We start from the raw sequence: 56,287 nt of genomic DNA, 5'->3' as shown, positions 1-56,287 counted from the left end.
TGTCCAGCAGGTTCCATCCACCGAGCACGGTGACCGTGCCCTGGCCGACCTGCACGCGCACGGCCTCAGTGCCGGCCGTGCCGCGCAGGGACCACAGCGGTGCGGCCAGCCGATTCACCGGCAGGTACTGGGGGCTGAAATATGCGCCGCAGGCGCGATAGACACGGCTGTCGGCGTAGCTCGCGATGACCTCGGCGGGCTCTTCCAGCGCGCGGCAGTCCATGTCCTTGACGGGTTTGGCCAACGGGCGCGGCGGCATCGCGGGCGACTCCCACTTCAAGGGGCTTTGCTCCGTGACGGGTAGCCAGTCCTTTAGCGATTTATGGCCGGCCAGGAAGCCCGGGATGACCAGATGCCCACCCTGTGCCACCCAGGCACGCAGGCGCTGCGCGCGTTCAGGGAACAGGTCCCAGTTGCGCGACACCAGCACCAGCCGGGCTTGCGGCGGCGGCATGGCATCCAGGCTTTTGTGCCGCACGACCCGCGCACCCAGGGCGACCAGCAGTTTTTCGGTGGCGTAAAGCGGGTTGGTGAGGGCCTCACCCTTGGCTGGCGTGGGTGTGTCGACGTCCACCCATTCGGTGGCCGACATCAGCCAGGCGCTACCCGCCAGCAACAGCACGCCGAGCAGGATGAGGATCAGTCGGTCCCTCATGCGATGGCTTTCGCCGGGGCGATGGATGCGCCCAGCCGCGCGTCAAATTCGGCGCACAGCGCCAGCACGCCGGCCGTGGGCGGCAGGCGTCCGCCATAGGCCGCCAGCTGCCAGGCGGTCACCAGTCGCGCGAAAAACTCCAGCGACATGGGCGCCAGCCGGCCCTCGCTGAGAGCCACGCATTCGCCTTCGGTGCTGGCGTTCCGGATGGGCACCGCATGCAGGTGGACCAGGCGGGAAAGCGCGCCGCGGTAGAGCAGCGACAGCGCGGGCCGCCGCTGGCCGCGCTGCCAGAGCGACGCGACTTCGGCGCCCACATCGTCGGGCAGGCTTTCAGGCCGTATGTCCAGGCTGCCGATATGGCTGGGCAGGGGCGCCATCCGGTGCCGGCCGCCGCCGGCCCGCACCTTCACCCAGCGCCGTATGCCGACCACCAGCCAGGCCAGGGCCAGCGCGCCCAGCGCCCACACGAGCAGGCGCGCGCCCTCGGACACCTTGGCCACCAAATCCTTGAGCCAGTTGAGGCTGTCGCGATCCTTCTTTTTGTCTTCCGGCTTTTTGTCCTGGCTCTTGAAGCGCAGGGATTTTTCGCTCTTGCTGCTGGGCAGGTTGGGATCGGCACGAACCCGGTCGGCGGCCGATTGCACCTGCTGGCGCGAGGGCGGCTCGGCTGGCGCCGCAGCCGGGTTGGCCCACGATGACATACCCGCCATCACGACGCAGGCCGCGGCCCATCGCCATGAAAAGCACCTTGCGGCGGCGTGGCGAGAAGCCATCATGGCCGGCCTTTCGCCGCTGCGGGGGTGAAAGCACGGCGGAATTCCTGTTCGATGTCCCATGCCTCGAGTTCAACGCGCCGGTTCAGGTACATCGCAAATCCGGCGGCCACAAAAAAGGGCTCGATCAAACCGACGACGAAAGCGTACACCGCTGCAAAAAGCAGGCTTTGCGCCGAAGCCTCCGAGTCGAGCAGCCAACGCCAGACGTCTCCGAAGCTGCCTTCAGGAGCGAACCACAGCAGCGCCGACAGGATTGCGAGTTCGAGCGCGATCTCGACATTGGCAAAAATCATCTGCATGCCGGCGCCCGCACCACGGCGCCCGCGCAGCAATTGGTCGCGCCGCTTGCGCCTGGCGCCGCCGCGTTGGCCTTCGAGCTGATCGACGGCCTGCGTGAATGAACGCCAGGGAGACAGGCGCCGCCACAGCAGTGTCCGGAGCAACTGGCCGCCCCAGACCATCCCACGGCGCTGCCAGAGGTCGTTCCACCGCGTGGGCTGGCCGAACACCGCGCGTGACAGGATGAACAACAAGGTACGGTCAAACCAGGGCTTGAGCCAGAAAATCAACAGCCCGGGGAGCCAGCCGGCAAACTCCGCCGTGCACAGCACCAGCACGATGACGACCACATACATGGGCAGGAAAGTGCGCCAGATGGAATCGGCATGGCGGCGCACCAGTGCGACACCCAGGTCCGCGGCTTCGGCCATGGGCCGCGGCCGCAGTGCAACGGCGAGTGCATCAACCTGCATGGTGTTTTCCGGGGTCCGCGGGGACGGCGCGCGGCCTTCCCTGCCACCCGAGGTAAGCCAGCACCAGCGCCCAGCAGGCTGCGCCCGCACCATATTTCACAGCGGGCGTGACCCATCGCGCCGAAGACCAGAAGGCCTCGACGGCGGCAGCGATCAGCAGGAGGCCGATGACGCCGTAAATCACCACGATGGCGTGGCGGGCCGCCAGCCGGAGCGCCTCTAGCCGGGTATGCCGGCCCGGCGCGATCAGTGCATAGCCCAGCCTGAGTCCCGCGGCGCCCGCCAGCACGATGGCGGTCAGTTCAAAGGCGCCGTGGGTGATGACGAAGGAGCAGAAGTTCTGCCCGTGGCCGGCGGCGATCAGGTAGCCGCCGACGGCGCCTATCTGCACCCCATTGAACAGCAGCACGCCGGCGCTGCCGACCCCGCCGAAGATGCCGGCCGCGAAGCAGCGAAAGCCGATGCCGATGTTGTGCATGACGTAATAGCCGAACATCTGCCAGTCACCACCGGCGTCGCGGTTGCGCCCGAAGGACCTTGCACTGTCGCTGTACATGCCGTCGAACTGCTGCACTTGCGCCGCGTCCATCAGGTGCAGGATGAAACCGGGGTCGCGGTAAGTCGCCAGGCCGGCAGCCAGTAGCGGCAGCACGAACAGCAGGAACGCCACCAGCAGGTAGGCCCGGTGCGCGCGTACGGCTTGCGGGAAGTCAACCAGCGCCAGCCGTCCAAGGCGCGCCAGGCCGTAGTCGTGCTGCCGGTAAATCAGCCGATGCGCGCCTTGCGTCAATGTTTCGAGCCTTTGCGTCAGGTGAACGGGATAGGCGCGAGCCTGCGCCAGCGCCAGGTGCTCGCAAACACGGCGGTAGAGGGTGGCCAGCCGCGCACCGTCGAACTTGCGCTGGGTTTCGGCGATACCGATCACCGTTTCGAGTTCGGTCCAGAGGGGCGCATACAGGGCTTCAAATTGCAGAGGCGTCATCGGCGCGCGTCTCCTTCACGCCGGCCCATCAGCCATTGCGCCAGCCCGAGCAGGCGTTGTGTGGCGCTGCTGCCTGGCACACCTGTGCCAAGCACGGGCTCTGCCAGCGCTGCGAGTTCGCCGAAACGTTCAGGGGTTAATCGCGTTGCACGGCCGGCCCAGGAGAGCACCGAGGCCTGTTCGGTCGCGGATAGCGGCCGTGCGGGGGCCAGCGGATCAGCCAAGGGAACATCGCCATGAAGCTTGACTGATTCGCTAAACACCACAAGGGTGCCGGCGGCCAGGTCACCCAGCCGTTTGCTGTCGCTGCGCCAGAGGACGCAGAGCAGTCCGGCACCAAACAGCGCCGGCATGAAGTCGGCGGCCCGCAGGAGGTTGCGGGTCAGCGAGGCGGCAGGCGTTACCGGCAGGCCGGAATCCATCACCACACGCAAGCCCATCGCGCGCTTGCCAGGGGTGGCCGCGGCGCGGGTCAACTCGAACACCACGGGATAAAACCACTCGAGGCCGAAGTAGGTCACCAGCAGGATTGCCGCGCCCGCCTTGCCCATTGCTCCGACCACTACGGCCACAGCGATAAACAGGCAGGACCGTATGGCCAGGTCAATCAGGTAGGCTTGCCCGCGTGCCACGATGCCGGCGGGCCGTAAGGACAATGTGATGCCCTCCGGTGTTTCGGCCGTGTACAGCGTGTCGAGGCGCGCGGTTGTCACAGGGCTGGGCTGCCTGTCAGATCTTGAAGACCACGGTGTCCGCAATCTCGTCATGCAGGCAGCGACGGGATTTCCGGAAAATCATCAGGCAGTCCAGCAGGGAATAGACCCACAGGACGACCACCATGATGCTGGCCGCGAACCCCGCGCCATATCGGAGGGCCAGGCGCTTGACGGAAACGGACTCTCCCGAAGGTCGGGCAATGCGTATCTTGAGCAAGACCTTGCCAATCGTCTGGCCCCGTGTCGCGAGCAGGTAGCCGTTGAGCACAAGAAAAATCAGGGCGCCGACACCCATGCTCACCAGATCGACGGACCACATGTCGCGTCCTTCCGTGTTCCAGGGATTGAAGGGCGTCAGTACCGACACCAGCCAAAGGAAGAGGGACTGAATAACAGCGTCGAGCATCACGGCGCAAAATCGCCGCATGCGACTGGCCAGCTCAGGCCCCTCTGACGCCGCGACCACGTCGTCTACGCTGGCCTGCGGCGGCGCATAGCGCGCATCGTGCTGCGGATTGTCCATCGTCCTCTCCCCATGCCTATTTTGTTGGGTTGATTCTAGGGCCTCTTAACGACATTGCTGCAAGATAGGAAGGACGTAAAAAAGGCCCGCATTTGCGGGCCTTTTGGTGAGGTGCCGCTTATGCGGCAGAGGTCGGCGCGTTTACTGGCCGGCCGATTGTTCGAAAGGCAGCTTCACAGCGCCGAGATCGCGCCTGGTCTCGACCAGCACCAGCGGGCCTTCGTCGGCGACCACCAGCGGTGGGCGCTCACGCGGTACGTGGACCGGCTTGGCTTCGGCGGCGATGGCGGCTTTGGCTTCGGCGATCTTGGCGGCATCTGAGTTGACCCACTGCAAGCCTGAGGACTGGGCGACCTGAACCAGGTCCTGCAGGGGCAAGTCGTAAGACTGAACCTTGGGCAGGCTGGCAGCAACCGGCACAGCGGCTGGCGCCGGTGCGGGGGCAGGAGCTGCTACGGGTGCGGCAACGGCTGCTGGGGTCACGTAGGCTGGAGCCAGTACAGCAACCGGAACGGCGGCAGCCACCGGTGCTACAAATTCAGGAGCTGCTTGCGCACGCTGCTCTTGGGCTTGCGGCTGATTAGGTTCCGAAAATTCGGCTTGCCCGCTTGCCTGTCCGGCTTCTGCAGGTTGCTCGCTGCGCTCACCGTTTTCGCCGCGTTCGCGGCGGTCACGGCCATAGCGGTCCCGGCTGCGGCGTTCGCGTGGCTGGCGTTGGTCTTCGGCCTGGCCGTTTTGTGCAGGGGCGATCACATTGCCGGCATCGTCCAGTACGGGGGCTGCCGCTACGGCTTCAGGATTGAAGCCGGCGCTGCCTTCAGCGGCAGCATTCTGGCCTTCGGCGCCTTCAGGGCGGTCTGTGCGGCGGTCGTTGCGACGGCCGTTGCGGTCGCCGCGGTCACGGCGGCCTTCACCACGCTCTCCACGCGGTTCACGGTTGCCTTGTGGGCGTTCGCCGTCTTGCGGTGCGCGTTCCTGGCGCGGCTCGCCGGCTTCACCGCCCATGGCGGCTGCCATGGCGGCCTGGTTGGCCAGTGCGAGGTCCTGCTCGACGGAGTCGCGCTGAATGCGCTCACCACCGCGCTCGCCACGTTCACCGCGCTCGCGGCGGCCGCGGCCTTCGCGGCTGGGGTTTTCGCTGCGGGGCTGGTCGCCGGCATTTTCAGGACGGCTTTCGCCGCGGGCTTCACCGGCTGGGCGTTCCTGGCGGCCGGCTTCGTTGCGGCCTTCCGGGTTGCGTTCGCGGCGCTCGCCGCCACGGCCTTCATTGCGGCCTTCGCCACGGCCCTGGCCCTCTGGGCGTGGTTCGCGTCCTTCGCGGTTTTCGCCTCGGCCTTCACCGCCGCGTCCTTCGCTGCGGCCACGCCCACCGCGGCGGCCGTCGCGGCCTCCGCGTTCGCCGCCACGGTCCGAACGCTCACCGCGTCCATCGCCACGGCCATCGCGGCTTTCACGTCGGCCTTCGCCGCGCTCGTCTTTTTTCACTTCTTTGGCGGCAGGTGCCGGGGCTGGCGCTTCCGCGCCGCCGAAAAGGCTCTTGATCCAGCCGAAGAAGCCTTTTTCTGCGGGTGCAGCTGCTACCGGGGCAGGGCGGCGCGACTGGGGCTTGGGAGCCGCCTGTGGCGCCACTTCCGGCTTGGGCGGCGCGATCGGCGCAGGTGCATCGGGCAAGACGCCCTTGATGATGGGCTCCTGCTTGTTGTGCTTTTCCTGGCTGCGGCGCGTGACGGTGGTCGGATCCTCGATTTCGTCGGCCATCTTGTAGCTGGCGGCGATGTTGTCCAGGCGCGGGTCGTCGTGCTTCAGGCGTTCCAGGCGGTAGTTGGGGGTTTCCAGCGTCTTGTTGGGAACCAGCAGCACGTTGATACGCTGCTTGACTTCGATCTTGGCGATCTCGGAGCGCTTTTCGTTCAGCAGGAAAGACGCCACGTCGACCGGGACCTGGCACAACACCGAGGCCGTGCTGTCCTTGAGGGACTCTTCCTGGATGATTCGCAGGATCTGCAGTGCCGAGCTTTCGGTGTCGCGGATATGGCCGGAGCCGCCGCAACGCGGGCAGGGGATGGACGCGCCTTCCGACAGGGCGGGGCGCAGGCGCTGGCGGCTCATTTCCATGAGGCCGAATTTGCTGATGGTGCCGAACTGCACGCGGGCGCGGTCTTGCCGCAGCGCGTCGCGCAGGCGGTTTTCCACGTCGCGGCGGTTGCGCGACTCTTCCATGTCGATAAAGTCGATGACGATCAGGCCGCCCAGATCGCGCAAACGCATCTGGCGCGCCACTTCGTCGGCGGCTTCGAGGTTGGTGCGGGTGGCGGTTTCTTCGATGTCGCCGCCCTTGATGGCGCGGGCGGAGTTGACGTCGACCGACACCAGTGCTTCGGTATGGTCGATCACGATGGCGCCGCCGGAAGGCAGCTGCACGGTGCGGGCGTAAGCCGACTCGATCTGGTGCTCGATCTGGAAGCGGCTGAACAGCGGCGCGTCGTCGCGGTAGCGCTTGACGCGGTGCTCGTGCTCGGGCATCACGTGGGCCATGAACTGGCGGGCCTGCTCGTAGACGTCGTCGGTGTCGAACAGGATGTCGCCGATGTCGCTGTTGAAGTAGTCGCGGATGGCGCGGATCACGAGGCTGGATTCCTGGTAAATCAGGTAGGCGCCCTTGCCGCCCTTGCCGGCGCCGTCAATCGCGGTCCAGAGCTTGAGCAGGTAGTTCAAGTCCCACTGGAGCTCTGGCGCGCTGCGGCCGATACCGGCGGTGCGCGCAATGATGGACATCCCGTTGGGATATTCCAGCTGGTCCATGTTTTCTTTGAGCTCGGCCCGGTCTTCGCCCTCGATACGGCGGCTGACGCCACCGCCGCGCGGGTTGTTGGGCATCAGGACCACATAGCGGCCTGCCAGGGAAACGAAGGTGGTGAGAGCCGCGCCCTTGTTGCCGCGTTCTTCTTTTTCGACCTGGACCAGCAGTTCCTGGCCTTCACGGATCACATCGTTGATGCGCGCCTGGTTGACGGGCACACCCTGGGCGAAGTATTGCTTGGAGATTTCCTTGAACGGCAGGAAGCCGTGGCGGTCTTCGCCGTAGTCGACGAAGCAGGCTTCGAGTGAGGGCTCGACGCGGGTGACGACGGCCTTGTAGATGTTGCCCTTGCGCTGTTCGCGCCCTTCAATTTCAATTTCGTAATCGAGGAGTTTTTGTCCATCGACGATCGCCAGACGGCGTTCTTCAGCCTGTGTGGCGTTTACCAGCATCCGTTTCATGGGTAGCCTTCCTTATCGTTCTTCGTTTTGATGTCATGTCTTGAACATCAATCACATGCCCAAAATGGGCCAACGACGCCGGAGGGACGCAGTGCGAACTGGAGGAATTGCCGGAGAGCTTTTGACAGCGCGCGGCCGACCGAAGTGAATCGGTCAGCGACGTGGTCTGGGCGTAGGCGCGTGGATGGAGCGAGCAGGGGTCAAACGGGTGGATGCTACAAAAAGAGTAGCTGCTTGCGCCCACTGTACAAGGGCTGGCGGCTGATTTATGCCAAAAGCAGGGCCCACGAATGTCGTGAGGCGCCGCAGGCACATATAAATCAGACTGACCAGTGTTGTCATCAGAGGGCTACCGTTAAGGACTTGATCTCGACTGGATCCGCATGCAGCCTGTTGTTCATGACTTGGGCTGCACACATGGTATTCCGTAGTGTTGTTCGCAAAACGTCGACTCTTCTACCGTGCAAAGACGCTCGCCGCGAGGTGCCTGGCACTCGTCGCTTGCGGGCAATTGCCGGCGTGGGCATCGACCTTCCAGCGAGGCTGCTTGTTTGCCTTTTCAGGGCCGGGGACTTGCGTGGACTAAACTCCAGACAAATCAACCACTTACAGCGCATCGCTAGTGAAACACATTATAGGGTCAGCAAAGGGCTTGGCAAGGAAACCCGGGAAAACACCGGTATGGCCGCCCGCAGCCGTGTCCGCGCCCACCCCGGCACCATCCATTCCACCGGCGGCGGCCCCGGCCTCGCCGCAGGCCACGCTGGTGACGGTAGATGAAGACTATGCGGGCCAGCGCCTCGACAATTTCCTGATCCGCCAACTCAAGGGCGTGCCCAAAACCCATGTCTACCGCATCATCCGAAGCGGTGAAGTGAGGGTTAACAAGGGCCGGGCGCAGGCCGATACGCGGGTGGAGACCGGCGACATCGTGCGCCTGCCGCCGGTTCGCACCTCTGAGCGGGCCGGGCAAAAGGCCGAGGCCATGGCCCAGGAAATCGCCCGCCACGGCGCGAGTTCGACTACGGGCGGCTATGCGCCGTCCCGCGAATTCCCGATTCTGTTTGAAGACGACTTTGTGCTGGCCATCGACAAACCGGCCGGTGTGGCTGTGCACGGCGGCAGCGGCGTGAGCTTCGGCGTGATCGAACAGCTGCGCATGGCCAGGCCCGAGGCTGACTTTCTGGAGCTGGTGCACCGGCTGGACCGCGAAACCAGCGGCATCTTGCTGATCGCCAAGCGGCGCATGGCGCTCAAGCTGCTGCAGGAGCAGTTCCGGGAGCGTGAAACCGACAAGGTCTACCTGGCGTTGGTCGGCGGCGACTGGCCGGCCAATCACCGCGTGATCGACAAGGCGTTGCACAAGTATTTATTGCCCGATGGCGAGCGGCGTGTGAAGGTGGTGCCCAACGACCACCCCGACGGCATGCGTTCGGTGACGCTGGTCAAGGTCAAGTCGGCTTTTCCTGCCAGTCCGCTGGCGCCCGCAACGCCCTTCACCCTGCTCGAAGTCACAATCAAGACCGGCCGCACGCACCAGATCCGCGTGCATCTGTCCAATGAGGGGCATCCGATTGCCGGTGACGACAAATACGGAGACTTTGAACTGAACCGGGCGCTGCAGAGGTCCGCCCCGGGCACGGCATCGCTCAAACGCATGTTTCTGCACGCCTGGAGCCTGAAATTTAACCATCCCAAACTGCGCAAGGTCGTGCACCTGCAGGCGCCTTTGCCGCCTGAGCTGCAGCAGTTTTTGCCGGCGCAGGTTTCCACATGATTCACAGGGGCCATGAAGCGCCTGGCTCAAACAGTGCAGCCAAGCCGATACGGGGAAGGTTCAGCGGCCTGGCCGGAACAGTGCTGATGTTTGTTTTTTCCGGTCCTGCCCTGTACGGTGTGGCGTATTACCTGGTGGCAGGTGAGCTTGGGCGCGGCGAATTCCGGTGGAGCGAAGTGCCCTCGGTCATCTTTTGGCCGCTTCTGACGGAATTCATGTTCTGGGTGTCGTGGGGGAATGTTGAAACGATGCTTCTGTTTCCGCTCCCCACCCTTTTGGCGGCCGCGGTTTTTTGGCTGTTGAACAGGCGTGTGGTGCCTTCCTTGAACGCCGTGTCTGCGTTTCGTTTTGTTGTTTCCAGATCGGCAATCTGCCTGGTGGTTTGTGTGTGCGCTTTTGTGACCTTGAATCCAGGGACAGTGACGCAGGGATGGGATGCACTGTATTTTTACAATCCCCACAACCGGCATCCGTTCGACGACTCAGGGTGGGGGTTTCTTGAAAACTATGGACCGCTGTTCCATTTGACGGTGCTCGACCTGACAAGCGTCTTGTTGGGCGCAATTCACGGGTTCTCGTCGTGGTGGCTCCGTAAAAGCCGGAACAACTGACGCCTGCATTTCAATGTATGTCCATGTGCGCGCATAGGCAGGCCTTCCCTAAGACAATATCTCCATGCAAACCCGAAATTTCGATCTGATCGCTTTCGACTGGGATGGCACGCTGTTTGATTCGACCAAAATCATCGTGCGCTGTATCCAGGCCGCGGTGCGTGATGTGGGCGGCACGGTCCCCACCGACAAGGAAGCCGGCTACGTCATCGGCCTGGGCCTCATGCAGGCGCTGGCTCATGCCGCGCCTGATGTACCCCCCGAAAAGTATCCCCAACTGGGCGAGCGCTACCGCCATCACTATGCTGCGCATTACGACGACCTGAGCCTGTTTGAGGGCGTGCTTCCCCTGCTCGACGCCCTGAAAGCGCGCGGTCACCTGCTCGCGGTGGCCACCGGCAAGTCGCGCCGCGGCCTTGACGAAGTACTGCGCACCGTAGAGCTCAAGGGCGTGTTCGACGGATCCCGCACGGCTGACGAGACGGCAGGCAAGCCCGATCCGCGCATGCTGCATGAGCTCATGGCGGAGTTTGGTATTCCCGCGGGGCGCGTGCTGATGGTGGGCGACACCACCCATGACCTCCAGATGGCGGTCAATGCTGCTTGTGCCAGTGTGGGAGTGAGTTATGGCGCGCATGAGCCGGACACATTTACCGCGCTGTCGCCGCGCCATGTCGCGCATTCGGTGCAGGAACTGCACGACTGGCTGCTGGCCCACGGGTAGTTTTCGATGACGTCCACGGAACCCCGGCAAGCTTTGTGCAATAGCCGCGACCTGCTTGAAGGCGGGTTGGCAGTGCCGTTCGACGTCATTTATGCCGGGCAGACCTGCCGCGCCTTTGCGGTCCGTTACGAAGGAATGGTCCACGCGTATCTCAATCGCTGCACCCATGTCGCGATGGAGCTGGACTGGCAGCCCAACCGGGTGTTTGATACCGGGGGGCAGTGGCTTTTATGCGCCAGCCATGGCGCCGTTTACCGTCCGGATACCGGCCTGTGCGCCGGCGGGCCTTGCCAGGGAGGGCTGGTCAAAATCGAGCTTTCAGAAATTGAAGGGGTTGTTTATTGGCATTCTGCTTACAACCTTAAACCGCTACAGTTCTAATACCTCTCTAAACTATCGCCCATGAACGACCCCCATCGCCCCGACCCTCCCATGGACTCTGATTCGCTGCGCGAATCGGATTTCCGGCCCAACCAGCCGGAATCCCTTCCGCCTTATCCCCAGGCCAGAAAATCCGCCGTTGACCCTTCCGCCCCCGGCTGGGAGCGCGCGACGCTTGAGAAACTGGCTTTTGCTGCGCTCAACGAACAAAAAGCCACGCGACGCTGGAAAACCTTTGTGCGCCTGTCCTGGCTGGCGTTTTTCATCGCTCTGGTATGGATGGCACTGCACCGCGGCACGCCTGCCAGCGATGCGACTGTTCCGCACACGGCCGTGGTGGAAATAAAGGGTGAAATCGCCGCGGGCGCCGACGCCAGCGCCGAGTTCGTCAACGCTGCGCTGCGTGCCGCCTTTGAAGACGAAGGCGCCAAGGCGGTTGTGCTGCTGATCAATTCGCCGGGGGGCAGCCCGGTGCAGGCCGGCATGATGAACGACGAAATCCTGCGCCTGAAGGCCAAGCACAAGAAGCCGGTTTACGCTGTGGTCGAAGAAACCTGCGCCTCCGCCGCTTATTACATCGCTGTTTCGGCCGACAAGATTTACGTCGACAAGGCCAGCATTGTGGGCAGCATCGGTGTACTGATGGATGGCTTTGGCTTCACAGGCCTGATGGACAAGCTGGGCGTGGAGCGCCGCTTGCTGACGGCCGGCGAAAACAAGGGATTCCTTGATCCGTTCAGCCCGCAAAGTGAAAAACAAAAGGTCTTTGCACAGGCCATGCTGGACCAGATCCACCAGCAGTTCATCGCGGTGGTCAAAGCCGGCCGCGGTAAACGCCTGAAGGAAACGCCCGAGATGTTCAGCGGCCTGTTCTGGAGCGGCCAGCAGGCGGTGGAACTGGGCCTGGCCGACCAGCTCGGCAACCTTGAGTATGTGGCCCGCGAAGTGGTCAAGACCGACGAGATCATTGACTACACCCGTCGCGACAATGTGGCCGAACGGTTGGCCAAGAAGTTTGGCGCGGCGATGGGCGAAGGCGCAATGAAGGCCTTCAAGGCGATTCCGGCGCTTCGCTAGGACGACCTCTTGAGAAGGTGATGGCCCTTGCCAAAAAGCCCGCTTCGCGCGGGCTTTTTTGTTCCTGTCTGGCGCTCTAGCGGCCGATACAGAAAACGGTTGGCAATTCCAGTGGTGCCTGGAGTTTGTCGCGTTTCCAGCCGCTGACCTGCGCGCTGCGGGACCAGCCTTTGGTCATCGTCAGGCCGCAGCTCAGCGCCAGCCGGGTGTTGCCCTGCAGTGTTTGCAGCAGCGACTGGAACAAAGCCGCATTGCGATAGGGTGTTTCGATGAAGAGCTGGGTCTGGCCGGATTTGAGTGCCAGGGATTCCAGTTCCCGGATACGCTGGACGCGCTCGGCCGGTGCCTGCGGCAAGTAGCCTGCAAACGCAAAATTCTGACCGTTCAGACCGCTCGCTGCCAGCGCCAGCATCAGCGACATCGGGCCCGTCAGCGGCACAACCTCCAGCCCCAGGTCATGGGCGGCGCGTACCACCGAGGATCCGGGATCGGCAATGGCAGGCATGCCGGCTTCGCTGACCAGGCCCATGTCGCGGCTTTCCACGGCCGCCATCAAAAGGGGGCGCGCGTCGAAGTTGCCGGTGTGGTCGCCTTTTTTGTGAACCTCCCGTGGCAGCTCCTGGATTTGCTGCGACTGCAGCGGCGTGCTGAGCGGCTGCAGCGCGTCGATACGCTTGAGGTAGGCGCGCGTGCTTTTCGCGTTTTCGCAGATCCAGCAGGAGAGCCTGGCGGCGATTTGCACGGTGCCCAGCGGCATGACATCCTGCAGAGGGGCAAGGTCGTCGCAGCCGAAGTCAAGCGGTGCGGGCACCAGGTAAAGTTTCCCTTTTGTTGCGCCGCTCATGGCTGGCTCCCGCGGGCTGAAAGCAACTTCACGCCTGCGGCTTCGATGAGCCTGCAGGTGCGGATCAGCGGCAAGCCGATCAGCGCAGTCGGGTCGTCATTGTCGATCGATTCAAGCAGCGCGATGCCGAGGCCTTCGCTTTTGGCGCTGCCCGCGCAATCGTACGGTTGCTCGGTGCGCAGGTAGTTTTCAATTTCGTCATCCGTCAGCGCGCGGAATTTCACCCTCACTGCGGCCAGACTTTGCGCTTCATAACCGCTGTCCAGGCACACGACGGCCACAGCCGTCTGAAAAATGACGGTTTGCCCTCGCATCCGGCGCAGCTGGATGACGGCGTTTTCGTGGGTGCCCGGCTTGCCGAGCGGCTGGCCGTCGAGGTCTGCAACCTGGTCGGAACCGATGACAACCGCGTCGGGAAATGCCTTGGCGACAGCCCGGGCCTTGGCCAGGGCCAGCCGCTCGGCCAGTGGGCCAGGGAGTTCGCCGGCATGGGGCGTTTCGTCCACGTCGGGCGCGACCACCTCAAACGGGATATGCAACCGCTGCAGCAATTCCCGGCGATAGCGGGAGGTCGAGCCCAAAATCAGGGGGCGGTTTTGCCCGGTGTGTCTGGAGATTGCGGCAGGGTCGGAGACAGGATTCATGCCTTGATTCTCTTACACTGCACACATGTCCAGATCCCTGCAGCCCAACCGACTCAACATGACCGCTTTCGCCCAGGATGGCGTGGCGCTTTCCGAGACTACTTTGCTACGAAATATGGAGCGCCTTGCGCACGAAGCGCAAGGGTTGCAGGCTGATTCGGCAGTGAAATGGCAGGCGGTCGGCGAATTGCGCCCACGCCCGGGCGTTGAAGACGACGTATGGTTGCATCTGACGGCTGAGGCCGTTGTGCCTTTAACCTGCCAGCGCTGTATGGGTGTGGTTGCCACACCTGTAGAGGTGGACCAGTGGTACCGCTTTGTGGCCAATGAAGACATTGCCATGGCCGAGGACGACCAGTCTGAAGAGGATTTGCTGGTGATGGAGCCCCAGTTCGATTTGCTCGCTGTGCTGGAAGATGAATTGCTGATGGCCCTGCCGCTGGTGCCCATGCACGAGGTGTGTCCTGTCGCGCCCAAACTGCAGGCGGGCGACCTTGGTGACAATGCAGATTCGGTGGACGAGGGTAGTGAAAAACCCAATCCCTTTGCGGTTCTGGCGCAGCTTAAAGCAAAAAAGTAGTAATTTAGAATTACATATTTCTCAGGTAAAGCTCCTGGATTTGTCGGCATTTCACCAGTCGCGGGTTGAGGTGATGAAATTTCTCTCGCATCGAGCTATAATCAAAGGCTTCGCGTACCAATGCGGTGAATACGGTGACATGGCGTTTAGACCGCCTTGGGCCGATATTCAGGTCCAGCTGTCTGAACTCGGATTTTGGTGCGTAATTTACCAACCTTACACCCCATCAGGAGCGGATCATGGCCGTCCAGCAGAACAAAAAGTCACCTTCGAAGCGCGGCATGCACCGCTCGCACAACGCACTCACCGTGCCAGGCATTGCCGTGGAATCCACCACCGGCGAAACCCACCTGCGCCACCACATCAGCCCTACCGGTTTTTACCGTGGCCGCAAGGTGCTGAAAACCAAATCCGAAGCGTAATTCCACGCTTTGAGCATGGGCCCGCACTCATCCTGCGGGCCTTTCTTTTGTCTGAATTCCACTCTCTCTTGACTGCACCGGTCGCCCCATGATCAGGATCGCTGTCGATGCCATGGGCGGCGATATCGGTCCAGCCGTCACGCTCCCGGCCAGCCTGGCATTCCTGGATGGTCATCCGGATGCTGCTGTGGTGCTGGTCGGCCAGCCTGAAGTCCTCGCCGGGCACCCGTTGTACCCCCGCCTTCAAGCCCATCCGCGCTGCCAGATCGTTCCGGCCAGCGAGATCGTCACCATGGACGATCCCATCGAGATCGCCTTGCGGCGCAAGAAGAACTCCTCGATGCGGGTCGCGATGAACCAGGTCAAGGATGGTGTGGCCCAGGCGGCCGTGTCGGCCGGCAATACCGGCGCCTTGATGGCCATTGCCCGCTATGTCCTCAAAACCCTGGAGGGCATAGACCGTCCGGCCATTGCTACCCAGCTGCCCAATGCCCTGGGCGGCGCCACCACGGTGCTGGACCTGGGTGCCAATGTCGACTGCACCGAAGATCACCTGCTGCAGTTTGCCGTGATGGGATCCGCCCTTGTGGCAGCCATCGCCAGCAACCCCACGCCCAGTGTCGGCCTGCTCAATATTGGCGAAGAGGCGATAAAAGGTAGTGAAATTATAAAAAAAGCCGGCGAATTGTTGCGTTCTGCGTCTAATTCCGGTGATTTGAATTTTTACGGGAATGTCGAAGGTAACGATATTTTCAAGGGAACGACCGATATCGTCGTCTGTGACGGTTTTGTGGGCAACGTCGCGCTCAAGGCTAGTGAAGGTCTTGCAAGCATGATCGGCGGCTTCATAAAAGCTGAGTTTTCCCGCAATGTTTTGACAAAAATTGCGGCCATCATTGCTTATCCGGTGCTAACTGCGTTTAAAAATCGGGTTGACCACAGGCGATACAACGGCGCCGCCCTGCTCGGTCTTCAAGGTCTGGTTTTCAAAAGCCACGGCTCAGCGGACGCCTTTGCTTTTGAGACGGCGCTGAATCGGGCTTATGATGCGGCTCGGAACAATTTGCTTGAGAGAGTGCGCGAACGCATAGCCCATGCGGCCCCTTTGCTGGTGGCAGCGCAGGCGGCGCCCCCTGCTGGTGCGCCTGTCGACACCTCCTCAATGCCAGTTGACTCAGCAGTCTCAACACCGGCCACTTATTAATGACCCGTTACTCACGCATCACCGGCACCGGTAGTTATTTGCCGCCGCGCCGACTGACCAATGCCGAATTGGCCGCCGACCTGGCGACCCGGGGTGTAGAAACCTCCGATGAATGGATTGTGGAGCGCACCGGCATCCGGGCCCGCCACTTTGCCGCGTCCGACGTGACCAGCAGCGACCTGGGTGTAGAAGCCGCCAAAAATGCCCTGCAGGCCGCGGGTCTGCAGGCTGCCGATATCGACCTCATCATCGTGGCGACCTCGACCCCGGACATGGTGTTTCCCTCGGCAGCCTGCATTTTGCAGAACAAACTGGGCATCGCCGGTTGCCCGGCCTTTGACGTGCAAGCTGTGTGCAGCGGGTTCGTCTATGCATTGACCGTGGCCGACGCCATGATCCGCACCGGTTCGGCCAGCAAAGCGCTGGTGATCGGCGCTGAAGTGTTCTCGCGCATCCTGGACTTTTCAGACCGGACCACCTGTGTGCTTTTTGGCGATGGCGCCGGCGCCGTGGTGCTCGAAACCTCGGACACGCCCGGCATTCTTGCCAGCGACCTGCATGCCGACGGCAGGCATGTCGGCATCCTGTGTGTGCCGGGCAATGTCTCGGGTGGTCAGATCCTGGGCGACCCCTTGCTCAAGATGGACGGTCAGGCGGTGTTCAAGCTGGCTGTGGGTGTGCTCGAAAGCGCCGCGCGCGCTACGCTGGCAAAAGCCAACATGACCGATGCCGACATCGACTGGCTGATTCCACACCAGGCCAATATCCGCATCATGCAGAGCACGGCCAAGAAACTGAAGATGCCACTCGAGAAGCTGATTGTCACCGTCGACCAGCATGGAAACACCTCCGCGGCTTCTATCCCGCTCGCGCTGGATGTGGCCGTGCGCAGCGGCAAGATCCAAAAAGGCGACACACTCATGCTCGAAGGTGTGGGCGGCGGCTTTACCTGGGGTGCGGTGCTTCTCAACTATTGAGTGGCTCCCACCCATCTGCCAGGCTTTCACAGACAGGTGGGCATTTGAATTTCAGACCGTCCGGTGCATGGGATCGCCTTGCAGCAGCCTTGCTGGTGCTGGCTTTCGTCCTGGCTGGGTGGAAAATCCTGCAGCGCCCACCGGCCACCCCTTTTGCGGCATTGCCGTCCAGCCCTTCAGCTGATGCCGTCAAGTCCTTGCCTCGCGCGGGCTTGCCGGCACAGCAACTTTCGCCGGACGGCCGCTTTCGTTTTGATGCGCAATTTGTCTCATCTTCTCCCGGCCAGGCTGTGCATGCAGCTTCCCTCGTGGAGTTGCGCGATGGTCGCTTGCGCGCGGTCTGGTTTTCGGGCTCGCGCGAAGGCGCGGGGGATGTCACCATCCAGACCGCGGTGATGGACCCCGCCAGTCTGCGCTGGAGCGCGGAAAGCACGCTGTTCAACCGTCAAACACTTCAGCAGGGCCTGTGGCGCTATGTCAAGAAACTGGGCAATCCGGTGATCGCCCGCGCGCCCGATGGTTCACTCTGCCTGTGGATGGTCAACGTTTCGTTGGGCGGATGGGCGGGCAGCTCTATCAGCTGGGCGCGTTCCACGGATGAAGGCGCGACCTGGAGCATGCCACGCCGCCTGGTGACGTCGCCCTTCCTGAACATCAGTACGCTGGTCAAAGGAGCACCCGTCAGCTTTGAAAGCGGCGAGACCGGCTTGCCGGTGTACCACGAGTTCGTCACCAAATTCGGAGAAGTGCTGCGTATCAACGCTCTGGGCCAGGTCGTCGACAAAGTTCGCGTTCCCGGTAGTCGCACCGGTCTGCAGCCGGTTGTGCTGGTTTCGGGGCCAGAGAAGGCGCAGGTCTACATGCGCTCAGGCAATGCCACGGCGCTGATGGCTTCAGATACCACGGATGCCGGCAAGACCTGGTCGCGCGCGCATGCAAGCACCTGGCCCAATCCGGACTCCGCTGTGGCCGGCGTCATGACGAACATCGGCACGCAATGGTTGGCCCTGAACCCGGCGCCCCGAAATCGCGAAATGCTGGCCTTGTTGCAAACGGCGGCGGGCGGCTCGTTTGACGGGCTAAGCCCATGGATCGTCGAATCGTCCGCCAACCCGCAGTTGCGCACGTCCCTCATCGACTATGAGCGCCTGCTGACTCAGGAGCTCAAAGCCCGCGGCGCCAGCGACGGCGAAGCCCAGTCCTATGTAGCCAGTGCCCGGCGCCAGTTGTGCGGAGACCAGAGCTGCTCCCAGGAATTTTCTTATCCTTACTTGCTGCAAACCCGCGACGGCTACCTGCATCTCGTCTATACCTGGCATCGCACGCGCATCAAGCACGTGCGGCTGGATCCCCTGCAAACCCTCCAGGCCGCGCAAGCGGCGACCGGCCATGCTTCCTCCGGCAAATGATCTGATCGCCTTGTTCGGCATCAACCTGGTGCTCAGCGCCGGGTGTCTGCGGCTGCTGAGCTGGCGGCATGGCGCCACGCTGTGGCGCAAGTTTGCTACTGCCGCGGTGTTTGTACTTCTGTGGTGCCCGGTGGGGCCGGCCCGTTTACCGCTCGTGGCCTATGTGCGCGGCATCAGCTCGGACCTGAGCATTTCTTTGGTGGCACTCGCCTGTCTTGGCATGTACCAGCGCCTGTCGGGCGTCCGCTTGACGGATACCCGCGAGTGCATGCTGGTGAGTGTTGTCCTTGCTGTGGGCGCATTGTTCTTGTACCCGTTGGCCCTGGGCTGGGGTGACTGGGATGCCTACCGGCTGGGCTGGGGTTCGCCAGTTCTCTGGGCGGTGCTTCTGGCGCTGTCGCTGGCATGCTGGGCCAGGGGATTTCGTTTGCTGCCCTTGCTGATCGCTCTGGCTTTACTGGCCTGGGCTGCGGGGTCGCTGGAGTCCACCAATTTGTGGGACTACCTGATAGACCCCTGGCTGGCCGTTGCGGCTATCTATCAGTGCGTCAAATCGGCTGTCGGATGGGGTTTTGCACGGCTGCGTGGTGCGCACAATGGCGCTATACCGTCGTCAGTCTGACAGACTGTGCTTCAAAAAATGACTGTTCATCTTCTTAAAATGCATGCGGATGCTTTTCAGCGATCCAAGAATTCGACCCATGGAGTAATCATTTGAAATCGTTTGCTATTGTTTTTCCCGGCCAGGGTTCGCAGTCGGTCGGCATGCTGGACGCCTGGGGCGACCATCCGGTGGTTGTGCAGGCGCTGGCCGAAGCTTCCGAGGCGCTTGGCGAGGATGTCGGCCGACTGATCAAGGACGGCCCCAAGGAGGCGCTGGCGCTGACCACGAACACGCAGCCTGTCATGCTGGTCGCCGGCGTGGCGGCTTACCGTGCCTGGATGGCCGAAACCGGTACCGCGCCGGCCGCGGTCGCGGGCCACTCGCTGGGTGAATACTCCGCTCTGGTGGCTTCAGGCGTGTTGACGCTCGCGCAAGCCGCACCGTTGGTGCGCTTTCGTGCGCAGGCCATGCAGGACGCAGTGCCGGTCGGTGTGGGCGCGATGGCGGCCATTCTGGGCATGGAAGCCTCCAAAGTGATTGAAGGCTGTGCCGAGGCCGCACGCAGCTTTGGGGCCAACACCACCGAAGTGGTCGAAGCCGTCAATTTCAACGACCCGATGCAGACTGTCATCGCGGGCAGCAAGGCTGCGGTTGAGAAAGCCTGCGAAGTGCTCAAGGCCAACGGTGCCAAGCGCGCCTTGCCCCTGCCGGTGTCGGCTCCCTTCCACTCCAGCCTGATGAAGCCCGCAGCCGAGAAGCTGCGCGAGAAGCTGGCCGCAGTCGAGTTCGCAGCGCCGAAGATCCCGGTCATCAACAACGTAGAGGTAGCCGTCGAGACTGACGCTGACCGCATTCGCGCGGCGCTGTACGGGCAGGCTTTCGGCCCCGTGCGTTGGGTGGAATGCGTGCAGGCCATCAAGGCACGCGGCCTCACGACGCTGGTCGAGTGCGGGCCTGGCAAGGTGCTGGCCGGCATGGCCAAAAGAATCGATCCCGAATTGACGGGTGTCCCCCTGTTTGATCCCGCCTCCCTGGCGGAAGTGAAGGAGTTACTGGCATGAGCGAAGTCAAGTTTGAAGGCCAGGTCGCACTGGTCACCGGCGCATCGCGCGGTATTGGCGCGGCCATTGCGCTGGAGCTGGCCCAAAAAGGCCTCAAAGTGATAGGCACGGCGACCAGCGATGAAGGCGCGGCCAAAATCGGCCAAGCCCTTGCGGCTTTCCCGGGTTGCGCCGGCAAAAACCTGAATGTGAACGACGTTACCGCCGCTGAAGCGCTGATCGACGCCATCGTCAAGGAGCACGGTGGCCTGCAGGTGCTGGTCAACAACGCGGGCATCACACGCGACATGCTGGCAATGCGGCTCAAGGATGACGATTGGGATGCGGTGCTGGACACCAACCTCAAGGCCGTGTTCCGCATGAGCCGCGCCGTGATGCGCACCATGATGAAGCAGCGCTACGGCCGCATCATCAGCATCACATCCGTCGTTGGTGCCTCGGGCAACGCGGGCCAATCCAATTATGCGGCAGCCAAGGCCGGCGTGGCCGGCATGACGCGCGCACTGGCGCGCGAGCTCGGCTCGCGTAACATCACCGTCAATTGCGTCGCGCCGGGCTTTATCGAGACCGACATGACCGCCGGATTGCCGGAAGAGCAGCAAAAAGCACTTTTAGGGCAGATCCCGCTGGGCCATCTTGGCAAACCGCAAGACATTGCGCACGCTGTGGCCTTTGTGGCGAGTCCGCAGGCGGCCTACATCACAGGCCAGGAGATTCACGTCAACGGCGGCATGTATATGTAGCTCTTGAGGCGTCAGCCCCGCAGTTTCATGAAAACGGCAGGCTGACAGTGGTAAAACACGGGAAATCGAAGCCGGTTTTTATCCGTCCGGCGCGGTGCTTAGGGAAACGACTCTAACGCGGTAAAATCACGGATTAATTTACAACCCTCAGAGGGAACTATGAGCGATATCGAAGCACGTGTTAAGAAAATCATTGCCGAACAACTCGGCGTGGAAGAAGGCCAGGTCACCAGCGAAAAAGCCTTTGTGGCCGATCTGGGCGCTGACTCCCTTGACACCGTAGAACTGGTTATGGCTCTGGAAGACGAGTTCGGCATTGAGATTCCCGACGAAGACGCCGAGAAGATCACCACCGTCCAGAACGCGATTGACTACGCAAACACCCATCAAAAGGCTTGAGGCAAGGCTTTCGCCTGCTTCCGCCGTCATCAAGCCTGAAAAGTCATTCCAGGGCTTTTCGGGTTCTTCTCAGGATTTTTGAATGAGCCGTCGTCGTGTCGTCGTGACAGGTCTGGGTTGTGTCAGCCCGGTAGGTAATACCGTGGCTGAATCCTGGGCCAATCTGATTGCCGGTGTGCCCGGAATTGATCTGATCACGCAGTTTGATGCAAGCAACTTTGCCTGCAAATTTGCTGGTGAGGTCAAAGGCTTCAATATCGCGGATTACATTCCCGAAAAAGAAGCGCGGCACATGGATCGCTTCATTCATCTGGGTCTGGCTGCAGCTTTCCAGGCGGTGGCCGACAGCGGCTTGCCGACAGGCGAGGCGCTCGACGGCGAACTGGCGACCCGCATTGGCTGCAATATCGGTTCGGGCATAGGCGGTTTGCCGATGATCGAGCAAATGCATTCCGAGCTGGTCAATCGCGGCCCGCGCCGGGTGTCTCCGTTTTTTGTACCTGCCTCGATCATCAACATGATTTCCGGGCATGTATCCATCAAATTCGGCTTTAAAGGCCCCAATGTCGCGGTCGTAACGGCCTGTACGACGGGACTTCATGCCATCGGCCTGTCGGCGCGCATGATTGAATATGGTGATTGCGACGTGATGGTGGCCGGTGGCGCTGAGTCCTGCGTCTCTCCGCTGGGCGTAGGCGGCTTTGCCGCAGCGCGTGCCCTGTCCACCCGCAACGAAGACCCGAAAACAGCATCTCGCCCCTGGGACAAGGACCGTGATGGTTTTGTGCTGGGCGAAGGCGGCGGTGTGCTGGTTCTCGAAGAGTACGAGCATGCCAAAGCACGGGGCGCCAGAATTTATGCTGAACTGACCGGGTTCGGCATGAGCGCAGACGCATATCACATGACAGCGCCCGATGTCGACGGACCGCGTCGCTCCATGGTCATGGCGTTGAAGAACGCAGGTGTCAATGCCGACGAAGTCCAGTACCTCAACGCGCATGGCACGTCCACGCCGCTGGGCGACCTGAACGAGACAAACGCCGTCAAGGCGGCGTTCGGCAGTCACGCTAAAAACATGGTGGTCAGCTCGACCAAATCCATGACGGGTCACCTTTTGGGCGGCGCCGGCGGCATTGAGTCGGTGTTTACGGTGCTTTCGCTGTATCACCAGAAAATACCGCCGACCATCAATATCTTCAACCAGGATCCCGAGTGCGACCTGGACTACTGTGCCAATACCGCGCGTGACGCAAAAATCGAGGTTGCCGTCAAAAACAATTTCGGGTTCGGCGGCACCAACGGTACGCTGGTCTTCAAGCGCGCCTGATTTCCCGGCTCACGCACGTCCAACAGCCTGCCTTGAGCCTGCACAACGCCCCGCCGGTTGTTTATCCGCTGGGGCGTTCGCGTTTTCTGGGTACTCTTTTGTTGGGTTTATGGCTGTCCGGGCTGCTTTTAGCGATGCTCTGGTATTTCAACGGAAACCGTCAGCTGGATTGGCGCATCGGCCTGGCACTTACTGCCGCTTTGGGCGCTGGTGTGGCAGCACATATTGGTTGGCGAAACTCTCCGGCGGGCCACTTGGCATGGGATGGCGAAGTGTGGCGCTGGGAGAGCCCGGGTTATCAGGCGGGCGTCGCCGAATATGAGCTTTCAGTCCTTGCCGATCTTCAACACTACTTACTGCTTCGGCTTGAAAATTCTGCTCACGCACGGCTGTGGCTCTGGGTGGAGCGCGGCGTCATGCCGGAGCGATGGCTGGACCTGCGCCGGGCGGTCTACTCGCCGCACAAGTCATCTTCCACCTTATCGCCGCACGATTTTCGGCCTGCAGAACCCGTGCCGGCTGTGGCAGTATCGGGGTCTATGCGCCCAGTTGAAGTCACGTCACAAAACCCATGAGCGCTGACCTGCCTCCGCCTCAACTGGAAAAAGCAACCGACAGCGATGCCATGCTGGTGGAGCGCACCGTTGCAGGCGACCAGAAGGCATATGAGCTGCTGGTCATCAAATACCAGCGGCGCATCCAGCGTCTGATAGGCCGTATGGTGCGCGATGTGGACCTGGTGGAAGATATCGCCCAGGAAACGTTCATCCGCGCCTACAGGGCCCTGGCGCAGTTCAGGGGCGAGGCCCAGTTCTACACATGGCTTTACCGGATTGCGGTGAATACCGCCAAAAAGGCCCTGATGGACCTTAAACGGGATCCAACCGTCTCTGAAAACTCCTTTAAATCGGGCCAAAGCGATGAAAGCGATGAAACTTCCCCGCTTGAAAACGAACTAACAAGCTCGGAAACGCCGGAAGCCGTGCTGGCCACCAAGGAAATTGCGGAAATCATCAATGCCGCCATGGAAGCCTTGCCTGAGGAGCTTCGCCAGGCCATTACCCTACGCGAAATAGAAGGGCTGAGCTACGAAGAGATTTCAGAGGCGATGGATTGCCCTATCGGTACAGTGCGGTCACGGATTTTCAGGGCGCGCGAGGCAATTTCGCAGAAGGTGAAACCGTTGCTGGAAAACCAGAGCGGCAAGCGTTGGTGAAGCCGCAGCACCCAGGAGCCATCCATGAACCCACGAATCAGACCCCGTATTTTGAGCCTTTCAAAACGGCAGTTCCGCTGCCCACGAACATGATGAAACCGTCAATGCAAACCAGCGAACTCATGTCTGCCCTGGCCGATGGCCAATTGGACGGGGACGAACTTGTGGCTGCGCTCGATGCCAGCCGGCGCGACGATTCAGCGGTCGCCGCCTGGGACGCCTATCACCTGATTGGCGATGCCTTGCGGTCGCCTGCGCTTCGGACCAAAGGGGTGGACATGGCCTTTTTGGCGCGCCTGAACCAGCGCCTTGCCCAGGAAACCCCGGCCGGTTCGAATTTTCATCCTGCTGTTCCGGCTCTGGATGTTGTTCAGGTACCCGTGCAAGCAATGTCTCAACCGCATGGCGAAGCCGCCAATGACAGCGATTTCCGCTGGAAGCTGGTAGCAGGATTTGCCTCACTCGCCGCGGTGGCTGCCATTGCGTGGAATGCCTCCGGCTTGCTGGCACCCGGCTCGGCGCCGCAGCTTGCCCAGGCGCCACTGTCACAACAGGTGTTGGTTGCTTCGCCCCAAGGCCCAATGGTGCGGGATGCCCGGCTGGAGGAACTGCTGGCTGCACACAAGCAGCTGGGGGGCACATCGGCCCTGCAGGAGCCCTCGGGCTTCTTGCGCAATGCCACCTTTGAAACGCCGCAAAATGCAGGACGCTGAGCGGGCGCCTGCTTGTCGCCGGGCTTTGGAAACCTCATGAAATTCAAGCTATTTCGCCTTCTAGCCCTTGCGGGATGTGCGCTGCCAGCTATGAATTTTGTAGCGGCACAGGTGCCGCCGCCGGCCCCTGCTGCGACGCCCGTGGAATCCCGCAACATCAACGATTGGCTGATGCGCATGCACGAGGCTTCCAAAAAGCGCTCATACATCGGCACCTTTGTCGTCTCTTCCGGTGGTGCCATGTCCAGTGCGAAGATTTGGCATGTTTGCGAGGGCGACCAGCAAATGGAGCGGGTAGAAACGCTGACGGGGGCACCGCGCTCGATTTTTCGCCATAACGACCAGGTGGTCACCTTCATGCCGGACCACAAGGTGGTTCGCAGTGAAAAGCGCGAGTCGCTGGGTATGTTCCCCCAGTTGCTGCAGTCAACCGATAACCGGATTGCCGACTATTACAAGGTCCGTCAGGAGGGTACCGAGCGTGTGGCGGGCGTCGAGGCCGATATCGTGCTGCTGGCGCCCAAAGACCATATGCGGTTTGGCTACCGGGTCTGGACAGAACAGAAGAAAGGCCTGGTCGTGAAGCTGCAGACGCTCGATACCGACGGCAAGGTCCTGGAACAGGCGGCATTTTCAGAATTGCAGCTCGATGCTCCGGTCAAAATGGACAAGCTCCTCCAGATGATGGGCAAGGTCGACGGTTACCGTGTGGAAAAGCCTGTTCTCATGAAGACCACGGCAAGCGCGGAAGGCTGGCTCCTGAAGGCGCCTGTGGCGGGCTTTAAACCCATGAGTTGCTACAAGCGGCCGGCGACGGCACTGGCGCCTGCTGGCACTGCGGCCGGTGAAGAGCCCCTGCAGTGGATTTTCTCGGATGGTTTGGCATCGGTGTCGATTTTTGTAGAACCGTTCGACCGCCAGCGCCACGGTCAGGAATCGAGCCTGTCGATGGGCGCCACCCAGACGATTACCAGGCAGCTCGACGCCTATTGGGTCACCGTGATGGGTGAAGTCCCCATGGGCACCTTGAAGCTTTTTGCGGGCGGGCTGGAGCGCAAGAAATAATATGCACCTGCGCTCCTGATACTTTTCCCGGGGCCCACGTGCTGCAACAGTTTTCTCCGGCGCCAGCCTTGGATTGCCGCCGGGTGTGATTGCCGGATGACAACATTTATGACGAGGCTGATGATGCTTGAATTGAACTGGAAACCCCTGCGCTCCTGCCTGACGGCGGCCATCGTAGGAAGCACGGCGGTCCTGGCGGTGCTGCCGGTCGCGCCGGTCTGGGCGCAGAACCGTACATTGCCGGATTTCACGGACCTGGTGGAGCAGGTGGGTCCTTCGGTGGTCAATATCCGCACCCTGGAGAAAGCCAAGGCAGCGGCTTCAGGGAGTGCGGACGAACAGATGCTGGAATTCTTCAAGCGCTTTGGCATACCGATCCCCCCCAATATGCCCCGCGCACCCCGGCCGGACCGCAGCCCTCAGCCTGACGAAGACCAGCCACGCGGCGTCGGGTCGGGTTTCATCCTGACGGCCGACGGCTTTGTGATGACCAACGCGCATGTGGTCGAAGGCGCTGATGAAGTCATTGTCACGTTGACCGACAAGCGCGAATTCAAAGCCAAAATCATCGGTGCGGACAAGCGCAGTGACGTTGCCGTCGTCAAGATTGAAGCGACGGGGCTGCCCGCAGTGAAGATTGGCGACATCAACCGCCTCAAGGTCGGGGAATGGGTGATGGCCATCGGCTCGCCATTTGGCCTGGAAAACACCGTGACTGCAGGTATCGTGAGTGCCAAGCAGCGGGATACCGGCGACTACCTGCCGTTTATCCAGACCGACGTGGCCATCAACCCCGGCAACTCCGGCGGGCCCCTGATCAATATGCGCGGTGAGGTGGTTGGCATCAACAGCCAAATTTATTCGCGCTCCGGCGGCTTCCAGGGCATTTCCTTTTCCATTCCCATAGATGAGGCAGCGCGCGTGTCCGATCAGTTGCGCACGAGCGGCAAGGTCACGCGGGGCCGCATCGGTGTGCAGATCGACCAGGTCACCAAAGAGGTGGCGGAATCGATTGGCCTGGGCAAGGCGCAGGGCGCACTGGTCAGGGGTGTTGAGAGCGGCGCACCCGCAGAAAAAGCGGGCATTGAAGCTGGCGACATCATCATCAAGTTCGACGGCAAACCGATTGAAAAATCCAGCGACTTGCCGCGCATGGTCGGCAACGTGAAGCCGGGGACCAAGGCCGTGGTGACTGTCTTCAGGCGCGGCGCGAGCAAGGACCTTTCGGTCACGATTGGTGAGGTCGAGGCCGAAAAACCCGCGCGCAAGGCTTCGGCGGGCCCTGAGCCCAAGCCCCCGGTGGCGGGTGCAGCACAGGCTTTGGGTCTGGCCGTTAGTGAAGTGCCCGATGCACAGAAGAAAGAGCTGAAGGTCAAGGGTGGCGTCAAGGTGGACACCGCCGAAGGAGCTGCTGCGCGGGCCGGCCTGAAAGAAGGCGACGTGATTGTGGCGATTGCCAACTCCGAAGTCACCAGCGTCAAGGAATTTGAAGCGGCCCTTGCCAAAATCGACAAGTCCAAGGCCATCAACGTGTTGTTCCGCCGGGGTGAGTGGGCGCAATACGCATTGATCAGGCCTTCCCGCTGAAGGCGCTACCCAGGGCGCTTTCTCGCGGCGGCGCGGCAGCATGTGCGGCTGTCTTTAACCCCCATACCCTGCCGGGCTATGGGGGTTTTTGATGTCTGGCGCGGGAATTTGGTGCTTCGCAAAAATATATTTTGCGAGGGGCCAGACCTGATTTTTTGTTAGTGATTACTCACAATAAAGTGGTCCATGGACCATTTTCGGTAGAATATGAGCTCCCGCCTGCGCTATTTCGATATATCGGAATGGCTAAAGACCTGGTTTCTCTCTTTATTTTGAGTAATACCGAACGCTCCACAGATCACCCACAAGTTGTCCAGAGACAAGCAGTATAAAATTGTGAATAAGTTGTGCATAAGATCCATGTTGCTAGCCTGCAACGACAAAAATATGGCCATTTCGGGACTGTTCGGCTCCGGCTTTTTGCCTACAATGAAGTTCCAACTATCGCAGTTGCCATAGATTGTTGGTTCAGGGCGCGTCGCTACTCGACGCGCCCTTTTTTATGGCCCTCGCGAATTCCATTCAATCTCTTCGCAATACTTTCAAGTACTTAGGCGTTCTCGTTGATGAATCACATCAGAAATTTTTCGATCATTGCCCACATTGATCACGGCAAATCCACGCTGGCTGATCGTCTGATCCAGCGTTGCGGCGGTTTGCAGGACAGAGAGATGAGCGCGCAGGTTCTGGATTCGATGGATATTGAAAAAGAGCGTGGGATAACCATCAAGGCGCAGACCGCTGCGCTCAAATACAAGGCACTCAACGGCGAGGTCTACAACCTCAATCTGATCGACACGCCGGGCCACGTCGACTTCTCTTATGAAGTGAGCCGCTCGCTGTCCGCATGCGAGGGGGCGCTGCTGGTGGTGGACGCCAGCCAGGGTGTGGAAGCACAGACCGTCGCCAACTGCTACACCGCGCTGGACCTCGGCGTGGAAGTCGTGCCGGTGCTCAACAAGATGGACTTGCCGCAGGCCGACCCTGATAACGCCAAGCAGGAAATCGAAGAAGTGATCGGTATCGACGCGACCGATGCGATTCCCTGCAGTGCCAAGACGGGCATGGGTATCGATGAAATCCTGGAGGCCGTCGTTGCCAGAATTCCGCCGCCCAAAGGTAATCCAGGCGGCCCGTTGCGCGCCATGATCATTGACAGTTGGTACGACGCTTATGTGGGCGTCGTCATGCTGGTGCGTGTTGTGGACGGCCGGCTTGCCAAGGGTGACCGTATCAAGCTGATGGCCAGCGAGGCGATGTACAACGCCGAGCAATTAGGCGTCTTTACTCCGCATACCGAGCCTCGCCAGGCACTCGAATCCGGCGAGGTGGGTTTTGTCATCGCTGGCATCAAGGAGCTTCAGGCGGCGCGGGTCGGCGACACCGTGACCCTGATCAAGCCCGGGACAGGCGGCGCTGCCTTTACCGCCACCGAGGCCTTGCCCGGCTTCAAGGAAATCCAGCCTGCGGTGTTTGCCGGCCTGTATCCCTCAGAGGCCAGTGAATACGAATCCCTGCGCGATGCACTGGAAAAACTCAAGCTCAATGATGCGTCGCTGCACTATGAGCCGGAGGTCAGCGAAGCGTTGGGTTTCGGGTTTCGCTGCGGTTTCCTGGGGCTGCTGCACATGGAGATCGTCCAGGAGCGGCTCGAGCGGGAATTCGATCAGGATCTGATCACGACGGCCCCCAGTGTGGTCTATGAAGTTCTCCAATCCGACGGAACCCTCCTCAAGGTTGAAAATCCCTCCAAAATTCCCGACGGCGGAAAGGTCAACGAGATCCGCGAGCCCATCGTGACCGTGCACTTGTATATGCCGCAGGACTATGTGGGCGCCGTGATGACGCTGGCCAACCAGAAACGCGGCGTCCAGCTGAACATGGCTTACCACGGCAAGCAGGTCATGTTGACCTACGAAATGCCACTGGGCGAGATCGTGCTGGACTTCTTCGACAAGCTCAAGTCCGTCTCCCGCGGCTATGCGTCAATGGACTACGAATTCAAGGAGTTCCGGGCATCCGATGTGGTCAAGGTGGACATCTTGCTGAACGGCGAGAAGGTCGATGCGCTGTCCATCATCGTCCACCGCAGCCAGTCGGCCTACCGCGGCCGGGCGGTGGTGGCCAAAATGCGCGAGATCATTTCCCGGCAGCAATTCGATGTGGCCATCCAGGCGGCGATCGGGGCCAACATTATTGCGCGTGAGACAATCAAGGCGCTGCGCAAAAACGTGATCGCCAAGTGCTACGGCGGCGATATTTCACGCAAACGCAAGCTCCTTGAAAAACAAAAAGCGGGTAAAAAACGCATGAAACAAATCGGTTCCGTTGAAGTCCCTCAGGAAGCCTTCCTGGCCATTTTGCAGGTGGAAGATTGATGCGCGGCGCAATGAGCACGATCACGGCCGTGGTGCTGGCCGCCTTTGTGGGTTATGGCGCTGCCTGGTACTTCGGCGTCGTGGACGGAAACTTTTCCCTGCTGCTGTTCCTGGCATCGGTGGTCACCGGGATTTACTGGCTGGCCGAGCGGTTTTACTTTTTGCCGCAGCGCTACCGCGCGGCGGCAGCATTCGAGGAAAGTGCTGCCAGGCGGCAGGCTGAGCTCGCCGGCAAAGGCATCAGCCAGGTCGACAACCATGTTGACGAAGCCAGAACCCGGCTCATCATGCAGCCCTGGTGGCTGGATTGGACCGCCGGCCTGTTCCCGGTGATCGTGGTGGTTTTCCTGTTGCGCTCCTTCCTGTTTGAGCCCTTCAAGATTCCTTCTGGCTCCATGATCCCCACCTTGCTCGTCAACGATCTGATCCTGGTCAATAAATTCCATTACGGCGTTCGCTTGCCGGTGCTCAATATCAAGGTACTGGACAACAACACCCCGCAGCGCGGTGATGTGATGGTGTTTCGCTATCCGCCAAAACCGAGCCTGGATTACATCAAACGGGTGGTGGGTGTGCCCGGGGATGAGGTGGCCTACCTGAACAAGAAGCTGACCATTAACGGCAAGCCTCTGGTCAAGACGCCTTTGCCCGACTTTTTTGACGAAGATATTTTGCGTTACGCCAAACAGTTCGAAGAGGTCAATGGGACAAAGAAATACCGCCTGCTGAATGACGACTCCCGGCGGGCCGGCCTCGATGAGCGGGAGGTCATGGACTTTCCTTTCAAGGAAAATTGCCGTTACAGTAGCGAGGGCGTTGTCTGCAAGGTGCCTGAGGGGCAGTATTTCATGATGGGCGATAACCGCGATAATTCGCTGGATTCCCGTTATTGGGGGTTTGTTCCCGATAAAAACATCGTCGGCAAGGCCTTTTTTGTCTGGATGAATTTCGGCAACCTCAAGCGTATCGGTTCTTTCGAGTAGCCGCTTTTTTGGCACACTTTGGTGTACCAAGGGCAATACGACAGGACTTCCTAGTCAGAGCAGGAGAAAAAATGAAACATCGTCAACGTGGCATTTCCTTTATTGGCCTTCTGTTTGTGGGCATTGTTCTTGTATGTGGCGGCATTTTGGCTGCCCAGGTTGCCCCGACGCTGATTGAATATCAGGCCATCCTCAAGGCCGCCGGAAAGGCGAGGGAAGGCAACACGGTGGCTGAGGCCAGAACTATCTTTGACAAGGCCGCCCAGATTGACGACATCAAGTCAATTACCGCCAAAGATATCGAAGTGACCAAAGAGGGTGACAAAACTGTGGTGTCTTTCGCCTATAACAAGGAAATCCACATGGCCGGCCCAGCTTATCTGCTGCTCAAGTACAACGGCCGTGCCAAGTAAGTGCGAGCGAGTGCTACCTCAAGTCCTGGTCTGCTGGCATTGCAAAAGCGCCTGCAGCATGATTTTTCCGACCCAAAGCTGCTCCAGCAGGCGCTGACGCACCGCAGCTTTTCGACCGACCATAACGAACGTATCGAGTTTCTGGGCGATTCCGTCCTGAACCTGGCTGTCGCGGGGCTGCTCTACGAGCAACTGAGCACCCTGCCTGAGGGCGACCTTTCACGTGTGCGGGCCAACCTTGTCAAGCAGGACACCCTGCACAAACTTGCTGTCGTGCTTGGCCTGCCGGACCTGGTACGGCTGGGTGAGGGTGAGGCAAAATCCGGCGGACAGAAGCGGCCCTCCATTCTCGCCGATGCGCTGGAGGCTGTGATAGGCGCCGTTTACCTGGACGCCGGCTTTGAGGCGGCCAACCTGCTGGTGCGCCGGCTGTTCAAAGATGTGGAAATCAACCCGCAGATGCAGGCCATCGGCAAAGATCCGAAAACCGAATTGCAGGAGTGGTTGCAGGGGCGCAAAATGAACCTGCCGATTTACCGCGTGGTGGGTACCATGGGTGCGGCCCACAAGCAGACCTTCGATGTGGAATGCGAGATCACCGAGTATGGCCGGGCCGAGCGCGGGATCGGCGGCTCCCGCCGGGCCGGCGAACAAGCCGCCGCCGCCGCCATGCTGATGTTTGTCAAGACACTGGATTCCTGACTCCGAGCCGGCAGCCGCCCGAAGGCCGCAGGCCAACACACCAAGATTATGAGTACAGGTAAAAAAGAACCGAAAAAACCGGTAGCTGCTGCGGCGACTCCCTCTGCAGTCGCGCCGAAAAAGCGTCAAGCCAAAGCCCCGCAAACCGTGCAGCCGCCCGATGCGCTGGAAGCCATGCTGGCGCAGGCCCTGTCTTCGCGCGGCGCGGCCGTGCCAGCCACTGCTGACACGCCGCCTGCCGGCGAGCAGCGCTGTGGCCTGATCGCCATCGTCGGCAAGCCCAATGTGGGTAAATCTACCTTGCTCAATGCGCTTGTGGGGCAAAAGATCAGCATCACCTCGCGCAAGGCCCAGACCACGCGCCACCGCATCACCGGCATGCGCACGGTCAAGGCAACGCAGTATGTCTTCGTGGACACGCCGGGCTTCCAGACCCGGCACGGCAACGCGCTGAACCGCTCGCTGAACCGCACCGTGGTCGGCGCCGTCAATGATGTGGACCTGATTGTCTTTGTGGTGGAAGCCGGTCAATTCAACCAGGCCGACGCCAAGGTTCTGGCTCTGCTGCCTGAAAAGACACCCGCGATTTTGCTGGCTAACAAGTTTGATTTGATTCACCGCCGCGCCGAGATCGCGCCCTGGCTCAAGGAAATGCAGGAGCGGCACAATTTCGCCGAGTTCGTGCCCATGTCGGCCAACAACGCCAAGGACATCGAGCGCCTGTTCGGCATTTGCGAAAAATACTTGCCGGTGCAGCCCTGGATGTACGGTGCCGACGAACTGACCGACCGTAGCGACCGCTTCATGGCCGCCGAAATCATCCGCGAAAAGCTGTTCCGCCTGACGGGCGACGAGCTTCCCTATACCTCCACCGTCATCATTGACCAGTACGAAGAGGAGGGCAATTTGCGAAAAATTGCCGCCACTATCGTGGTCGAGCGCGACGGCCACAAGGGCATGATCATTGGCGAGAAGGGCGAAAAGCTCAAGCGCATCGGCACTGAAGCCCGGCATGAGCTCGAAACCCTCACTGGCGGCAAGGTGTTCCTGGAGATCTGGGTCAAGGTCCGTTCGGGCTGGGCGGACGACGAGGCAAGGGTCAAGACCTTCGGGTATGAATGAGGCCCCCACGGTCGCTCACTTCGTGTAGTTCCCTGCCCCCCGAGGGGGCCGCCCGCCTGCGGCCTGGCAAAGCCAGTTCCGCGGCTCATGCTGGCCTGCCTTCTTTAAACCGTTTGAATCCCTGAACATGGCGACCAAGCGCATAGGCGACGAGCCGGCCTACGTCCTGCACCGCTACGACTGGAGTGAGTCCAGCCTGATTCTGGAGGTGTTTACCCGGAAATATGGCCGGGTGGCTCTGGTGGCGCGGGGGGCCAAAAAGCCGAGTTCCAGTTTCCGGCCGATCTTGTTGCCGCTACAGCCGCTGCATATCGCCTTTGGCGGCGATGCCGAAATCCGTACCCTGAAAAGCGCTGAGTGGCAGGGCGGCCACGTCATGCCCACGGGGGATGCCTTGCTGTCGGGTTATTACCTCAACGAGCTGCTCATGCGCCTGATGGCGCGTGACGACCCGCATCCGGTGCTGTTTGACGCCTACGCCGCCACGGTGCAATTGATCGCCGCACAAAGTGCCGAAACCCTGCAGCTGGCGCTGCGCGCGTTTGAGCTGCGGCTGCTGCGCGACATCGGCCTTTTACCCCTGCTGGACGCCGAAACCGCCACGCTGGCGCCGCTCGATCCGGACACCCGCTATGTGCTGGTGCCAGAGGCGGGGCTCCGGCAAGCGCACGACGACGATCGCGTCAGCCTGCCCGGCGGGCAATGGCAGGCGCTGCAACAGGCGCTGGGTGACGAGGCGCTGTTCTCTGACACGGTACGGGCCTGTATCCCCGGTTTCAATGAGCTTAAAACCCAGTTGCGCGGGCTGCTGCACTACCATTGCGGCGTCAAGGTCCTGAAAACCCGGCAGATGATGATGGACCTGCAAGCTTTCTAACGAGCAACCGCCATGAAACTCCTTTCGCCCGTTCCCCTCGTGTCCCATGTGTATGACAAGACCGCACTGTCGGTCAACGTCAACAAGGTCGCCTTGCTGCGCAACTCCCGGCACCTGGACATTCCCAGCGTGCGGCGCGCCGCCGAGCTGTGCCTGGAGGCCGGCGCCCAAGGCATCACGGTGCACCCGCGGCCCGACGAGCGGCATATCCGCCGTGACGACGTCTTTGAACTCGCCGCGCTGATGAAGGACTGGCCAGACCGCGAATTCAACATCGAAGGCAACCCGCTCCAGAACCTGATGGGCTTTGTGCACGATCTGGCCGCCAGGGGCCTGCCGCTGCACCAGTGCACTTTTGTGCCCGACAGCGAGGACCAGTTCACCAGCGACCATGGCTGGAATTTCCCCGAAGACGCGGAGCGCCTGCAGCCCCTGATAGAACAGGTGCATGACCGCCGTGTGCGGGTCAGCCTTTTCATGGACCCGGTTCCCGAAGCCATGGCAGCAGCCAAGGCCGTGGGCGCCGACCGGGTGGAGTTTTATACCGAGACCTACGCGCGCGCTTGGCCCACCCCTGAAAAGGCCGAAGTCCTGGCGCGCTTTACCCGTGCGGGCCAGGCCGCCGCGGCAGCCGGCCTGGGCATCAACGCCGGCCACGACCTGAACTGCGACAACCTCACGGAGTTTGTGCGCGAAGTCCCCGGCGTGCTGGAGGTGTCGATAGGCCACGCTTTTGTTGCCGACGCGCTCGAGTTGGGTTACGCCGCGACCACCAGGCGTTACCTGCTTAGCATCACCCAGGCATTCGCCCCCGCATGAGTGGAGCCCCCACGGTCGCCCACTGCGTGTGGCTTCCTGCCCCCCGAGGGGGCCGCCCGCCTGCGGCCCGGCGAAGCCGGTTCCGCGGCTCATGCTGGCTTTTTGCGTGTCACTTTGCGGCGATTGGGTGCTAGATGATTTACGGTATTGGAACTGACATCTGCGACGTGCGCCGCATCCGCGCCAGCCTTGAGAGGCATGGCGAACGGTTTGCCCGCAGGATCCTGAGCGACGGTGAACTTGCCACCTGGAAACACCGCAGCGCGCGCTGGCCCGACCGCGGCGTCAGCTACCTTGCCACCCGGTTTTCAGCCAAAGAGGCTTTCAGCAAGGCGATCGGCACCGGCATGCGCATGCCCATGACCTGGCGCAGCTGCGAAATCGCCAAGGCGCCCAGCGGTAAACCCGAGATCGTGCTGCACGGCACGCTCAAGGCCTGGTTTGAAGCCCGCCAGCTCACTGCCCATGTGTCCGTCACCGACGAAACCGATTACGCCGCCAGTTTTGTGGTTGTAGAGAAAAATAGCCCCTAGCGCCCGTAAATATTGCGCTGGCAGCTATCAATTTAATAGTATTTAATTCCTGATTTCAATCCCATGACCCAGCACGCTCCCCTCATCATCGACATCGCCGGCCTCACGCTGACCAAGGCTGACCGCCGGCGCCTCAAGCACCCCTTGACCGGCGGGATCATCCTGTTTGGCCGCAACTGGCAAGACCGCCGGCAACTGAGCGCGCTCTGTGCTGAGATAAAGAGCATCCGGCCGGACTTGCTGATTTGCGTGGACCACGAAGGCGGCCGCGTGCAGCGCTTCAGGACGGATGGTTTTACCCACCTGCCGCCTATGCGCGCGCTGGGCTCGCTGTGGATGAAGGACCAGCTTGCGGCCACCAACGCCGCCACCGCCTGTGGCTACGTGCTGGGTGCCGAGTTGCGCGCTTGCGGCGTTGATTTCAGTTTCACGCCGGTGTTGGACCTCGATTGGGGTGAAAGCGGGGTCATTGGCGACCGGGCCTTTGGCCGCGACCCGCGCGTCGTCACGCTGCTGGCCAAAAGCCTGATGCACGGCCTGCTGCAGGCGGGTATGGCCAATTGCGGCAAGCACTTCCCCGGCCATGGTTTCGTCAAGGCCGACTCCCATACCGACATCCCGGTCGACAAACGCAGCCTGAAGGCCCTCCTGGCCGACGACGCCGCACCTTACGAGTGGTTGAACACCACGTTGACCAGCGTGATGCCCGCGCACGTGATTTACCCCAAGGTGGACGCCCGGCCGGCAGGTTTCTCGGAAAAATGGCTGACCTACATCCTGCGCGGCCAGCTGGGTTTTGGCGGCGCGATTTTCAGCGACGACCTGAGCATGGCCGGCGCACGCCTGATCGACGGCAAGGAAGTCAGCTACACCGAGGCTGCTGTCACTGCGCTGAACGCCGGCTGCGACATGGTCCTGCTGTGCAACCAGTCGGTGGGGGAGGGCAAACCGGTGGACGAACTGCTGGACGGCATGGCCGAGGCGCTGCTCAAGGGCCAGTGGGAAGCGCTGGAGTCCAGCGAGCTGCGCCGGCTGGACCTGCTGCCCGCCACCCCAGCCCACGAATGGGACGAACTGATGCTGCACCCGGCGTATATGCACGCGATGGGGCTGATTCTCTGAGATGCGTTTGCCGGAGATGCTATTAAATAAATAGCTGATGGCGCAAAACTGTATTGGGTTTCAGGCCTTTTCCTTGTAAATTTGACCGATTCGGAACCCGCGCGGGCGGCTGTGACCACACCGCAGTGGGGTCAGGCTGAAGGCCACTCCAGCCGGCCCACCGCATCCATATGCGTCAGGTACACCCGCAGGTCAAATTCATACTGGTGGTAGCGCGGCTCCATATGGGTGCAGAGCTGGTAAAAAGCCTTGTCGTGCGCTTTTTCCTTGATGTGGGCCAGTTCGTGCACCGCAATCATCCGCAAAAACTCTTCCGGCACTTCCCTGAACAGCGTTGCCACCCGGATTTCACGCTTGGCTTTAAGTTTGCTGCCCTGGACCCTGGAAACAGTGGTGTGTGTGCCCAGCGCATGGGCAATCACGTGCAGCTTGCTGTCAAAAGCGACTTTGGAAAGCGGCTCCGAGCTGCGTAAAAACTCGCTTTTGAGTCCCATCACGTAGTCGTACAGGGCCTTGTCGGTCCGCACGCCATGGGCAAGGGGGTATTTGGCAAGCAGCACCTCACCCAGCCGGCCCTGCGCCAGCAGCTGCTGCACCTGGGTCTGCAGACTGTCGGGGTAGCCGAGAAGGTATTTCAATAGCACCCCCGTCCAGGCTCACTGCGTGTAGCCTGTTCCCCCCTCAAGGGGACGGCGCCAGCGGTCTGGCAAAGCCAGTCCCGCGGCCCCTGCTGGTGTGGAATCGGGGATGGCGAAGTGCGCGATCGTGGGCTAAACCTCACGTCGCAGCGCGGGGAAGAGAATCACATCACGGATGCTGGGGCTGTCGGTCAGCAGCATCATCAGCCGGTCTATGCCGACGCCGCAACCGCCGGTCGGCGGCATGCCGTATTCCAGCGCGCGGATGAAGTCGTGGTCATAAAACATGGCTTCGTCGTCACCACTGTCCTTGGCGGCTACCTGGGCGTTAAAGCGCGCGGCCTGCTCTTCAGCGTCATTAAGCTCACTGAAACCATTGCCGAATTCGCGGCCGGTGATGTAGAGCTCAAAGCGCTCTGTCACCTCCGGACGGCTGTCGTTGGCGCGTGCCAGCGGGGAGATTTCGGTCGGGTGCTCCATGATGAAGGTCGGCTGCCAGAGCTTTTCTTCCACCGTTTCCTCAAAATAAAGCACCTGCAGGCTGGCCAGCGAACGGGTCGAGAGGCGGTCTTTTTCTTCGCTCATGCCGAGCTTCTTGAGGGCGTTCGTCAGCCAGGCCGCATCGTCCACATGCTTGCCGGCCTCGGTGTGCTTGAGGATGGCTTCACGGATCGTCAGGCGTTCAAAGGGCTTGCTCAGATCAATTGGTCCCCCGAGCCGGCCGGTTCCATAGTTCAGCTCGAGCGACCCGCAAACTTTTTGTGCCACGTCACGGATCAGCGCTTCGGTAAACGTCATCAGGTCCGAGTAATTCCACCAGGCGGCGTAGAACTCCATCATGGTGAACTCGGGGTTGTGGCGGACGCTGATGCCTTCGTTGCGGTAGCTGCGGTTGATCTCAAAAACACGCTCGAAACCGCCGACGATGAGGCGCTTGAGGTAGAGCTCAGGCGCGATGCGCAAAAACATCTCCTGGTCCAGCGCGTTGTGGTGCGTCTTGAACGGCTTGGCATTGGCGCCGCCCGGGATGGGGTGCAGCATGGGGGTTTCGACTTCAAGGAAATCGTTTGCGACCATGAATTCACGGATGCTGCTGACCGCCTTGCTGCGCGCCATGAACCGTTTGCGCGCCTCCGCATCCATGATCAGGTCGACATAACGCTGGCGGTATTTGACTTCCTGGTCGGCCATGCCGTGGAATTTGTCGGGTAGGGGGCGCAGGCTTTTGGTGACCAGGCGCAGGCTGGTCGCATGGATCGAAAGTTCACCGGTCCGCGTCCGGAACACTGTGCCGGTCGCCTCGACGATGTCGCCCAGGTCCCAGTGCTTGAAGGCGCTGTGGACTTCCTCGCCGACGCCCTCATTGTTGATATAGAGCTGGATGCGGCCGCCGGTAGGGCCGAACGAAGCATCCTGCAGCGTCGCAAAGCTCGCCTTGCCCATCACGCGCTTGAGCATCATGCGGCCTGCGACATGAACCTTGATCGCCAGCGGCTCGAGTTCCTCGTTGGTCTTGTCGCTGTACTTTTCGAAAACCTCTGCCGCCCGGTGCGTCGGCTTGACGTCGTTGGGGAAGGCGACGCCCCGGCCTTCGGCCTGCCGTTGGCGCATGGCCTTGAGCTTTTCGCGGCGTTCGGCGATCAGCTGGTTCTCGTCTTGGGCAGGGGGCACGGTGTTGTTATCGGACATGGTCAGAAGGTGTGAAAACGATCGGGGGCGCTGCCAAAGCCGGTTTGCAGCTGTTGCGGACAAAGCGCCAAACCGTTGATTTTAGTTTTTTAAGTGGCTGGTTTCCCCATTCAGGGCCGGCTGCCCCTATTTAAGCCTTGATAATCCCGCCTATGTACCTGCGCGCCGGCGTTTTTTCCCTGGGTTTGCTCATGGCCAGCCGCCTGCTCGGCCTCCTGCGGGAATCGGCCCAGGCCGCTGCTTTTGGCGCCACCGGACTTGGCGATGCGGTGATTGTGATGTTCACCCTGCCGGACTTGCTGGTCGGCATATTGTTCAGCGGCGCCCTGGGTTACGTGTTGTTGCCGGAATGGGCGCGCCAAACGCCTGCGCAACAGGATGCCAGCCAGAAAAAAGTCGCACGGGCGCTGCTCGGCACTGGTCTTGTACTGGCTTTGCTGATCTGGTTACTTCGGGGTGCGCTGTCCCATGCGCTTGCACCTGGCCTGCGCGGCGAAATGGCCATCCTTGGCCGTGACTCGCTGGCCTGGAGCGCCGCCGTGCTGCCGCTGGCCATGCTGGCCGCGCTCTGGGTAACGCGATTGCAGCATGAACGGGATTTCGTAGGCATGTACAGCGGCAATCTTGTGGTCAACCTGCTGCTGGTTCTTGCGCTGTTCCTGGCGCCGCAAAACAGCGGAGATCGAACTGTCTTTATCCTGGGCTGCTTCCTTGTGCTGGCGATGGTCGCGCGCCTCGGCTGGCTGGCCTGGCGGCTTCCGCAGGCTGCGCCGACTGGTCCGGCGGCGATGGCTATGCCGGCCCCGCCTGCTGCGGGCATATGGATCTGGGCCGGCCTGTCTTCGGGCCTGCTGCTGCTGTTGCCCCTGATGGGGCGCAGCCTGGCGTCCCAGGCCGGGGAGGGGGCCCTCGCAGACTTTAATTACGCCTGGAAGCTGGTGGAGTTGCCGCTGGTGCTCGCGGTGCAGCTCGTGGCCAGTCTGGCTTTTCCGGCAATCACCCGCACCGAAGTAGGCTCTGCGGAACGCGACAGGGCTTTGCAAATTGCCTTTCTCCTGGCCTGGACCCTGGCTTGCGCAGCGATCGCCGTGGTGGGCAGCTTTTCGCTGCCGCTTGCCCAACTGCTGTTTGGCTGGGGCCGCATGGATGCCGGGCATCTGGAAGTTATTGCGCGCTGGGGGGCCATCGGTATCTGGTCACTGCTGCCACAGGCTTTGATCGCCGTATTGCTGACAGTCATGGCTGCATCGGGGCATATGCACCGCGCAGTCTGGGCTTATGTCGCCGGCCTGACTGCGCTCGCCGTTGCAGCTTGGTCCGGGCTTGCCGGAGGCGCGCTTGTGATGGGGGCGCTCAATGCCGTACTGGCGGGCATCACACTCGCCATGTTATTTACCGAGCGCGAGCAGCTTCACCGGGCGCTGCCGTGGCGTGCCATGCTTGCCCCGTTGGCCGCTTGCCTGCTTCTGGTCGTGGCCAGTCGCTGGTTTGGCCGCTGGAATTTTCTGCCCAGCGCGCTGGCAGCCAGCTTTTTTGCGGTAGTGGTGCTGGCCAGCGCGCTGCTGGCCAGCCCTTTGCTGCGCAGTTTTCTGGGCCGCCAGCCGTTGGCCGTGCCGCAGGCCGGCGGGCAATAATGGCTTATTCCTCTTTCGTTCCATGATTGACTTACTGACCATTACCAACCAGCCGGAGCTGGCGAAACGCTGTGACCGGATGCCGGCCATGCGGCTGTTTGTGGACCTTGAACGCAATGGCAAGGCCGAGCGCCAGGCCGGGCGCAACACTTTCATCAGTACGCACCAGATTGACGATGTGGGCCGTGTCAAGGCAGTTTTACGGCATTCGCGTCTCATGGTTCGCGTCAATCCATACCGGCTCGATCAGCCGGCTGCAGCCCGTGCGGAGGTCGATGCTGTGCTTGCGCAAGGGGCCGACCTGCTGATGCTTCCGATGTTTTCGACCGCGCAGGAATTGCGGAGCTTCTGCGAAATCGTCGATGGCCGTGTGCCGGTAGTGCCCCTGCTCGAAACCGTGGGTGCGCTCGAATCGCTCGAGCAATGGCTGGACACGCCGGGGCTTGGAGAGGTCTTCGTCGGCCTGAATGACCTGCACTTGGCGATGGGCTGCCGCTTCATGTTCGAGCCGTTGGCCCAGGGCCATGTTGACCGCGTAGCGGCAGCGGCAAGGCGGCGGGGTTTACCGATGGGCTTTGGCGGGATCGCCCGCGCAGACGAGGGCTCACTTCCCGGCCGCGATGTTATGGGTGAGCATTTGCGCCTGGGTTCGCAGGCGGTGATTCTTTCGCGGACTTTCAACAGACCCGATGCCGATATGCCGTTTGAGGCGGCCGTGGCTGAATTGCGGAAGTTTGAGGAAGCGCTGGCGCAGCGCACACCGGACCAGCAGGAGGCCGACCGGCTTCGTGTCGCTGCCGTCATTCTGCAGGTAGCAGAACAAGTGGGCAAAGCTGCATGAAGCGCCTGATGGACGTCGTGTTGTCGCTGCTGGCCCTGCTGTTTTTGTCGCCGGTATTGCTATTGGCGGCAATGGCTATTGCGCTGGAAAGCGGTCTGCCTGTCATCTTCAGCCAGACCCGGATGGGTCTGGGGGGCCGCGAGTTCCGGATGTTCAAATTTCGCAGCATGCAGCTGGATGCGGCTTCCGTGGGGTCGTATTTCACACAGGCCAATGACCCCCGGATCACGCGTGTCGGGCGCTTCATACGTCGCACCAGCATTGATGAGCTGCCGCAGATATTCAACGTCCTCAAAGGTGACATGAGCCTGGTGGGGCCGCGGCCGGATGTACCTGCTCAACAATTGCTGTACGCACCTGCGGATTGGGAAAAGCGCTGCAGCGTGCCGCCCGGCATCACCGGCCTGGCGCAGGTGATGCTGCGCTCGGAAGCCACGGCAGGTCAGCGGCTGGCGCTGGACCTGCAATATGCGAATACCGCGTCATGGTGGTTCGACCTGAAGATCATCTGGTGGACGCTGGCACGTCTGAGTGGAAGAGGAAGCAACTGAATGTGCGGCATTTTTGGATATTGGGACCGGGAATGTACGCCGGTGAGTGACGCGGCCCTCGACGTGATGGCGCAGAAGCTGCTGCACCGCGGCCCGGACGACGGTGGTATCTGGCACCGGCCCCAGCGCGGTGTGGCCATCGGCAACCGGCGCCTGTCGATCATCGACCTGGGTGGCGGCCACCAGCCTTTTGTCAGTGACGACGGTCAGGTCGCAGTGGTGCAGAACGGTGAAATCTTCAACTACATCGAGCTGGCTGCTGAACTGCGCGCGCAGGGTGTGCGGCTGGACACGCAGAGCGACACCGAGGTGATCCTGCGCCTGTATGAGCGCGAAGGCATCAGCTGCATCAGCAAGCTCAATGGCATGTTCGCGATCGCGATTGACGACGCGCGCCAGGATGCGCTTTACCTGGTTCGTGACCGCATTGGCGTCAAGCCGCTCTATATCTCCGACGATGGCCAGCGCATGCTGTTCGGCTCGGAAATCAAGGCAATATTGCCGCTAGCCCAATCACAACGTGCGCAACCAGCTATTGATTTGGTAGCAATCCATCATTACCTGAGCTTCAACTACATCCCCGTACCGTGGACGATTTACGAAGGCATCAAACACGTGATGCCCGGCACCTGGATGAAATTCACCCGGACCGGTGTTGAAACCCAACGCTGGTGGAGCCTGGCCGACCAGCGCGAACAAGACTACGGCTTTGAGGACTGGTCCGAAGAGTTCATGGCGATTCTCGACGACGCCACGCGCATTCGCCTGCGGGCCGATGTGCCCTGGGGCGCTTTCCTGTCGGGCGGGGTGGACTCGAGCAGTATCGTTGGCCTGATGGCCAGGCATGTCAACCGGCCTGTCAAGACTTTCTGCATCGGTTTTGAAGACCCTCGTTACGACGAGTCGGCTTTTGCACTGCAGGCCGCCCGGCGTTTTGGCTGTGACCACACACAGGAGACGGCCGAGCTGAACATGCTGTCACGCTGGCCGCAGGTGTTGCATCACCTTGACCAGCCGCACGGTGACGCTTCATTCATGCCGATGCTGCGCGTGAGCGAGCTGGCGGCAAAACACGTCAAGGTGGTGCTGACCGGTGACGGTGGCGACGAGCTGTTTGCCGGCTATGACAAATACGCGCAGTTCTTTGCCCGACCCGACGCGCAGACCCTGCCGACGCCTGATTTTCAGCGCCAGTATTTCGATTCGATTTCGTTGTTTTCACCCGCCGCCAAGGCGGCGTTGTATCAGCCGGTGGCGCGTGCAAACCTGTCCGGGCTCGACAGCTTTACGCAGGTTGCCCGGCCCTGGTTTGAGGAGGCCGGTCATTTCGACCGGGTCAACCAGGCGTTGTATCTGGATATGCAGTTACTGCTGTCCGGCAACAACCTGGTCAAGCCAGACCGCATGGGCATGGCGGTCAGCATCGAAGCGCGCACGCCTTTCCTTGATTACCGGATGATGGAGCTGGCCTTTCGCTCGCGCGGCACGACCAAGCTGTCAGCGCAGGGCGACAAAAAACACTGGTTCAAACAAGCCGTGGCACCGCTGATTGGCGATGAACTGGCGTTTCGTAAAAAGCAGATGTTTACCGTCCCTATCGGCGACTGGTTCCGCGGCGAGTCTTACGCCTGGTTGCGCCGGACCCTCCAGGACAGCCCGTTGATTGCTGAAACGATGCAATGGCCGGTGGTTGACGGCATGCTCGTACAGCACCGGGATGGCAGAAAAAACTATACACGTGAGTTACGGGCCCTTGCGGCGCTGGCGGTGTGGGAAGCCGGTGCCGGAACCATCGAGCCGGAATTTTCGGGAGGGAACCGGAGATGACAGACCAGTTGCCGCGCTGGCTTTTTGTTTCTTACGGGGGTGGGCATGTCAAGGCCTTATTGCCGGTGGCGCGGCGCGTGAAAGAGCTGGGTCTGGCCCGGCCGCTGTATCTGGCGTTGACAACGGCTGCGCCGGAGGTGGTGCGCAGCGGTATTGAAGCCATAGGCTTTCGCGATCTTCTCAGAGACACCGATCTGTGCGCACGCGCGCACGGAGAGCGGCTGGCCAGTGAACTTAAAGTCACTGCTGCCCAGCATGATGAATCTGTTGCTTACCTTGGCCTTTCCTATGCAGACCTCGAGGCGCGTTTGGGTGTCTCCGAGGCGGCCGTGCAGTATGGCCAATACGGCCGTCAGGCATTTCTGCCCTTGAGCGTTCTCGAGCGAGCAATCCGGCAGGTCCGGCCGAGTCTTGTGGTTGCAACGAATTCGCCGCGTGCGGAGCAGGCCGCATTGCAGGTGGCAGGCTCGCTGGGTATTCCGAGCGCCTGCCTCGTGGACCTGTTGGGGATCTGGGAGCGCGACCGGCTCGCGGCGCCCGATTACGGGGATGTAGTCTGCGTTCTGAGCCCGTCCGTGCGCGACAACCTGATAGATGGCGGGCGGCCGCCGCAGGATGTACGCGTTACGGGTAATCCCGCGTTTGATACGGTCCTCGATCCGGCGCGCATCGCCGCCGGAGCCGCATTGCGGCACGACGCCGGATGGGACGAGCTGCATGTCTGTCTTTACGCGTCCTCCCCGGAACCGGCTGCTTATCCCGGGTTCCCGGAGCGGGGCGATCCCGCCTTTCCGCGCCGCATTGAGCGGGCGCTGCTCGATGCAGTGATCGCCAATCCATCGCTTGCGATCTGGGTGAGGCGGCACCCCAGCGAGCCGGCTGCGTCGGAAGTTTCCGCGCTTGGTCATCCGCGGATTCGGGTGTCGCCTGCGGAGATGCCGCTGCATACGTGTATTCATGCGTCGGACGAGGTCATCGTGACGGTCTCGACCGTGGGGGTGGAAGCGAACATGGCAGACAAGTACGTGACTCAAGTCAGAGGGTCGATGTTTGACAACCTGAGTCCATATTTCGCCATGGGGATCGCCCAGCGTGAGCTGACACTGGACCAGCTCGCGACAGGGTACGAGCCGCCACATGGCACTGCTCTGGTGCGTGAGCGCCAACCTGAAGGCACGGCGACCGACCGTGTTGTCGAAGTCCTCAAGTCGGTACAGGCACACCGTGGGCGCTGAACGGATGCGCGTTCTTGCGTTCGTCGAGGCGGTAGCGCAGTACGAGCGGATGTCCGTGCCGTTGCGGCCGGCGACGCTGCATCCCGCCTATGTCGCGGCTGACGCCGCCCGCAACCCGCTCCTGCAGCCGCTCTTCCTGAGCTACGAGGCGAGAGGCGAATGCTGGCTGCACTGCCTGCACCGCACCGACGTGCCTGGCACGGCATTGAGGGATGCCAGTTCGCCGTATGGGTACGGCGGCCCCCTGTGCAGCACCGATGACCCCGCTTTCCTGGCTGCTGCCTGGCAGGCCTACTTGGAATCGATGCGGGCAGACGGCGTGGTAGTCGAATACATCCGCTTTCATCCGGTGCTGGGGAACGAACGGCACTACGGCGGAAATGTGGTCCAGGGCCGAGCCGTCGTTTGCGTCGATCTGGAGCAGGAAGACATCACGGCCGGGTATGCGCTGCGGCAGCGCCAGGCTCTGAAGAAGGCGGCCGCCGCGGGACTGGTCTATGAGGAGGTCGGGCTTGTTTCGATGGTTCGCGAGTTCGCCGCGTTCTATCGTGCGGGTATGAGCGGCATCGGCGCGGATTCGTTCTATCTGTTCGCTGACAGCTATTTCGAAGCGCTGGCCGCCAGCGGGCTGGCCCGCGTCGGCTACTGCCGATCGCCGGAGGGACAGTGGTTGGCGGCGGCGCTGTTTCTCGACGGCGACGGCATCCGGGAGTACCACCTCGCGGCGACCTGCGCGCAGGGTCGCAAGGCGAGCGCCTCCAGCTTCGTGCTGCATTACGCAGGCCTTGCCGCCCGCGCGCGTGGAATGCGCCGGCTGTACCTCGGCGGCGGCAGCGATGCCCGTGCGGACAACCCTCTCCTGTTCTTCAAGTCCGCGTTTTCACCGGAGCGGCTTACCTATCGGACCGGTTGGAACGTGTTCGACGACAGTCGTTATAACGAGCTGAAGAAGCGATTTCCCCAAGAGCGCGCAGAGCACCCTGAGCGCCCAATCTTTTATCGTATAGTCTGAACATGAGCTGGAACCCGGTCTGGGAGACCGTATATCAATCGCGCGTCTGGGGCCAATATCCCGGCGAAGACGTGATCCGTTTCGTGAAGGGCCGCTTCTCGCAGGCGGGGGAGCCATCGCGCGTGCGCCTGCTCGAGGTCGGCTGCGGCAGCGGTGCGAACCTGTGGTTCATGGCGCGCGAAGGATTCTGTGTGCACGGAATCGATGGCTCGGACACCGCCGTGGGTCTGGCGCGAGAGCGGCTCGAGCGCGAGTGCCCGGCGTGGTCGGCGACAGGAGGGCTCGTGCAGGTGGGTGATGCCCTGCGGCTGCCATATCCGGACAACTACTTCGACGGCATCCTCGACGTGGTGGCAGTGTGCTACTGCGGCTTCGAAGATGCCCAGCAGGTTTATCGCGAGATGGCGCGGGTGGTGAAGCCGGGCGGGCGCCTGTTCAGCCGGATGTTCGCGCGCGGCTGCTGGGGCGACGGCACCGGTGAAGCGGCCGGGCGCGACATGTGGTGGTGCAGCGAAGGGCCGCTGGAAGGGTTCGGCGCAACGCGCTTTGCTGCTGAGGAGGATGTCCCCGTGCTGCTGCAGGGCTGGACCGTTGCCGGCGTCGAACGTGGGAGTTTCACGATGCAGGGCGGACAGCGCGAGATCCGCCATCTGCTGGTCGAAGGGATCAAACAGTGAGCGCTCCGCGCCAGAAGACCGTTGCGACGATCTGCGCCCGGGGCGGCAGCAAGGGGCTGCCGCGCAAGAACGTCCGGCCGTTCGCGGGCAAGCCGCTGATCGCCCACACGATCGAGCAGGCGCGCGCCTGTCCCCTCATCGAAGCGGTATACGTCTCAACCGATGACGACGAGATTGCTGCCATCTCCCGCGAGTGGGGCGCACAGGTGCCGTACCGGCGTCCGGCTGAACTGGCCACCGACGCTGCGGCGAAGATACCTGCGATCGAGCATTTGATCGCTTACCTGGAGAGCCAGGGTGAACGCATCGACCTTGTCGTGGACCTGCAACCGACCTCACCGCTGCGCACGCAGCAGGACTTGGCGGATGCGATCCGGCTCGCACCGCAGGCTGACCTCATCGTCACGGTGACGGAGCCGTCGCACAATCCCTACTACTCGCTCGTCGAAGCCCGGTCCGATGGCACGCTGTGTGTGAGCAAGGCCGAGGGGTTCGCGCGTCGGCAGGACGTCCCGCCGGCGTGGGGGCTGAACGGCTCGATCTATGTCTGGCAGCGTGCTGCCCTGGCGCGGGCGGCCGTGGACGGCTTTTGGAGCGTCGGCATCCGCCCCAGCGTCATGCCCCGGCACCGGTCGGTGGACATCGATGACGCCCTCGATTTCGAATGGGCCGAATGGCTCTGGCGGCGGCAGGGAACGGCGGGGCAACCATGACAAAGCATGTGTTCGTGATCGCGGAAGCGGGCGTGAATCACAACGGCAGCGTCGACCTCGCGCTGCAACTGGTGGACGCCGCTCGCGATGCCGGCGCCGATGCAGTGAAGTTCCAGACGTTTCGCGCCGAGGACGTCGTGACGCCGCAGGCCGCGACCGCGGACTACCAGCGCGTCAACACCGGCGAGACCAGCCAGTTCGACATGATTCGGAAGCTGGAGCTCGACGAGGCGGAGCACGCCCGGATGGCGCGGCATTGTCTCGACCGCGGCATCGAATTCTGCTCGACGCCCTTTTCGGAAGACGCCGTGGCGATGCTGGTGCGGCTCGGCGTGCGGCGCATCAAGTTGCCGTCCGGCGAGATCACCAATAAGCGCCTGCTCGAATGCGCTGCGGACACGGGTTTGCCGCTGCTGATGTCGTCGGGCATGGCGACGCTCGCGGAGGTGCAGCGGGCGATCGAATGGATCGCAGCGCGGTGGCGCCGCGGGGGATTCCCGCCACCCGGTCCGGACACGCTGAGCCTGCTGCATTGCACGTCGGCGTATCCCGCGCCGCCGGAGTCCCTGAACCTGCGCGCGATCCCGACCATGGCGCTGGCGACCGGCTTGCCGGTGGGGTATTCCGATCACAGTTTGGGCGGCGAGGCCGCGCTGGCGGCGGTCGCACTCGGAGCCACTGTGATCGAAAAGCACATCACACTGGACAAGTCGCTGCCCGGGCCGGATCACCGTGCATCGGCCGATCCGCAGGAGTTCGCGGCCGTCGTCAAGGGTATCCGTACGGTGCAAACCATGTTGGGCGATGGGGTGAAGCAGCCGCAGGCGATTGAGCAGAACACACGCGACGTCGCGCGGCGCAGCGTCGTCGTGTTGCGCCAGCTCCCGCGCGGCCACCGGCTCGGCGAAACCGATATCGGATTGCGTCGACCTGGTACCGGTATTGCGCCGGAACAATGGGACCAAGTCCTGGGGCGGCCGCTGGCCGAGGACGTCGCGGCCTATACGACCTTGCAGTGGTCCATGCTCGAAGGCGAGGGGTAGCGGGCCGGCCGACGTAGGCCAAGCCTGCACATCATGATCGGCGGCGAGCACTTCTTGCGCGTGCCCCCGGCGGTAAAAGATAGCATGGGCGACATGCTATCCCGCCGGGTCGGTGCGGCTACCCTGTTCGCTAGTGGCCGCGATGCGCTGTACTCGCTTCTCGCCGCACTGCCTTGCCGGGCTGTGTATCTGCCCGACCTTATCTGCCGCTCGGTGTTCGATGCATGCAGGACGGCTGGAAAGAAAGTGATCTTCTACGAGACGGGCCCCGATCTTGCCGGGATGGGGCTACCGGGAGCGCTTGGTCCCGGCACTTGCGTCGTGGTGATGCACTACTTCGGGCGTGCGAACCACCGGCTGCTGGAGGCCGCCCAGGCATCCGGAGCCACGATCCTCTCAGACGTCACGCACATGTTGTTCGCACCGGAAAGCCTCGAGGCGATCGCTGTGGCTTCGGAGTATGTGTTCGCCAGCCTGCGCAAGTCAGGCCCGTTCCCGGACGGCGGATTCGTCGCCTCGAGGCACCGGCCCGCGGTGGAGGCGACGGGAGCGGTGCGCGACGATTTCGTCGCCTACCGGGCGGCGGGGCTGCTTTCCCGCGGATTCTCGGCCCTCCAGGACTTCCCGGACGACGAGAACCTCCGCTGGACTCGCATGGCGGAGGCGATCCTCGACGCGTCATCGCCGGCCGATCATCGGGGAAGTTTTCTTTCGCGTGAACTTCTTCACACTGTCGCGATGGATGACGCGATAACCCGCACCCGCAGCAACATGGAAGTGCTATCCGCATCGCTGCGTGACGCCTGCCACTGCTTCAGCACTGCCGACGCGCCATCCCCCTACTTCCTCTGCAGGTTTCCGACGAAGGTGCACCGCGACAAAGTGCGGGTCGAACTGGCGCGCCACCGCTATTTTTTTCCCGTCCATTGGGATACGAGCTGGCAGGAGGAGGGTCACCCCCTCTCGGACACCGGCCTGAGCATCCCGTGCGACGGCCGCTACGGCGAACGGCAGATGAAGGCTGCGGCGGGCGTAGTCCTGTCGTGTCTCTCGTAATGAAGATTGCCATCCTGACCACCGCCCGATCGGACTTCGGGCTCCTGAAGCGGGTCATCAACCTCAGCGCCGAACGGTTCGGCGTGGACCTCCTGGTTGCAGGTTCCCATTTCCTGCGCTCGCGCGGCGAAACGGTGCAGGACGTGGAGCGGGAGTTCGGCGGCCATGCCACTGTGCGCATGACCCGCTTCGCGGTCATGCAGGAAGACATCTCTTCTGCGCACGACCAGGCCCGGACCATCGCTGAAACACAGCTGGCCGCATCGCGCTGGTTCGAAGCTAACGCGTGCGAGCTTCTCCTGTTCCTCGGCGACCGTTGGGATCTCTGGGGCGTCACGTTGCCGGCGTTCCTCCATGGCGTACCGCTTGCGCACATCAGTGGCGGCGAAGTGACCGAGGGGGTGATCGACGATGCGGTCCGGCACTCGCACACGAAGCTCTCCTGCCTCCACTTCGCTGCCGCCGACGCGTACGCGCATAACATCAGCAGGATGGGTGAAGAAGACTGGCGAATCAGCGTGGTCGGCGAATGCGGGCTCGACGCGATCCATTCGGGCGACATCGCCACCGCCGATGAGGTCCGTGAGCGCTTCGGTATGGATCTGGCCAGGGACACTCTGCTGGCTACCTTCCATCCATCCACGCTCGACACGCAGGTTCCGGTAGAGGCGCAGGTCGGCTCCTACCTGGAGGCGCTGTCGCGGTTCCCCGACCACCAGATCGTCTTCACGGCGCCCGGCGTGGAACTCGGTGGGGATGCGGTGCTGTCGGCGCTGCGGCAGTTTGTCGCGGCGCGCCCGAATGCCCGCCTCGTGGAGCATTTTGGCAGCCGCTATTACCTGGCCGTGCTGGGCGCATCAAGGCTGGTGGTGGGCAACTCCTCAAGCGGCGTGGTGGAGGCGGCCTCCTTTGGCGTGCCGGCCGTGAACGTGGGACAACGGCAGAAGAACCGGCTGGCTGCCGACTCCGTGCAGCACGTGCCCTGCAACGCGCCCGAGATCGAGGCCGCGATCGGCCGCGCCCTGTCAGATGAGTACCAGGCGTTCGCGCGCCGGTGCACTAATCCGTACGACCCCTTCCGGGACGGGAAGAACTCCATGCGCATCGTGGACGCCGTCGAGCGTGCACTGACTGCCGTTCCCAGCTCACAACTGAAAGTGAAGAAGTTCGACACCGACCTCCATCCAGACCAGTGGAATACTCTCCTGAGATAGGGGCCCCCAAGATGACCTGCATCTGTGTCATTCCCGAAGCCTGCGTGCACTACAATCGAAATTTGGAGATGGCGTCCCGGCTCGTCGGGCAGCAGATGGATGCGAGCATCCGGGTTCTCTGTGATCAGATGCGGAAGATTCACTACGCCACCGTGCTTTCAACGACGCCAGTCGACGCCGGGCTGCTGGATAACGCCGATACCTTCTGAGTCCGATGAACGCAGAACAATTCCAGCAACTTCTCGTGCCGCTGTCGATGCCGTGGGTGGACGCCGTCGTCCGGATGGACGAGGCCGCGCAGGGTCTGCTCCTCGCACTGGACGACACCGGCAGGCTGCAGCGCACCGTGACGGACGGGGACTTGCGGCGCGCTCTCCTGCGGCACAGCCCCGACACGCTCACCCTCGCGGGCTTGCCGAGCCGTCCGCCTCTTGTGGTCGGGCAGGCAGCGACCCTTTCCGAAGTGCAGCAGCTGATTGCGCGCCACGGCATCTCGCATGTGCCGGTGACCGACGCCAACGGGCGACCGGTTGACCTGATCACCAGCCGGGAGTTGTCGCAGCGCATCTGGTTGTCTTCGCCGCACCTCGGCGAAGAAGAAACAGCGTTCGTCGAGGACGCCTTCAAGACCAACTGGATTGCACCGTTGGGCCCTCACGTCGATGGGTTTGAACGCGAACTGGCCGAGCATGTCGGGGTTGCGCACGCCGCAGCGGTCAGTTCAGGAACTGCCGCCATTCACCTGGGCTTGGTCCTGCTGGGCGTCAAACCGGGAGATACCGTATTTTGCTCCTCACTGACCTTTGTCGGCAGTTGCAACCCCATCCTTTATTGCGGAGCAAAGCCGGTATTCATTGATTCCGAACCCCAGTCCTGGAACATGTCGCCCGCAGCGCTGGAACGCGCTTTTGAGTGGGCCAAGCGCGAGAGCCGGCTGCCTGCATGCGTTGTGCTGGTCAACCTCTACGGGCAAAGTGCTGACATGGACGCGCTGCTGCCAATCTGTGAGCGGTATGGTGTTCCAGTGCTTGAAGATGCCGCCGAATCGCTTGGCGCACATTACAAGGGTAAAAGCAGCGGAGCCTTTGGCCGGGTGGCTGTCTATTCCTTCAACGGCAACAAGATCATCACTACTTCGGGAGGCGGAATGTTGGTGGCTGATGATTCCGACCTTATCGCAAGAGCGCGAAAACTCTCGACACAGGCACGGGAGCCCGCTCCCCACTACGAGCACACAGAAGTCGGATTTAACTATCGCATGAGCAATGTTCTGGCCGGAATTGGGCGAGGGCAGCTGCGGGTGCTGGAGCAGCGCGTTTCGCAGCGCCGGCGCGTGTTTGAGCGGTATGTGGAGGCAATGGCAGATTTTCAGGAAATGCAGTGGATGCCGGAGCCGGAAGGCTGTCACTCCACCCGATGGTTGACATGTTTCACATTGAACGGGCCAGATGCTGCAGGGAGGAGCCGCGATGTGATGAAGGCGCTTGAGCGGCACTTGATTGAGGCGAGGCCGGTCTGGAAACCCATGCACTTGCAGCCACTCTTTGAAGGTGCTCCTTATTTTTCGCATGAGTCCGGTGTTGATATCTCTGCGGACCTTTTTCGAACGGGTATCTGTTTGCCCTCGGGTTCAAATCTTGATGCGGCTCAGCAAGACCGCGTGATTGATCATTTACGGCATGTCCTGCTCATGACGGAGGGCCGTCGTGCGCTTGCGTAAAGAGACTGTTTCGCTGTGGACTGCAGATCTCTTGCTGGTTTGTCTAGGGTGGTGGGCAGCATTTTGGCTGCGGTTTAATTTTGATATTCCTGAGGAGTTTGAAGCACTCGCCCTACAGAGCATGCCATGGGCGTTGGCTGGGTCTGCGGCCGGACTGGTCATTGCACGCGTTGACCGCCAAATCTGGAAGTACATTGGCCTGCCCGAGCTGCGGCAACTGGTATGGGGGGTGTTTCTCGGTGGACTGTTGGCTGCCGCAGCTGTGCTGATGATCCGGTATCCAAATTTTCCGCGATCTGTCCTCCTGCTGCATCCACTCGTTGCATTGATATTGCTTGGCGGAGCTCGCGCTGCCTGGCGGACATTTGTTGAGCACGGTAGCCCGTCGGACGAATCCCGGGCCTTGTTGATTGTCGGATCGCTTCATGATGCTGCCGATGCCCTGCGTGCAATCAAGGGATCCAGGCAATGGCATTGTGTGGGTATTGCTTCATCCGTTGAGTCCGAGCAAGGGCGTTATCTTCACCAAATACCGGTATTGGGACTTCCGGCTGGAATTGCCGACATGGCTGCGTCTACGGGTGCATCAACTGCGCTCATTGCCAGTCCGCCGGGCTCTCGGGAGCGTCGCGAGGTCCTCATGCAGTCCAGTCCGCCCGGACTGACGTTGCTAACCATGCCGAGGCCGGATGAATGGTTGCAGTCCGAGAGTGCAAGTCCGAGGAAAATCGAACTGGAAGATTTGCTGGGCAGGCAGGCGGTGGAACTGGACACGCAGGGACTGGCGGAGCTTTTTTCGGGTCAAACCGTGTTTGTATCGGGTGCTGGCGGGTCTATCGGGTCGGAACTTTGCCGGCAGATTGCGCGATTGGGTGTCGCCCGGCTGGTTTGTGTGGACGCCTCCGAGATTGCCATTTACAAGCTGGAGCAGGAACTGCGGGAAGCGCATCCGCAGATGCAAGGTCTCTATTACACGGCCAATGTCAGGGAGCATGCCCGCTTGCAGGCCATCGCAATGCAGTACAAGCCCTCGGTGTTTTTTCATGCGGCAGCGTACAAGCATGTCCCATTGATGGAGTTGAATAACGAAATCGAAGCGGTCCGAACCAATATTCTCGGAACCATTCACGCCGCTAAAGTGGCCGGTGCATGCGGTGCCCAGAAGTTCGTCTTGATCTCCACTGACAAGGCAGTGAATCCCACCAATATCATGGGAGCCACCAAACGCATGACGGAACTCGTGGTGCAGAGCATTGCACGCGAGTACACCGACACCCAGTTTGTGTCGGTTCGGTTCGGAAATGTTCTGGGCTCAAGCGGCTCTGTGGTTCCGCTGTTCACTGAGCAAATTGCGCGTGGTGGCCCGATCACTGTGACGCACCCCGACATCGTGCGCTATTTCATGACGATTCCGGAGGCCGCCAAATTAGTACTGCAGGCCGGGCTTATGGGACGCAGTGGCCAGATTTACGTGCTCGATATGGGTGAGCCTGTAAAAATTGTGGATCTGGCCCGGATGATGATTCGTCTTTCGGGTAAATCCGAACACGACATTTCGATCACTTTTACCGGTTTGCGTCCCGGCGAAAAACTATTTGAAGAATTGATGGCTGATGACGAAACCACGGAGCCCACTCCCCATCCCAAACTCCGTGTGGCCAAATCGTCGGGCGATCAGGCCGTTGCCATCGACGATGTAACAGCCTGGATATCCGCTGTTGGTGCCGCACCGTCCGGCGAAACCGTGAAGGCTTGGTTAACCAGTCATGTTCCGGAGTACAAATCCCGGATCTGATTTCGCTGGTTCCTTGTTTACAGCGAAATTCCTGTGCGCTCCAGAATGTCGCTGACCAGTTCCAGCCGCATCAAGGGGTTGTCCAGTTGCATCAGGCGCTGCTTTAATTCCAGCGGCATCGGCAACAGTTCGCACCAGCGGTTGGCGACCCATCCGCAGTCGTTCAGCCTGTAGGGCGCCAGTAGCGGCATTTGTGCTTGCGGCACCTCGCGTTCCTGCAGGCTTGTAATCAGCTTGCCCAGGGCATTGGCCGTGGCCTGCAGGTCAACCGGAATTTCCACCGGTTGGTCGTCTTCCAGCCGGGTGACATCGGCAATCCACAGGCCATGCCTGAGTTTTTCGCGGCGGGTGATTTCAAAGCGCTGCGCACCGGTGCAGCGTATGGCCATCAGGCCCGGTTGCGGGCTAGAGAACTCGGTAATGGTGGCCAGGGTGCCGATGGTGCTGAAGGCCTCGTTCGCAAAGCCGTCGCCCGTGGGGGTGCCTGCATCGGCGGGCCGGCGTACCTCGGAGCCTTCGGTGAGTGAAACAACGCCGAAAGGCGCACCCGCCTTGTGGCATTTGCCGATCATGTCGAGGTAACGGACCTCAAAGATGCGCAGCGGCAACACGCCGCCGGGGTACAGCACCGCGCCCAGCGGGAACAGGGGAAGGGAGGTCAGTGTCAGGGCTTCTGGCATGGTCTCATCGTGCTTTGGAGTGCCGTGAACCACATCATCCCATGTGACCCGCGCGGTGAATTTTTCGTGCGGCTGATACGCCTTTTATGCCTTGGGACTTATGCCTTGCTTCCGGGAATTGCCGGCCTCTCAGCTGACGGCATCGGCTGGCTGGCGCAGCAGCATGGCCAGGGAGTTGGCCACGGTCTTGCGCAGTTCCCTGCGGTCGCAGATCAAATCGACTGCGCCCTTGGTTTGCAAAAACTCGGCGCGCTGAAAGCCTTCAGGCAGCGTGACGCGCACGGTGGACTCAATGACGCGCGGGCCGGCAAAGCCGATCAGGGCCTTGGGCTCGGCGATCACGATGTCGCCCACGAAGGCAAAGCCGGCGCTCACACCGCCCATGGTCGGGTCGGTCAACACGCTGATGTAGGGCAGGCCTTTTTTGGCCAGGCGGGTCAGCGATGCATTGGTTTTGGCCATTTGCATCAGGCTTAGCAGGCCTTCCTGCATGCGTGCGCCGCCGGTGGCGGTAAAGCAGATGAAAGGCACTTTTTGCTCGATAGCGGCGTGCACGCCGCGCACAAAGCGCTCGCCCACCACGCTGCCCATGCTGCCGCCCATGAAATCAAACTCAAAGCAGGCGACCACCACGCCGATGCTGTGAACGGCGCCGCCCATCACCACCAGGGCGTCGGTTTCCTGGGTGTTTTCCAGGGCTTCTTTCAGGCGTTCGGGGTATTTGCGGCTGTCCTTGAACTTGAGGGCGTCGACGGGCAGCACTTCCTGGCCCAGTTCATAACGGCCTTCCGGGTCCAGAAAGGCGTCCAGCCGGGCGCGCGCGCCTATGCGGTGGTGGTGACTGCACTGCGGGCAGACGTTCTGGTTTTTTTCCAGGTCGGTTTTGTAGAGCACGGCTTCGCAACTCGGGCACTTGATCCACAGGCCCTCGGGCACACTTCGACGCTCGGTCGGATCGGTGGGGCTGATTTTTGGGGGAAGAAGTTTTTCTAACCAAGACATTGGGTAAGTCCTTAGGGTGTCGAGCGGGATCCAGACGCATTTGCCGGGCGAAAAGCGCAATTATGCGCCGGGTTTCGCCCATTAAAAGTCAGTCCAAAGCAGTACGGATTTCCTTCAAAAAGTCCCTGGCAACGATTGCCACCTTGTCACGCGGCTGGTTTTCAATCAGCTGGATGATCTTGCTGCCGATCACCACCGCGTCGGCCACCTTGCCGATGGCCTTGGCCGTGGCGGCGTCGCGAATGCCGAAGCCCACGCCCACGGGTACGTTCACATGCTTGCGGATGCGCGGCAGCATGGCCTCCACGGCGTCCACGTCCAGCGTGCCGGCGCCCGTCACGCCCTTGAGCGAGACATAGTAGACATAGCCGCTGGCGACTTGCGCCACCTGGGCCATGCGGGCGTCCGTGCTGGTGGGGGCCAGCAAAAAGATCAGGTCCATGCCGTGGGCGCGCAGCCGGGCGGCAAATTCCACGCATTCTTCGGGTGGGTAATCGACGATGAGTACGCCGTCCACGCCGGCCGCGGCAGCGTCGCGGATGAAGGCGCTTTCGGTTTTGCTGCCGCCGTGTTTGATGTCGTAGCGTTCGACCGGGTTGGCGTAGCCCATCAGAACGACGGGGGTGGCGCTGTCTTTGGTGCGGAACTGGCGCACCATCTCCAGCACCTGCGCCAGGCCGATGCCCAGGGACAAGGCTTTTTCACCCGCCTTCTGGATGACAGGGCCGTCGGCGCTGGGGTCGGAAAAGGGCACGCCCAGCTCGATCACGTTGGCGCCGCCGGCCACCATGCTGTGCATCAGCTCGGGGGTAACGTCGGCAAAGGGAAAGCCCGCCGTGACGTAAGGGATCAAGGCCTTGCGGCCCTGGCTTTTCAGTGTGGAGAAGGTGGTGGCAATGCGGCTCATGATTGCACCCCGCTGCCCTTGGCGCCGCTGGCATCGAACGAAGCCGCGGTTGTCGCACCACCCTTGACAGA

Annotated in this window: 58 protein-coding genes (2 of these 58 running past the window's edge); 43 read left to right on the top strand and 15 right to left on the bottom strand. The window is 61.6% G+C overall.

The features are described 5' to 3' along the window. The 7 genes from AC1DZE_RS15785 to AC1DZE_RS15755 all read right to left on the bottom strand — a co-directional run. Positions 1-655 carry the 5' portion of a DUF4350 domain-containing protein gene (locus AC1DZE_RS15785; RefSeq protein WP_477671299.1) on the bottom strand. Its footprint begins 614 nt before the window's first position, so only the first 655 of its 1,269 coding nucleotides appear in the window; its start codon is at positions 653-655; the stop codon falls past the left edge of the window. Next, the gene (locus AC1DZE_RS15780; RefSeq protein WP_477700270.1) at positions 652-1,359 is read right to left on the bottom strand and encodes a DUF4129 domain-containing protein; all 708 of its coding nucleotides are present in this window, start codon (positions 1,357-1,359) and stop codon (positions 652-654) included. The genes AC1DZE_RS15785 and AC1DZE_RS15780 overlap by 4 nt, the downstream gene beginning before the upstream one ends. Positions 1,360-1,430: 71 nt before the next feature. After that, on the bottom strand, positions 1,431-2,186 hold the full coding sequence (locus AC1DZE_RS15775; protein ID WP_477671301.1) for a hypothetical protein: 756 nt from the start codon (positions 2,184-2,186) through the stop codon (positions 1,431-1,433). Further along, on the bottom strand, positions 2,176-3,168 hold the full coding sequence (locus tag AC1DZE_RS15770) for a stage II sporulation protein M (RefSeq protein WP_477671302.1): 993 nt from the start codon (positions 3,166-3,168) through the stop codon (positions 2,176-2,178). The genes AC1DZE_RS15775 and AC1DZE_RS15770 overlap by 11 nt, the downstream gene beginning before the upstream one ends. Continuing rightward, a complete protein-coding gene (locus AC1DZE_RS15765) occupies positions 3,165-3,881 on the bottom strand; it encodes an RDD family protein (RefSeq protein ID WP_477671303.1) in 717 nt (238 codons plus the stop codon). The genes AC1DZE_RS15770 and AC1DZE_RS15765 overlap by 4 nt, the downstream gene beginning before the upstream one ends. A 16-nt stretch (positions 3,882-3,897) precedes the next feature. Next, positions 3,898-4,407: an RDD family protein gene (locus tag AC1DZE_RS15760; RefSeq protein ID WP_477671304.1), complete on the bottom strand. Its 510-nt coding sequence runs from the start codon at positions 4,405-4,407 to the stop codon at positions 3,898-3,900. Between the two features lie 141 nt (positions 4,408-4,548). After that, on the bottom strand, positions 4,549-7,668 hold the full coding sequence (locus AC1DZE_RS15755; RefSeq protein WP_477671305.1) for an Rne/Rng family ribonuclease: 3,120 nt from the start codon (positions 7,666-7,668) through the stop codon (positions 4,549-4,551). Positions 7,669-8,290: 622 nt separating this feature from the next. Between AC1DZE_RS15755 and AC1DZE_RS15750 the strand changes: the two genes are divergently transcribed. The 5 genes from AC1DZE_RS15750 (at position 8,291) to AC1DZE_RS15730 (ending at position 12,238) form a co-directional block, all read left to right on the top strand. Then, the gene (locus tag AC1DZE_RS15750) at positions 8,291-9,445 is read left to right on the top strand and encodes an RluA family pseudouridine synthase (protein ID WP_477700269.1); all 1,155 of its coding nucleotides are present in this window, start codon (positions 8,291-8,293) and stop codon (positions 9,443-9,445) included. 86 nt (positions 9,446-9,531) lie between these two features. After that, the gene (locus AC1DZE_RS15745) at positions 9,532-10,056 is read left to right on the top strand and encodes a hypothetical protein (RefSeq protein WP_477672393.1); all 525 of its coding nucleotides are present in this window, start codon (positions 9,532-9,534) and stop codon (positions 10,054-10,056) included. A 64-nt stretch (positions 10,057-10,120) separates the two neighbouring features. After that, a complete protein-coding gene (locus AC1DZE_RS15740) occupies positions 10,121-10,780 on the top strand; it encodes an HAD family hydrolase (protein ID WP_477672394.1) in 660 nt (219 codons plus the stop codon). A 6-nt stretch (positions 10,781-10,786) separates the two neighbouring features. Then, positions 10,787-11,161 carry a Rieske (2Fe-2S) protein gene (locus AC1DZE_RS15735; protein ID WP_477671309.1) on the top strand — a complete coding sequence of 125 codons (375 nt, stop codon included), beginning with the start codon at positions 10,787-10,789 and terminating at the stop codon, positions 11,159-11,161. A gap of 21 nt (positions 11,162-11,182) precedes the next feature. Beyond that, entirely contained in the window at positions 11,183-12,238 is a 1,056-nt protein-coding gene (locus AC1DZE_RS15730; RefSeq protein WP_477671310.1) for a S49 family peptidase, read from the top strand. Between the two features lie 76 nt (positions 12,239-12,314). Here AC1DZE_RS15730 and AC1DZE_RS15725 read toward each other — a convergent pair whose 3' ends face one another. Then, positions 12,315-13,082, bottom strand: coding sequence for an SAM-dependent methyltransferase (locus AC1DZE_RS15725; RefSeq protein ID WP_477671311.1), 768 nt, complete (start codon positions 13,080-13,082; stop codon positions 12,315-12,317). After that, a complete protein-coding gene (locus AC1DZE_RS15720) occupies positions 13,079-13,726 on the bottom strand; it encodes a Maf family protein (RefSeq protein ID WP_477672396.1) in 648 nt (215 codons plus the stop codon). Before AC1DZE_RS15720 ends, AC1DZE_RS15725 begins: the two co-directional genes overlap by 4 nt. A 58-nt stretch (positions 13,727-13,784) precedes the next feature. Between AC1DZE_RS15720 and AC1DZE_RS15715 the strand changes: the two genes are divergently transcribed. The 24 genes from AC1DZE_RS15715 (at position 13,785) to nagZ (ending at position 35,982) form a co-directional block, all read left to right on the top strand. Continuing rightward, positions 13,785-14,306 (top strand): YceD family protein, encoded by a 522-nt coding sequence (locus AC1DZE_RS15715; protein WP_477700268.1) that lies wholly within the window; start codon positions 13,785-13,787, stop codon positions 14,304-14,306. Between the two features lie 239 nt (positions 14,307-14,545). After that, on the top strand, positions 14,546-14,728 hold the full coding sequence (gene rpmF / locus AC1DZE_RS15710) for a 50S ribosomal protein L32 (protein WP_007873878.1): 183 nt from the start codon (positions 14,546-14,548) through the stop codon (positions 14,726-14,728). Between the two features lie 88 nt (positions 14,729-14,816). After that, positions 14,817-15,932, top strand: coding sequence for a phosphate acyltransferase PlsX (gene plsX, locus AC1DZE_RS15705; RefSeq protein ID WP_477700267.1), 1,116 nt, complete (start codon positions 14,817-14,819; stop codon positions 15,930-15,932). Next, positions 15,932-16,909 carry a beta-ketoacyl-ACP synthase III gene (locus AC1DZE_RS15700; RefSeq protein ID WP_477671315.1) on the top strand — a complete coding sequence of 326 codons (978 nt, stop codon included), beginning with the start codon at positions 15,932-15,934 and terminating at the stop codon, positions 16,907-16,909. The genes plsX and AC1DZE_RS15700 overlap by 1 nt, the downstream gene beginning before the upstream one ends. Positions 16,910-16,953: 44 nt before the next feature. After that, positions 16,954-18,318: a sialidase family protein gene (locus AC1DZE_RS15695; protein ID WP_477671316.1), complete on the top strand. Its 1,365-nt coding sequence runs from the start codon at positions 16,954-16,956 to the stop codon at positions 18,316-18,318. Continuing rightward, complete coding sequence (locus tag AC1DZE_RS15690; RefSeq protein ID WP_477671317.1) at positions 18,299-18,940, top strand: hypothetical protein; 642 nt, start codon at positions 18,299-18,301, stop codon at positions 18,938-18,940. The genes AC1DZE_RS15695 and AC1DZE_RS15690 overlap by 20 nt, the downstream gene beginning before the upstream one ends. A gap of 92 nt (positions 18,941-19,032) precedes the next feature. Further along, positions 19,033-19,983, top strand: coding sequence for an ACP S-malonyltransferase (gene fabD / locus AC1DZE_RS15685; RefSeq protein WP_477671318.1), 951 nt, complete (start codon positions 19,033-19,035; stop codon positions 19,981-19,983). Next, on the top strand, positions 19,980-20,726 hold the full coding sequence (gene fabG, locus AC1DZE_RS15680) for a 3-oxoacyl-ACP reductase FabG (RefSeq protein WP_457279385.1): 747 nt from the start codon (positions 19,980-19,982) through the stop codon (positions 20,724-20,726). Before fabD ends, fabG begins: the two co-directional genes overlap by 4 nt. Before the next feature lie 159 nt (positions 20,727-20,885). Continuing rightward, positions 20,886-21,125 carry an acyl carrier protein gene (acpP, locus tag AC1DZE_RS15675; RefSeq protein ID WP_011484542.1) on the top strand — a complete coding sequence of 80 codons (240 nt, stop codon included), beginning with the start codon at positions 20,886-20,888 and terminating at the stop codon, positions 21,123-21,125. A gap of 82 nt (positions 21,126-21,207) precedes the next feature. Next, positions 21,208-22,452, top strand: coding sequence for a beta-ketoacyl-ACP synthase II (gene fabF / locus AC1DZE_RS15670; RefSeq protein WP_457279384.1), 1,245 nt, complete (start codon positions 21,208-21,210; stop codon positions 22,450-22,452). A gap of 32 nt (positions 22,453-22,484) precedes the next feature. Beyond that, complete coding sequence (locus tag AC1DZE_RS15665; RefSeq protein WP_477674176.1) at positions 22,485-23,027, top strand: hypothetical protein; 543 nt, start codon at positions 22,485-22,487, stop codon at positions 23,025-23,027. Continuing rightward, entirely contained in the window at positions 23,024-23,668 is a 645-nt protein-coding gene (gene rpoE / locus AC1DZE_RS15660; protein WP_457279382.1) for an RNA polymerase sigma factor RpoE, read from the top strand. The genes AC1DZE_RS15665 and rpoE overlap by 4 nt, the downstream gene beginning before the upstream one ends. Before the next feature lie 104 nt (positions 23,669-23,772). Then, positions 23,773-24,381: a sigma-E factor negative regulatory protein gene (locus AC1DZE_RS15655; RefSeq protein WP_477671320.1), complete on the top strand. Its 609-nt coding sequence runs from the start codon at positions 23,773-23,775 to the stop codon at positions 24,379-24,381. Between the two features lie 36 nt (positions 24,382-24,417). After that, entirely contained in the window at positions 24,418-25,446 is a 1,029-nt protein-coding gene (locus AC1DZE_RS15650) for a MucB/RseB C-terminal domain-containing protein (protein WP_477700266.1), read from the top strand. A 123-nt stretch (positions 25,447-25,569) separates the two neighbouring features. Further along, a complete protein-coding gene (locus AC1DZE_RS15645; protein WP_477666242.1) occupies positions 25,570-27,033 on the top strand; it encodes a DegQ family serine endoprotease in 1,464 nt (487 codons plus the stop codon). Positions 27,034-27,599: 566 nt separating this feature from the next. Beyond that, the gene (gene lepA, locus AC1DZE_RS15640; RefSeq protein WP_477671322.1) at positions 27,600-29,411 is read left to right on the top strand and encodes a translation elongation factor 4; all 1,812 of its coding nucleotides are present in this window, start codon (positions 27,600-27,602) and stop codon (positions 29,409-29,411) included. Positions 29,412-29,422: 11 nt separating this feature from the next. Then, positions 29,423-30,394: a signal peptidase I gene (lepB, locus tag AC1DZE_RS15635; protein ID WP_457279377.1), complete on the top strand. Its 972-nt coding sequence runs from the start codon at positions 29,423-29,425 to the stop codon at positions 30,392-30,394. Positions 30,395-30,465: 71 nt separating this feature from the next. Continuing rightward, a complete protein-coding gene (locus AC1DZE_RS15630) occupies positions 30,466-30,807 on the top strand; it encodes a DUF4845 domain-containing protein (protein WP_457279376.1) in 342 nt (113 codons plus the stop codon). Then, a complete protein-coding gene (gene rnc / locus AC1DZE_RS15625; RefSeq protein ID WP_477671323.1) occupies positions 30,808-31,509 on the top strand; it encodes a ribonuclease III in 702 nt (233 codons plus the stop codon). It begins immediately after the preceding gene. 174 nt (positions 31,510-31,683) lie between these two features. Then, positions 31,684-32,631 (top strand): GTPase Era, encoded by a 948-nt coding sequence (era, locus tag AC1DZE_RS15620; RefSeq protein ID WP_477671614.1) that lies wholly within the window; start codon positions 31,684-31,686, stop codon positions 32,629-32,631. Between the two features lie 127 nt (positions 32,632-32,758). Next, positions 32,759-33,508: a DNA repair protein RecO gene (gene recO / locus AC1DZE_RS15615; RefSeq protein WP_457279374.1), complete on the top strand. Its 750-nt coding sequence runs from the start codon at positions 32,759-32,761 to the stop codon at positions 33,506-33,508. Positions 33,509-33,520: 12 nt separating this feature from the next. After that, positions 33,521-34,327 carry a pyridoxine 5'-phosphate synthase gene (locus AC1DZE_RS15610; RefSeq protein WP_477671324.1) on the top strand — a complete coding sequence of 269 codons (807 nt, stop codon included), beginning with the start codon at positions 33,521-33,523 and terminating at the stop codon, positions 34,325-34,327. A 134-nt stretch (positions 34,328-34,461) separates the two neighbouring features. Further along, positions 34,462-34,860: a holo-ACP synthase gene (gene acpS / locus AC1DZE_RS15605; RefSeq protein WP_457279372.1), complete on the top strand. Its 399-nt coding sequence runs from the start codon at positions 34,462-34,464 to the stop codon at positions 34,858-34,860. A gap of 63 nt (positions 34,861-34,923) precedes the next feature. Further along, positions 34,924-35,982 carry a beta-N-acetylhexosaminidase gene (nagZ, locus tag AC1DZE_RS15600; RefSeq protein ID WP_477674219.1) on the top strand — a complete coding sequence of 353 codons (1,059 nt, stop codon included), beginning with the start codon at positions 34,924-34,926 and terminating at the stop codon, positions 35,980-35,982. A 131-nt stretch (positions 35,983-36,113) separates the two neighbouring features. Here the strand turns inward: nagZ and AC1DZE_RS15595 are convergent, their stop codons facing one another. Both AC1DZE_RS15595 and lysS read right to left on the bottom strand, forming a co-directional pair. Further along, complete coding sequence (locus AC1DZE_RS15595; RefSeq protein WP_477671327.1) at positions 36,114-36,620, bottom strand: YgjP-like metallopeptidase domain-containing protein; 507 nt, start codon at positions 36,618-36,620, stop codon at positions 36,114-36,116. Positions 36,621-36,752: 132 nt separating this feature from the next. Then, positions 36,753-38,309, bottom strand: a complete 1,557-nt coding sequence (gene lysS, locus AC1DZE_RS15590; protein WP_477671328.1) for a lysine--tRNA ligase — start codon at positions 38,307-38,309, stop codon at positions 36,753-36,755. Positions 38,310-38,461: 152 nt separating this feature from the next. Here lysS and AC1DZE_RS15585 point away from each other — a divergent pair, with 152 nt between their 5' ends. From AC1DZE_RS15585 to AC1DZE_RS15520, 14 genes are read left to right on the top strand one after another with little or no spacing between them, the layout of a single operon-like run. Beyond that, positions 38,462-39,943, top strand: a complete 1,482-nt coding sequence (locus tag AC1DZE_RS15585; protein WP_477671329.1) for a lipid II flippase MurJ — start codon at positions 38,462-38,464, stop codon at positions 39,941-39,943. A gap of 22 nt (positions 39,944-39,965) precedes the next feature. Next, positions 39,966-40,784 (top strand): aldolase/citrate lyase family protein, encoded by an 819-nt coding sequence (locus tag AC1DZE_RS15580; RefSeq protein WP_477671330.1) that lies wholly within the window; start codon positions 39,966-39,968, stop codon positions 40,782-40,784. After that, the gene (locus tag AC1DZE_RS15575) at positions 40,781-41,335 is read left to right on the top strand and encodes a sugar transferase (RefSeq protein ID WP_477671331.1); all 555 of its coding nucleotides are present in this window, start codon (positions 40,781-40,783) and stop codon (positions 41,333-41,335) included. Before AC1DZE_RS15580 ends, AC1DZE_RS15575 begins: the two co-directional genes overlap by 4 nt. Continuing rightward, positions 41,336-43,162 carry an asparagine synthase (glutamine-hydrolyzing) gene (gene asnB / locus AC1DZE_RS15570; protein WP_477673760.1) on the top strand — a complete coding sequence of 609 codons (1,827 nt, stop codon included), beginning with the start codon at positions 41,336-41,338 and terminating at the stop codon, positions 43,160-43,162. It begins immediately after the preceding gene. Then, positions 43,159-44,397, top strand: coding sequence for a UDP-glycosyltransferase (locus AC1DZE_RS15565; protein ID WP_477673759.1), 1,239 nt, complete (start codon positions 43,159-43,161; stop codon positions 44,395-44,397). Before asnB ends, AC1DZE_RS15565 begins: the two co-directional genes overlap by 4 nt. Then, positions 44,300-45,409, top strand: a complete 1,110-nt coding sequence (locus tag AC1DZE_RS15560; RefSeq protein ID WP_477700265.1) for a hypothetical protein — start codon at positions 44,300-44,302, stop codon at positions 45,407-45,409. Before AC1DZE_RS15565 ends, AC1DZE_RS15560 begins: the two co-directional genes overlap by 98 nt. A 2-nt stretch (positions 45,410-45,411) precedes the next feature. Continuing rightward, entirely contained in the window at positions 45,412-46,086 is a 675-nt protein-coding gene (locus AC1DZE_RS15555; protein WP_477700264.1) for a class I SAM-dependent methyltransferase, read from the top strand. After that, a complete protein-coding gene (locus AC1DZE_RS15550) occupies positions 46,083-46,799 on the top strand; it encodes an acylneuraminate cytidylyltransferase family protein (RefSeq protein WP_477700263.1) in 717 nt (238 codons plus the stop codon). The genes AC1DZE_RS15555 and AC1DZE_RS15550 overlap by 4 nt, the downstream gene beginning before the upstream one ends. Continuing rightward, positions 46,796-47,842 carry an N-acetylneuraminate synthase gene (gene neuB, locus AC1DZE_RS15545; RefSeq protein ID WP_477700262.1) on the top strand — a complete coding sequence of 349 codons (1,047 nt, stop codon included), beginning with the start codon at positions 46,796-46,798 and terminating at the stop codon, positions 47,840-47,842. The genes AC1DZE_RS15550 and neuB overlap by 4 nt, the downstream gene beginning before the upstream one ends. Before the next feature lie 33 nt (positions 47,843-47,875). Next, positions 47,876-48,898, top strand: a complete 1,023-nt coding sequence (locus AC1DZE_RS15540; protein WP_477700261.1) for a hypothetical protein — start codon at positions 47,876-47,878, stop codon at positions 48,896-48,898. Continuing rightward, positions 48,898-50,112, top strand: coding sequence for a UDP-N-acetylglucosamine 2-epimerase (gene neuC / locus AC1DZE_RS15535; protein WP_477700260.1), 1,215 nt, complete (start codon positions 48,898-48,900; stop codon positions 50,110-50,112). Before AC1DZE_RS15540 ends, neuC begins: the two co-directional genes overlap by 1 nt. Before the next feature lie 11 nt (positions 50,113-50,123). Next, positions 50,124-50,321: a hypothetical protein gene (locus AC1DZE_RS15530; RefSeq protein ID WP_477700259.1), complete on the top strand. Its 198-nt coding sequence runs from the start codon at positions 50,124-50,126 to the stop codon at positions 50,319-50,321. A 35-nt stretch (positions 50,322-50,356) separates the two neighbouring features. Continuing rightward, positions 50,357-51,832, top strand: coding sequence for a DegT/DnrJ/EryC1/StrS family aminotransferase (locus AC1DZE_RS15525; protein WP_477700258.1), 1,476 nt, complete (start codon positions 50,357-50,359; stop codon positions 51,830-51,832). Continuing rightward, complete coding sequence (locus tag AC1DZE_RS15520) at positions 51,819-53,627, top strand: polysaccharide biosynthesis protein (RefSeq protein WP_477700257.1); 1,809 nt, start codon at positions 51,819-51,821, stop codon at positions 53,625-53,627. The genes AC1DZE_RS15525 and AC1DZE_RS15520 overlap by 14 nt, the downstream gene beginning before the upstream one ends. Positions 53,628-53,644: 17 nt before the next feature. Here AC1DZE_RS15520 and AC1DZE_RS15515 read toward each other — a convergent pair whose 3' ends face one another. The 4 genes from AC1DZE_RS15515 to trpB all read right to left on the bottom strand — a co-directional run. Further along, positions 53,645-54,307, bottom strand: coding sequence for an LON peptidase substrate-binding domain-containing protein (locus AC1DZE_RS15515; protein WP_477671341.1), 663 nt, complete (start codon positions 54,305-54,307; stop codon positions 53,645-53,647). A gap of 129 nt (positions 54,308-54,436) precedes the next feature. Then, positions 54,437-55,309: an acetyl-CoA carboxylase, carboxyltransferase subunit beta gene (gene accD, locus AC1DZE_RS15510; RefSeq protein ID WP_457279350.1), complete on the bottom strand. Its 873-nt coding sequence runs from the start codon at positions 55,307-55,309 to the stop codon at positions 54,437-54,439. An 88-nt stretch (positions 55,310-55,397) separates the two neighbouring features. Then, positions 55,398-56,216: a tryptophan synthase subunit alpha gene (trpA, locus tag AC1DZE_RS15505; RefSeq protein ID WP_477671342.1), complete on the bottom strand. Its 819-nt coding sequence runs from the start codon at positions 56,214-56,216 to the stop codon at positions 55,398-55,400. Further along, positions 56,213-56,287: the final stretch of a tryptophan synthase subunit beta gene (gene trpB / locus AC1DZE_RS15500; RefSeq protein WP_477671343.1), read on the bottom strand. 1,227 nt of this gene lie beyond the right edge of the window; the window shows 75 of its 1,302 coding nt (coding positions 1,228-1,302); the start codon falls outside the window, past its right edge; its stop codon occupies positions 56,213-56,215. The genes trpA and trpB overlap by 4 nt, the downstream gene beginning before the upstream one ends.

This window comes from Polaromonas sp. P1_F1 (genome assembly GCF_056405795.1).
Note: the sequence above shows the minus strand (reverse complement) of the source record. Positions and strands in the feature narration are given on the sequence as shown.

Excerpts from the sequence above, each read along its gene's own strand:
- AC1DZE_RS15645 (WP_477666242.1), top strand. The coding sequence starts at position 25,570 with ATGCTTGAATTGAACTGGAAACCCCTGCGCTCCTGCCTGACGGCGGCC.
- AC1DZE_RS15770 (WP_477671302.1), bottom strand. The coding sequence starts at position 3,168 with ATGACGCCTCTGCAATTTGAAGCCCTGTATGCGCCCCTCTGGACCGAA.
- recO (WP_457279374.1), top strand. The coding sequence starts at position 32,759 with ATGGCGACCAAGCGCATAGGCGACGAGCCGGCCTACGTCCTGCACCGC.
- AC1DZE_RS15755 (WP_477671305.1), bottom strand. The coding sequence starts at position 7,668 with ATGAAACGGATGCTGGTAAACGCCACACAGGCTGAAGAACGCCGTCTG.
- acpS (WP_457279372.1), top strand. The coding sequence starts at position 34,462 with ATGATTTACGGTATTGGAACTGACATCTGCGACGTGCGCCGCATCCGC.
- accD (WP_457279350.1), bottom strand. The coding sequence starts at position 55,309 with ATGTCTTGGTTAGAAAAACTTCTTCCCCCAAAAATCAGCCCCACCGAT.
- AC1DZE_RS15650 (WP_477700266.1), top strand. The coding sequence starts at position 24,418 with ATGAAATTCAAGCTATTTCGCCTTCTAGCCCTTGCGGGATGTGCGCTG.
- AC1DZE_RS15630 (WP_457279376.1), top strand. The coding sequence starts at position 30,466 with ATGAAACATCGTCAACGTGGCATTTCCTTTATTGGCCTTCTGTTTGTG.
- AC1DZE_RS15530 (WP_477700259.1), top strand. The coding sequence starts at position 50,124 with ATGACCTGCATCTGTGTCATTCCCGAAGCCTGCGTGCACTACAATCGA.
- fabF (WP_457279384.1), top strand. The coding sequence starts at position 21,208 with ATGAGCCGTCGTCGTGTCGTCGTGACAGGTCTGGGTTGTGTCAGCCCG.
- AC1DZE_RS15745 (WP_477672393.1), top strand. The coding sequence starts at position 9,532 with ATGTTTGTTTTTTCCGGTCCTGCCCTGTACGGTGTGGCGTATTACCTG.
- AC1DZE_RS15700 (WP_477671315.1), top strand. The coding sequence starts at position 15,932 with ATGACCCGTTACTCACGCATCACCGGCACCGGTAGTTATTTGCCGCCG.
- AC1DZE_RS15735 (WP_477671309.1), top strand. The coding sequence starts at position 10,787 with ATGACGTCCACGGAACCCCGGCAAGCTTTGTGCAATAGCCGCGACCTG.
- AC1DZE_RS15555 (WP_477700264.1), top strand. The coding sequence starts at position 45,412 with ATGAGCTGGAACCCGGTCTGGGAGACCGTATATCAATCGCGCGTCTGG.
- lysS (WP_477671328.1), bottom strand. The coding sequence starts at position 38,309 with ATGTCCGATAACAACACCGTGCCCCCTGCCCAAGACGAGAACCAGCTG.
- AC1DZE_RS15725 (WP_477671311.1), bottom strand. The coding sequence starts at position 13,082 with ATGAGCGGCGCAACAAAAGGGAAACTTTACCTGGTGCCCGCACCGCTT.
- plsX (WP_477700267.1), top strand. The coding sequence starts at position 14,817 with ATGATCAGGATCGCTGTCGATGCCATGGGCGGCGATATCGGTCCAGCC.
- neuC (WP_477700260.1), top strand. The coding sequence starts at position 48,898 with ATGAAGATTGCCATCCTGACCACCGCCCGATCGGACTTCGGGCTCCTG.
- AC1DZE_RS15715 (WP_477700268.1), top strand. The coding sequence starts at position 13,785 with ATGACCGCTTTCGCCCAGGATGGCGTGGCGCTTTCCGAGACTACTTTG.
- AC1DZE_RS15610 (WP_477671324.1), top strand. The coding sequence starts at position 33,521 with ATGAAACTCCTTTCGCCCGTTCCCCTCGTGTCCCATGTGTATGACAAG.
- AC1DZE_RS15740 (WP_477672394.1), top strand. The coding sequence starts at position 10,121 with ATGCAAACCCGAAATTTCGATCTGATCGCTTTCGACTGGGATGGCACG.
- AC1DZE_RS15730 (WP_477671310.1), top strand. The coding sequence starts at position 11,183 with ATGAACGACCCCCATCGCCCCGACCCTCCCATGGACTCTGATTCGCTG.
- AC1DZE_RS15585 (WP_477671329.1), top strand. The coding sequence starts at position 38,462 with ATGTACCTGCGCGCCGGCGTTTTTTCCCTGGGTTTGCTCATGGCCAGC.
- AC1DZE_RS15565 (WP_477673759.1), top strand. The coding sequence starts at position 43,159 with ATGACAGACCAGTTGCCGCGCTGGCTTTTTGTTTCTTACGGGGGTGGG.
- AC1DZE_RS15720 (WP_477672396.1), bottom strand. The coding sequence starts at position 13,726 with ATGAATCCTGTCTCCGACCCTGCCGCAATCTCCAGACACACCGGGCAA.
- AC1DZE_RS15655 (WP_477671320.1), top strand. The coding sequence starts at position 23,773 with ATGCAAACCAGCGAACTCATGTCTGCCCTGGCCGATGGCCAATTGGAC.
- AC1DZE_RS15690 (WP_477671317.1), top strand. The coding sequence starts at position 18,299 with ATGCTTCCTCCGGCAAATGATCTGATCGCCTTGTTCGGCATCAACCTG.
- nagZ (WP_477674219.1), top strand. The coding sequence starts at position 34,924 with ATGACCCAGCACGCTCCCCTCATCATCGACATCGCCGGCCTCACGCTG.
- neuB (WP_477700262.1), top strand. The coding sequence starts at position 46,796 with ATGACAAAGCATGTGTTCGTGATCGCGGAAGCGGGCGTGAATCACAAC.
- acpP (WP_011484542.1), top strand. The coding sequence starts at position 20,886 with ATGAGCGATATCGAAGCACGTGTTAAGAAAATCATTGCCGAACAACTC.
- lepA (WP_477671322.1), top strand. The coding sequence starts at position 27,600 with ATGAATCACATCAGAAATTTTTCGATCATTGCCCACATTGATCACGGC.
- AC1DZE_RS15540 (WP_477700261.1), top strand. The coding sequence starts at position 47,876 with ATGATCGGCGGCGAGCACTTCTTGCGCGTGCCCCCGGCGGTAAAAGAT.
- asnB (WP_477673760.1), top strand. The coding sequence starts at position 41,336 with ATGTGCGGCATTTTTGGATATTGGGACCGGGAATGTACGCCGGTGAGT.
- AC1DZE_RS15560 (WP_477700265.1), top strand. The coding sequence starts at position 44,300 with ATGGCACTGCTCTGGTGCGTGAGCGCCAACCTGAAGGCACGGCGACCG.
- AC1DZE_RS15775 (WP_477671301.1), bottom strand. The coding sequence starts at position 2,186 with ATGCAGGTTGATGCACTCGCCGTTGCACTGCGGCCGCGGCCCATGGCC.
- trpA (WP_477671342.1), bottom strand. The coding sequence starts at position 56,216 with ATGAGCCGCATTGCCACCACCTTCTCCACACTGAAAAGCCAGGGCCGC.
- AC1DZE_RS15780 (WP_477700270.1), bottom strand. The coding sequence starts at position 1,359 with ATGTCATCGTGGGCCAACCCGGCTGCGGCGCCAGCCGAGCCGCCCTCG.
- AC1DZE_RS15760 (WP_477671304.1), bottom strand. The coding sequence starts at position 4,407 with ATGGACAATCCGCAGCACGATGCGCGCTATGCGCCGCCGCAGGCCAGC.
- AC1DZE_RS15575 (WP_477671331.1), top strand. The coding sequence starts at position 40,781 with ATGAAGCGCCTGATGGACGTCGTGTTGTCGCTGCTGGCCCTGCTGTTT.
- rpmF (WP_007873878.1), top strand. The coding sequence starts at position 14,546 with ATGGCCGTCCAGCAGAACAAAAAGTCACCTTCGAAGCGCGGCATGCAC.
- lepB (WP_457279377.1), top strand. The coding sequence starts at position 29,423 with ATGAGCACGATCACGGCCGTGGTGCTGGCCGCCTTTGTGGGTTATGGC.
- AC1DZE_RS15515 (WP_477671341.1), bottom strand. The coding sequence starts at position 54,307 with ATGCCAGAAGCCCTGACACTGACCTCCCTTCCCCTGTTCCCGCTGGGC.
- era (WP_477671614.1), top strand. The coding sequence starts at position 31,684 with ATGCTGGCGCAGGCCCTGTCTTCGCGCGGCGCGGCCGTGCCAGCCACT.
- fabG (WP_457279385.1), top strand. The coding sequence starts at position 19,980 with ATGAGCGAAGTCAAGTTTGAAGGCCAGGTCGCACTGGTCACCGGCGCA.
- rpoE (WP_457279382.1), top strand. The coding sequence starts at position 23,024 with ATGAGCGCTGACCTGCCTCCGCCTCAACTGGAAAAAGCAACCGACAGC.
- AC1DZE_RS15580 (WP_477671330.1), top strand. The coding sequence starts at position 39,966 with ATGATTGACTTACTGACCATTACCAACCAGCCGGAGCTGGCGAAACGC.